The organism is Prevotella sp. oral taxon 306 str. F0472, assembly GCF_000257925.1.
Taxonomy (GTDB): domain Bacteria; phylum Bacteroidota; class Bacteroidia; order Bacteroidales; family Bacteroidaceae; genus Prevotella; species Prevotella vespertina.
In genome coordinates, this window is the sequence record NZ_AJIN01000072.1 from 1 (window position 1) to 57,671 (window position 57,671).

General features: G+C 41.8%; 55 protein-coding genes, 1 pseudogene and 1 riboswitch. Of the genes and pseudogenes, 21 read left to right on the forward strand and 35 right to left on the reverse strand.

The window, feature by feature from the left end; genetic code table 11:
* The 8 genes and pseudogenes from HMPREF9969_RS11905 to HMPREF9969_RS11935 form a co-directional block, all read right to left on the reverse strand.
* A pseudogene (locus HMPREF9969_RS11905) lies at positions 1-641 on the reverse strand (hypothetical protein); the annotation flags it as partial.
* A 24-nt stretch (positions 642-665) separates the two neighbouring features.
* Complete coding sequence (locus tag HMPREF9969_RS11910) at positions 666-872, reverse strand: hypothetical protein (protein WP_009436115.1); 207 nt, start codon at positions 870-872, stop codon at positions 666-668.
* 217 nt (positions 873-1,089) lie between these two features.
* Positions 1,090-1,278 carry a hypothetical protein gene (locus HMPREF9969_RS13255; protein ID WP_083835330.1) on the reverse strand — a complete coding sequence of 63 codons (189 nt, stop codon included), beginning with the start codon at positions 1,276-1,278 and terminating at the stop codon, positions 1,090-1,092.
* Between the two features lie 178 nt (positions 1,279-1,456).
* Positions 1,457-2,533, reverse strand: a complete 1,077-nt coding sequence (locus HMPREF9969_RS11915; RefSeq protein WP_009436138.1) for a YncE family protein — start codon at positions 2,531-2,533, stop codon at positions 1,457-1,459.
* A 48-nt stretch (positions 2,534-2,581) separates the two neighbouring features.
* Entirely contained in the window at positions 2,582-4,558 is a 1,977-nt protein-coding gene (locus tag HMPREF9969_RS11920; RefSeq protein ID WP_009436132.1) for a TonB-dependent receptor plug domain-containing protein, read from the reverse strand.
* 30 nt (positions 4,559-4,588) lie between these two features.
* Positions 4,589-4,781, reverse strand: a riboswitch (cobalamin riboswitch).
* Positions 4,782-5,197: 416 nt separating this feature from the next.
* Positions 5,198-5,770, reverse strand: a complete 573-nt coding sequence (locus tag HMPREF9969_RS11925; protein WP_009436125.1) for a GNAT family N-acetyltransferase — start codon at positions 5,768-5,770, stop codon at positions 5,198-5,200.
* Positions 5,771-5,931: 161 nt separating this feature from the next.
* A complete protein-coding gene (locus tag HMPREF9969_RS11930) occupies positions 5,932-6,192 on the reverse strand; it encodes a SemiSWEET family transporter (RefSeq protein ID WP_009436121.1) in 261 nt (86 codons plus the stop codon).
* A gap of 53 nt (positions 6,193-6,245) precedes the next feature.
* The gene (locus HMPREF9969_RS11935) at positions 6,246-6,557 is read right to left on the reverse strand and encodes a hypothetical protein (protein WP_036895793.1); all 312 of its coding nucleotides are present in this window, start codon (positions 6,555-6,557) and stop codon (positions 6,246-6,248) included.
* A gap of 236 nt (positions 6,558-6,793) precedes the next feature.
* Here HMPREF9969_RS11935 and HMPREF9969_RS11940 point away from each other — a divergent pair, with 236 nt between their 5' ends.
* Positions 6,794-7,198, forward strand: a complete 405-nt coding sequence (locus HMPREF9969_RS11940) for a hypothetical protein (protein WP_050899984.1) — start codon at positions 6,794-6,796, stop codon at positions 7,196-7,198.
* 7 nt (positions 7,199-7,205) lie between these two features.
* On the opposite strand, the gene HMPREF9969_RS11945 is transcribed toward HMPREF9969_RS11940, so the two are convergent.
* The 3 genes from HMPREF9969_RS11945 to HMPREF9969_RS11955 form a co-directional block, all read right to left on the reverse strand.
* Positions 7,206-7,445 carry a DUF2442 domain-containing protein gene (locus HMPREF9969_RS11945; protein WP_004382653.1) on the reverse strand — a complete coding sequence of 80 codons (240 nt, stop codon included), beginning with the start codon at positions 7,443-7,445 and terminating at the stop codon, positions 7,206-7,208.
* Positions 7,438-7,689, reverse strand: a complete 252-nt coding sequence (locus HMPREF9969_RS11950) for a DUF4160 domain-containing protein (RefSeq protein ID WP_009436141.1) — start codon at positions 7,687-7,689, stop codon at positions 7,438-7,440. The genes HMPREF9969_RS11945 and HMPREF9969_RS11950 overlap by 8 nt, the downstream gene beginning before the upstream one ends.
* Positions 7,690-7,754: 65 nt before the next feature.
* Positions 7,755-10,445, reverse strand: a complete 2,691-nt coding sequence (locus HMPREF9969_RS11955; protein WP_009436099.1) for a 3'-5' exonuclease — start codon at positions 10,443-10,445, stop codon at positions 7,755-7,757.
* 126 nt (positions 10,446-10,571) lie between these two features.
* On the opposite strand from HMPREF9969_RS11955, the gene HMPREF9969_RS11960 reads away from it, so the two are divergent.
* The 3 genes from HMPREF9969_RS11960 to HMPREF9969_RS11970 all read left to right on the forward strand — a co-directional run bounded on the left by HMPREF9969_RS11960 (position 10,572) and on the right by HMPREF9969_RS11970 (position 15,475).
* A complete protein-coding gene (locus tag HMPREF9969_RS11960) occupies positions 10,572-11,063 on the forward strand; it encodes a 3'-5' exonuclease (RefSeq protein ID WP_009436108.1) in 492 nt (163 codons plus the stop codon).
* A gap of 620 nt (positions 11,064-11,683) precedes the next feature.
* The gene (gene recJ, locus HMPREF9969_RS11965; RefSeq protein WP_009436120.1) at positions 11,684-13,405 is read left to right on the forward strand and encodes a single-stranded-DNA-specific exonuclease RecJ; all 1,722 of its coding nucleotides are present in this window, start codon (positions 11,684-11,686) and stop codon (positions 13,403-13,405) included.
* A gap of 171 nt (positions 13,406-13,576) precedes the next feature.
* Positions 13,577-15,475: an ATP-dependent DNA helicase RecQ gene (locus tag HMPREF9969_RS11970; protein WP_009436103.1), complete on the forward strand. Its 1,899-nt coding sequence runs from the start codon at positions 13,577-13,579 to the stop codon at positions 15,473-15,475.
* Here HMPREF9969_RS11970 and HMPREF9969_RS11975 read toward each other — a convergent pair.
* The 10 genes from HMPREF9969_RS11975 to HMPREF9969_RS12020 all read right to left on the reverse strand — a co-directional run bounded on the left by HMPREF9969_RS11975 (position 15,464) and on the right by HMPREF9969_RS12020 (position 24,341).
* On the reverse strand, positions 15,464-16,228 hold the full coding sequence (locus tag HMPREF9969_RS11975) for an acyl-[acyl-carrier-protein] thioesterase (RefSeq protein WP_036895799.1): 765 nt from the start codon (positions 16,226-16,228) through the stop codon (positions 15,464-15,466). The two genes, HMPREF9969_RS11970 and HMPREF9969_RS11975, sit on opposite strands and share 12 nt — an antisense overlap.
* A 186-nt stretch (positions 16,229-16,414) precedes the next feature.
* Entirely contained in the window at positions 16,415-17,563 is a 1,149-nt protein-coding gene (locus HMPREF9969_RS11980) for an OmpA family protein (RefSeq protein ID WP_036895802.1), read from the reverse strand.
* 308 nt (positions 17,564-17,871) lie between these two features.
* Positions 17,872-18,414: a 2-oxoacid:acceptor oxidoreductase family protein gene (locus HMPREF9969_RS11985; protein WP_009436094.1), complete on the reverse strand. Its 543-nt coding sequence runs from the start codon at positions 18,412-18,414 to the stop codon at positions 17,872-17,874.
* A 29-nt stretch (positions 18,415-18,443) separates the two neighbouring features.
* Complete coding sequence (locus tag HMPREF9969_RS11990) at positions 18,444-19,211, reverse strand: thiamine pyrophosphate-dependent enzyme (RefSeq protein ID WP_009436127.1); 768 nt, start codon at positions 19,209-19,211, stop codon at positions 18,444-18,446.
* A gap of 20 nt (positions 19,212-19,231) precedes the next feature.
* Entirely contained in the window at positions 19,232-20,317 is a 1,086-nt protein-coding gene (locus HMPREF9969_RS11995) for a 3-methyl-2-oxobutanoate dehydrogenase subunit VorB (RefSeq protein WP_009436092.1), read from the reverse strand.
* Positions 20,318-20,320: 3 nt separating this feature from the next.
* On the reverse strand, positions 20,321-20,554 hold the full coding sequence (locus HMPREF9969_RS12000) for a ferredoxin family protein (RefSeq protein ID WP_004382635.1): 234 nt from the start codon (positions 20,552-20,554) through the stop codon (positions 20,321-20,323).
* Positions 20,555-20,566: 12 nt separating this feature from the next.
* The gene (locus HMPREF9969_RS12005; RefSeq protein ID WP_004382634.1) at positions 20,567-20,746 is read right to left on the reverse strand and encodes a tetratricopeptide repeat protein; all 180 of its coding nucleotides are present in this window, start codon (positions 20,744-20,746) and stop codon (positions 20,567-20,569) included.
* Positions 20,746-21,630 (reverse strand): bifunctional methylenetetrahydrofolate dehydrogenase/methenyltetrahydrofolate cyclohydrolase FolD, encoded by an 885-nt coding sequence (gene folD, locus HMPREF9969_RS12010; protein ID WP_009436113.1) that lies wholly within the window; start codon positions 21,628-21,630, stop codon positions 20,746-20,748. Before folD ends, HMPREF9969_RS12005 begins: the two co-directional genes overlap by 1 nt.
* A gap of 34 nt (positions 21,631-21,664) precedes the next feature.
* Complete coding sequence (gene ffh, locus HMPREF9969_RS12015; RefSeq protein ID WP_009436110.1) at positions 21,665-23,020, reverse strand: signal recognition particle protein; 1,356 nt, start codon at positions 23,018-23,020, stop codon at positions 21,665-21,667.
* A 610-nt stretch (positions 23,021-23,630) separates the two neighbouring features.
* Positions 23,631-24,341, reverse strand: a complete 711-nt coding sequence (locus tag HMPREF9969_RS12020; RefSeq protein WP_009436102.1) for a DUF421 domain-containing protein — start codon at positions 24,339-24,341, stop codon at positions 23,631-23,633.
* 250 nt (positions 24,342-24,591) lie between these two features.
* Here HMPREF9969_RS12020 and HMPREF9969_RS12025 point away from each other — a divergent pair, with 250 nt between their 5' ends.
* The 3 genes from HMPREF9969_RS12025 to HMPREF9969_RS12035 all read left to right on the forward strand — a co-directional run bounded on the left by HMPREF9969_RS12025 (position 24,592) and on the right by HMPREF9969_RS12035 (position 26,843).
* Positions 24,592-25,458 (forward strand): GYF domain-containing protein, encoded by an 867-nt coding sequence (locus tag HMPREF9969_RS12025; protein ID WP_009436122.1) that lies wholly within the window; start codon positions 24,592-24,594, stop codon positions 25,456-25,458.
* A gap of 96 nt (positions 25,459-25,554) precedes the next feature.
* Positions 25,555-25,971, forward strand: coding sequence for a hypothetical protein (locus HMPREF9969_RS12030; protein ID WP_036895807.1), 417 nt, complete (start codon positions 25,555-25,557; stop codon positions 25,969-25,971).
* An 89-nt stretch (positions 25,972-26,060) separates the two neighbouring features.
* The gene (locus tag HMPREF9969_RS12035) at positions 26,061-26,843 is read left to right on the forward strand and encodes a DUF481 domain-containing protein (protein ID WP_009436083.1); all 783 of its coding nucleotides are present in this window, start codon (positions 26,061-26,063) and stop codon (positions 26,841-26,843) included.
* 28 nt (positions 26,844-26,871) lie between these two features.
* Here HMPREF9969_RS12035 and HMPREF9969_RS12040 read toward each other — a convergent pair whose 3' ends face one another.
* Both HMPREF9969_RS12040 and HMPREF9969_RS12045 read right to left on the reverse strand, forming a co-directional pair.
* Positions 26,872-27,852 (reverse strand): endonuclease/exonuclease/phosphatase family protein, encoded by a 981-nt coding sequence (locus tag HMPREF9969_RS12040; RefSeq protein WP_009436091.1) that lies wholly within the window; start codon positions 27,850-27,852, stop codon positions 26,872-26,874.
* Between the two features lie 27 nt (positions 27,853-27,879).
* A complete protein-coding gene (locus HMPREF9969_RS12045; protein WP_009436112.1) occupies positions 27,880-28,947 on the reverse strand; it encodes a bifunctional 3-deoxy-7-phosphoheptulonate synthase/chorismate mutase type II in 1,068 nt (355 codons plus the stop codon).
* A 220-nt stretch (positions 28,948-29,167) separates the two neighbouring features.
* Between HMPREF9969_RS12045 and HMPREF9969_RS12050 the strand changes: the two genes are divergently transcribed.
* The gene (locus HMPREF9969_RS12050; RefSeq protein WP_009436098.1) at positions 29,168-30,118 is read left to right on the forward strand and encodes an aldose 1-epimerase; all 951 of its coding nucleotides are present in this window, start codon (positions 29,168-29,170) and stop codon (positions 30,116-30,118) included.
* 78 nt (positions 30,119-30,196) lie between these two features.
* Positions 30,197-31,045: a hypothetical protein gene (locus HMPREF9969_RS12055; RefSeq protein WP_009436104.1), complete on the forward strand. Its 849-nt coding sequence runs from the start codon at positions 30,197-30,199 to the stop codon at positions 31,043-31,045.
* Positions 31,046-31,597: 552 nt separating this feature from the next.
* Here the strand turns inward: HMPREF9969_RS12055 and HMPREF9969_RS12060 are convergent.
* Together HMPREF9969_RS12060 and HMPREF9969_RS12065 are read right to left on the reverse strand one after the other, a co-directional pair.
* Positions 31,598-33,517: a heavy metal translocating P-type ATPase gene (locus HMPREF9969_RS12060; RefSeq protein ID WP_009436129.1), complete on the reverse strand. Its 1,920-nt coding sequence runs from the start codon at positions 33,515-33,517 to the stop codon at positions 31,598-31,600.
* A 10-nt stretch (positions 33,518-33,527) separates the two neighbouring features.
* Positions 33,528-33,740 (reverse strand): cation transporter, encoded by a 213-nt coding sequence (locus HMPREF9969_RS12065; RefSeq protein WP_004382618.1) that lies wholly within the window; start codon positions 33,738-33,740, stop codon positions 33,528-33,530.
* Positions 33,741-33,955: 215 nt separating this feature from the next.
* Between HMPREF9969_RS12065 and HMPREF9969_RS12070 the strand changes: the two genes are divergently transcribed.
* The gene (locus tag HMPREF9969_RS12070; protein ID WP_009436140.1) at positions 33,956-34,474 is read left to right on the forward strand and encodes an HD domain-containing protein; all 519 of its coding nucleotides are present in this window, start codon (positions 33,956-33,958) and stop codon (positions 34,472-34,474) included.
* A 4-nt stretch (positions 34,475-34,478) separates the two neighbouring features.
* Here HMPREF9969_RS12070 and HMPREF9969_RS12075 read toward each other — a convergent pair whose 3' ends face one another.
* The 8 genes from HMPREF9969_RS12075 to HMPREF9969_RS12700 all read right to left on the reverse strand — a co-directional run bounded on the left by HMPREF9969_RS12075 (position 34,479) and on the right by HMPREF9969_RS12700 (position 45,564).
* Complete coding sequence (locus HMPREF9969_RS12075; RefSeq protein ID WP_009436097.1) at positions 34,479-35,042, reverse strand: AraC family transcriptional regulator; 564 nt, start codon at positions 35,040-35,042, stop codon at positions 34,479-34,481.
* A complete protein-coding gene (locus HMPREF9969_RS12080; RefSeq protein WP_009436105.1) occupies positions 35,039-36,403 on the reverse strand; it encodes an MATE family efflux transporter in 1,365 nt (454 codons plus the stop codon). The genes HMPREF9969_RS12075 and HMPREF9969_RS12080 overlap by 4 nt, the downstream gene beginning before the upstream one ends.
* A 206-nt stretch (positions 36,404-36,609) precedes the next feature.
* Positions 36,610-37,746: a UDP-N-acetyl glucosamine 2-epimerase gene (locus tag HMPREF9969_RS12085; protein ID WP_009436145.1), complete on the reverse strand. Its 1,137-nt coding sequence runs from the start codon at positions 37,744-37,746 to the stop codon at positions 36,610-36,612.
* 6 nt (positions 37,747-37,752) lie between these two features.
* Complete coding sequence (locus HMPREF9969_RS12090; protein WP_371520126.1) at positions 37,753-38,709, reverse strand: SPFH domain-containing protein; 957 nt, start codon at positions 38,707-38,709, stop codon at positions 37,753-37,755.
* Positions 38,710-38,810: 101 nt separating this feature from the next.
* Positions 38,811-39,260 carry an NfeD family protein gene (locus HMPREF9969_RS12095; RefSeq protein ID WP_009436111.1) on the reverse strand — a complete coding sequence of 150 codons (450 nt, stop codon included), beginning with the start codon at positions 39,258-39,260 and terminating at the stop codon, positions 38,811-38,813.
* A 209-nt stretch (positions 39,261-39,469) separates the two neighbouring features.
* The gene (locus HMPREF9969_RS12100; RefSeq protein ID WP_009436117.1) at positions 39,470-40,363 is read right to left on the reverse strand and encodes a M48 family metallopeptidase; all 894 of its coding nucleotides are present in this window, start codon (positions 40,361-40,363) and stop codon (positions 39,470-39,472) included.
* 135 nt (positions 40,364-40,498) lie between these two features.
* Positions 40,499-41,812 carry a permease gene (locus HMPREF9969_RS12105; RefSeq protein ID WP_009436109.1) on the reverse strand — a complete coding sequence of 438 codons (1,314 nt, stop codon included), beginning with the start codon at positions 41,810-41,812 and terminating at the stop codon, positions 40,499-40,501.
* 17 nt (positions 41,813-41,829) lie between these two features.
* A complete protein-coding gene (locus tag HMPREF9969_RS12700; protein WP_009436107.1) occupies positions 41,830-45,564 on the reverse strand; it encodes a DUF4922 domain-containing protein in 3,735 nt (1,244 codons plus the stop codon).
* Positions 45,565-45,703: 139 nt separating this feature from the next.
* Here HMPREF9969_RS12700 and HMPREF9969_RS12120 point away from each other — a divergent pair, with 139 nt between their 5' ends.
* The 3 genes from HMPREF9969_RS12120 to HMPREF9969_RS12130 are packed head-to-tail and all read left to right on the forward strand — an operon-like array spanning position 45,704 to position 47,797.
* Positions 45,704-45,973, forward strand: coding sequence for a hypothetical protein (locus HMPREF9969_RS12120; RefSeq protein WP_009436135.1), 270 nt, complete (start codon positions 45,704-45,706; stop codon positions 45,971-45,973).
* 25 nt (positions 45,974-45,998) lie between these two features.
* On the forward strand, positions 45,999-46,811 hold the full coding sequence (locus HMPREF9969_RS12125) for a hypothetical protein (RefSeq protein ID WP_009436116.1): 813 nt from the start codon (positions 45,999-46,001) through the stop codon (positions 46,809-46,811).
* 35 nt (positions 46,812-46,846) lie between these two features.
* A complete protein-coding gene (locus HMPREF9969_RS12130; protein WP_009436100.1) occupies positions 46,847-47,797 on the forward strand; it encodes a cation diffusion facilitator family transporter in 951 nt (316 codons plus the stop codon).
* Between the two features lie 42 nt (positions 47,798-47,839).
* Here the strand turns inward: HMPREF9969_RS12130 and HMPREF9969_RS12135 are convergent, their stop codons facing one another.
* Both HMPREF9969_RS12135 and HMPREF9969_RS12140 read right to left on the reverse strand, forming a co-directional pair.
* Complete coding sequence (locus HMPREF9969_RS12135) at positions 47,840-48,151, reverse strand: MGMT family protein (RefSeq protein WP_009436085.1); 312 nt, start codon at positions 48,149-48,151, stop codon at positions 47,840-47,842.
* Positions 48,152-48,250: 99 nt separating this feature from the next.
* Positions 48,251-48,799 carry a glutathione peroxidase gene (locus HMPREF9969_RS12140; protein ID WP_009436142.1) on the reverse strand — a complete coding sequence of 183 codons (549 nt, stop codon included), beginning with the start codon at positions 48,797-48,799 and terminating at the stop codon, positions 48,251-48,253.
* A 427-nt stretch (positions 48,800-49,226) separates the two neighbouring features.
* Here HMPREF9969_RS12140 and HMPREF9969_RS12145 point away from each other — a divergent pair, with 427 nt between their 5' ends.
* The 8 genes from HMPREF9969_RS12145 to HMPREF9969_RS12180 all read left to right on the forward strand — a co-directional run bounded on the left by HMPREF9969_RS12145 (position 49,227) and on the right by HMPREF9969_RS12180 (position 57,625).
* Positions 49,227-49,655, forward strand: a complete 429-nt coding sequence (locus HMPREF9969_RS12145; RefSeq protein WP_009436126.1) for a DUF6078 family protein — start codon at positions 49,227-49,229, stop codon at positions 49,653-49,655.
* A gap of 360 nt (positions 49,656-50,015) precedes the next feature.
* On the forward strand, positions 50,016-51,056 hold the full coding sequence (rlmN, locus tag HMPREF9969_RS12150; protein ID WP_009436137.1) for a 23S rRNA (adenine(2503)-C(2))-methyltransferase RlmN: 1,041 nt from the start codon (positions 50,016-50,018) through the stop codon (positions 51,054-51,056).
* A gap of 41 nt (positions 51,057-51,097) precedes the next feature.
* Positions 51,098-52,228: a PdxA family protein gene (locus HMPREF9969_RS12155; protein ID WP_009436095.1), complete on the forward strand. Its 1,131-nt coding sequence runs from the start codon at positions 51,098-51,100 to the stop codon at positions 52,226-52,228.
* A gap of 36 nt (positions 52,229-52,264) precedes the next feature.
* Positions 52,265-53,263, forward strand: coding sequence for a lysylphosphatidylglycerol synthase transmembrane domain-containing protein (locus tag HMPREF9969_RS12160; protein WP_009436084.1), 999 nt, complete (start codon positions 52,265-52,267; stop codon positions 53,261-53,263).
* Positions 53,264-53,336: 73 nt separating this feature from the next.
* Positions 53,337-53,906, forward strand: a complete 570-nt coding sequence (locus HMPREF9969_RS12165; protein ID WP_009436143.1) for a metallophosphatase domain-containing protein — start codon at positions 53,337-53,339, stop codon at positions 53,904-53,906.
* 12 nt (positions 53,907-53,918) lie between these two features.
* Positions 53,919-54,848 (forward strand): hypothetical protein, encoded by a 930-nt coding sequence (locus HMPREF9969_RS12170; protein WP_083835331.1) that lies wholly within the window; start codon positions 53,919-53,921, stop codon positions 54,846-54,848.
* Between the two features lie 60 nt (positions 54,849-54,908).
* Entirely contained in the window at positions 54,909-56,159 is a 1,251-nt protein-coding gene (locus HMPREF9969_RS12175) for an MBL fold metallo-hydrolase (RefSeq protein WP_009436139.1), read from the forward strand.
* A 1,028-nt stretch (positions 56,160-57,187) separates the two neighbouring features.
* Entirely contained in the window at positions 57,188-57,625 is a 438-nt protein-coding gene (locus HMPREF9969_RS12180) for a DUF6078 family protein (RefSeq protein WP_036895812.1), read from the forward strand.
* The last annotated feature ends 46 nt before the right edge of the window (positions 57,626-57,671 follow it).

Genomic DNA, 57,671 nt, shown 5'->3' on the forward strand with positions numbered 1-57,671 from the left:
ATATCATCGTCGCTCATAATCTCAACCTTAATCAACTTACTACGATTTACGTATGGGTTACTTGAGCGAGGGATAAAACAGAGATAAGCTGCTTTGTGATTAAGGGTGAATTTGTAATTACTGCCCGCCTTGTTACCTGTTGCGATACCAAAATCGCCCGATTCACCTGCATGGTCGAAGTTATTTGGGGTAGACTGTGTTTGTTCTTTCTTAATCTCTACTTGTGGTTGCGTCCCTGTCACATCCTTGTTTGTATATAGAATGTCGTGCGAAGCACCAGTATAAGTACCAGAGAGGGCAAACATTCCTTGTGCCTTATTAGTAGCAACGGGGAATGTTACAGCTCCGCTCTGTTGCCAGTGTCCTCCATCATCTTTTACCCATATCTTGTCTGTGCTACTCCAATTTACAGAAGCATCTGAACCCTTTGTATGATTAAGAATTGCGGTACGTGTTGTGGCTTCCGTTTGAGAAGTACCTGTAAAGACGGTTGTACCGGCTGGGATATTGTCTTTCTTTTGTTTGTTCTCTTGTGCAACGTCGTCATTCGCACAGCTAGCAGCAAACAACAAAGCAGCGAAGCCGTAACATATACCTCGCATTACTGAAGCGTTAGTTGTTCTTTTCATAAACTTATTCATTTTCGTTTTCCTTTCTTATAATCTTTAGTCCTTTTCTGTATTGTCCCAAGAAAAACCTTCCTGGTCTTCGTCTTCTTCTTCGTTAAAGAAGTTACGCTTTGCATCGCCCGTTACCGTTCCTGACTGAATCTTTCCAGCATTACCACTGGCAGTGCCTAACAGGGCTTCTGCCTCCGTGCAAATGATGTTGCATTGAGGCTTTTGATAAATCTTTCTTTCAGTTGCTATCATTTTGTTTTAAAGTTAAAGGATACAGAGTTAATGTATCCATTGTTTTATTGATTAAAAATAGTTGTTATTTCGTGCTTAATTTCTCTATATTTCGGTTTAGGTACGGACACAAAAAAAGAACAAAGGAAACTCCTAGAAGTCCTTTGTTTACAGGGTTTGCGGCACGCTTCGCGCGCGTACGCGAGAAGAAAAAAATGTGTAATTTACGTCTGCTCTACTAGAGAGAGAGAGAGAGAGAGAGAGAGAGAGAGAGAGAGAGTATACAATTATTTGGAACTACCAAATTATTTACTATCTTTTTCTTATATTTAGATGTTAAAGAATCCAATGCAATAGCACGTGCATTTACACCTTTATTATATAAGGCGCAAACATTAGCTTGATTGAAATTCGTTATTTGTAACATCTTATTAATAAGTTAATTCTCACTCAACGGGCGCAAAGGTAATAAGATAAAATGGAATGGGCAAGGAAAAGAAGAAAAAAAAGCCTCACCCCCAACCCCTCTCCGAGATGGAGAGGGGAGTAAATAGTACTGTTTGCAGGGGATGAGAAAAGGATTTGCTAAGAAAGTGTAGGGTTGTTTAATTAGCAAATTTAATCTTGTGTGCGTCATATCCCACAAGGATAGGACCTTGAATCAGCTTACCTTCAGGGCTATAATAGAACACTCTGCTTGGTTCTGAATACTTGGGAGTGTCAATAACGTAGATGTAACCTTTACTGTCTACGCTAACCTGTGATGGTGAGATGAGCCTTTCTAAGTCTAATTCTTTCTGCTCTTTTGTGGCTATGTCATAAGTAAAAGCTTTGTTTACTACAAAACGTTTAAGTGTGTAGTCGTATTGGGTAGAGAAGCAGATCAATCTGTTCTTTGTCTTATCATAACCAAAGATGTTGGCTTTGCATAGTGTTGTGACTTGGTCAGTCTTGGCATCAATGACTTGCACAGCAGCATCCTCCCCATGGAATGAAGATGCGAAGTAAACCTTATCATCAACAGAATAGCTTTGGTCGTAAGGATTCAAAGCAACTTGAAGTTCCTTTATCTTCTTAAAGGTATTGAGGTCGACTACTGATACTGACTTTCCTGTTCCATCATAGTTATAGTCACTCATATTGACATAAAGCTTGCCATTAGCCACAGATAGAGCCTCTGGATGTGAGCCAACGATAACTGAATCGATAATGGTTTTCTTATAGTCATTGGGGTTTACTTTATATACCTTACCCGTGTAAGCAGAGAAATAGACATATTTACCATCAGAAGCCAAGAATCTTGGTTGTGTGTTATGGAGTTTCACTCTGTGCTCTAATTTCCCTAAGCGGTTAAGAATTTCAAGTTTTGACGAACTTGTACTTGTAACGATAATCTTGTTACCAACGATGATAAGGTCTTGTGCATCGCCAATCCCTGTACCATTCTGTGCCTGATATGCGTCATAATAAAGGAATGGTGCATTAGGACGATTCCCCGTATTATAGTCAAGCAGACCTACGGTGCCGTCATTCTTCATGTAATTACCAGCACAAGGAATGTAGGTGTTAGTACTTGACAGGCTTGGCTGGACGCCATCATCATTGCCATTGTCATCACTACAAGCGGTGAATGTGAGCGCAGACATGAGGATAATGCCTAACGCAAGTAGATTCTTTTTCATTGTCTTCATTGTTTTGTTTATAATTGATTTTACTTAATCGTTCTTTACTCAAAGTTCCCAGCTTACAGACAGTCGCCAGTTGGTGCCTGGCATTGGATAGAAGCGAACGACCTCATAGTTCTTATTGCCGAGATTGCGCACGTCAAACTGTATTCGTAATTGCTGCTTATTGATGTTGAACTCCCGAGAGAGTGTGATACTATGGTCGGTAAAGGCTGTCATACGGTTATGTGGAATGTTATATCCTAAGGTGTATCGTTCTCCCATAAGGAGGACATTGTATCCGAAATCTAGCCAAGGGGAGTGTATCAATATGTTTGCAGAGCCTGAATGGTGAGGTGTATAAGCTATTTGGTCTCCATAGGATAGCTCCGAAGGATCAGTCCTATCGGTTGCACTTAGGTAACTATAGCTACCTGTCGCACTCACGGTCCAATCATTACCCCATCTCTTCTCTATGTTTGCTGATACATCCAGCCCTAATTGGCGCACTTTCCCAGCGTTCATCATCTGCCAATAGAACATCTTTGGTACCGCAATAATCTTATCGGTAACATTGCCGAAATACCCATCAGCGGTCAAGGAAAGCTGGAGTGTACGATTAAAGGTGTGCGAGTAAGTGGCACCAAGGTTCCACAGGCGTGACTTCTCAGGGTTCAGATGGCGGTTACCGATACCTGTATAATAAAGTTCATTCAGTGTTGGAGTACGGAAGATGTCCTTATATCCAAAGCGGAGGCGGAAGTCTTGCAGACAACGCCACTGCATACTGAAGGCAGGCGATAGTCTGTGGAATCCGTCTGAAGCGTTCCCTTGCTTTACACGTTCGTAGATATTCGTTGCGAGAAGAGATGCATTGACACTGAAAGAACCTATCTGATAGTTGGCTGCTAAGGCTGTCCACAGTGAGTTGCGAGTTGGGTTGGCAGCTTTCGGAAGAGTCATGGATAGATGGTTATGCGCATAATCCTGTGCGAAGGAAAGGTTTAATCCCTGCAAAGGATTTGTCCACAGCGCCGCTGTAAGGTAAGTCTCGTTCTGTCGGTAGGTATCTTCTTTATATCCACTGGCAGGTATATCAGAGTAGCGCGACCAAGCGTAATTCCATTTAGCAGCCGCTTTCATCTTGATGCGATTGCTAAATCGGTTTTCATAGAGCATTTGCGTAAAGACATTCTTATCTTTTAGACGTTCTGCAGAGTAAGTGTTGTCATAGATGACAGCCCCTGGCAATCCTCTATTTGACGTGAAGCCGTAAGCCTTCCACTGTAATGTTTGCTTATCCGTGAGCTGATAGCTCATATTCAGTTCACCTCGCCACGTCTGTATGTCACTGTTGTTTCTACGCTCATGGATAGTCTTGATACCATTCTTTAGCGTGAACCAATAAACTCCGTCAGCCCTTTCGTAGCTTGTGTATGCGCCAATCCCAAGACGTGAGAACTGCTGATGATAGAGTAGGGAGGGTGCAAAGAGACCATAGCTACCCGTGCGCAGTGTTGTGGTGAGGTGTGGCTTGCGATCGGATACGCCTTGTAACGTACTGATATTGATGAGTCCTGCCGAGGTATAAGCCTTTGCACTCTGATAGATATTGTCCTCTTGTCCAATCTGCAAACTAACGAGTGAGACGTTATCTAGTGTGAAGCGGGAGAGATCTACCTGTCCACTCTGGCAGTCGCCCACCTGTACTCCGTCATACGTAACGCCCGTGTGCCCAGCCCCTAAGCCTCGAATATTGACAGTCTTCATACCGCCTACACCGCCATAGTCCTTCACCTGTACACCAGCAAACCGTTTCAGCGCATCGCCCATGTCGTGTATGCCGAGACGCTCCATATCCGAGTGTGACAGAGTCTGTATCGGTGTACTTGCCAATACATTCCCAGGAATACGGAAGCCTTTGACCACCACCTCCTCTATCGTCTGTGTGGAATCATTGGTTACGATTTGTGCTGTCATACTCAAAGGGCATAACAACAGAAAGAAGCCAGCCAGTTGCCTCATCTTCTTATAATGGATCATAATGGTTCTATGCAGTGCCCTTCCTCGAGAGATGCAATGACTTGCAATGGCAGGTCTTCTGACTTGTTATCCAATGTAGGTAAGCACCTTCCCGGTTTTATATTCACCAGTGGTATCAGCTTACCAATGAGAGACAACTTACAGCTGCGGGACAGTAGCGGAATCTCACCGCTTTCCCTTTTTAATCATGTAATGTTAATGAACCTATTGCGCGTGCAAAGATACTATAAAGGGGAGAGATAGGCAAATAAATAATGTGATTTCATGGTTGTTCTGATATTTATGACAGGCTCTCCCAGTTTTTCTCACCTGTTTGCAAATCGTGTTTCACTTGTTCCAGCATTCTTTCTCACCCGTTTCCCATTCCTGTCTCACGTGTTGCGCATCATTGACACACGCATATAAAGTTAGTCTCACCATGATGAGACACAAGTTTCACCATGGTGACACAATAGTTTCACCGTGGTGAGAATATATTTTCACCATGGTGAAAATAAGAAAAGATACGGAACTCAAAGATGCAAGACGCATGAGAAAGGAATGGGGAACGGGTGAGAAAGAATTCGGAAACCTATTAGGCAAAGAGCGCAAATAGGGTTCTGAACACATCGTTTCAAGGTTTGAAACAAAGAGGGACGCTTATGAGTTATGTTTCAGTAGATGTCGCATTGGGTGTCCCCCCCATGTGTTCTCACCTACAAACGTGAAGCCTATGCGCTTGTAGAGACGCTCGGCTTGCGGGTTGCCAGTGTCTACTAATAGTCCTGTTGGTAGGTTCATGCGTTCGCCCTTCTCGATAGTAGCACGGAGAAGTTTTGTGGCAATGCCTCGACCTCTATGGCTGTTGCTGACGCAGAGAGAGTCGATATAAAGTTCACCAGCTGCCGTTTCGTCTTCCATGTTAGAATAGTCTCTACCGAAAGTCTGCTTTGCCCCATCTATAAATGCTTGGCGTAATTCGTGGAGCTTAGCCCCGTCATAGCTTACGCATACGCCTGCTATTTCGTTGTTCTCCGTCATAGCAACCAGTGTGTTACGATAGGAATATTGCGAATCCTCTCGTTCAACTAATTGAGTCATCAACTGATGGAACTCATCTAACGTATGTTCTGGTCCTGCAAACCACTGGCAGCACTCGTGGTTCATAGCCTCCATAATCATTCGTGCTATCACTGCCGCTTGTTCTTTTCGTGCTTCTGTAATCTTAATCATGGTGCAAAGGTACGGAGAGAATATGGTATTTCATGGTTCTACTTGTATTATTCTTTAGCATTTATCATAGTTTCTCATAGTCATTCCTAACGTGTATAAACGCAATTACCCTCTCTAATCATGTGATTGGAGAGGGTAATATGTTTAGCTTTTACCTTGTTTTATAGTGCTGTGAATGCTGCTACGAAACCAAAGATAATACCAGGTGTGTTGGCAATAGCCAATGGCCAGTCGCGTTTCTCCTTGAATAGTCCGTATGCAACCCACAAGGTGCAGTTGATACCTGCCATAAATGGCTGAATGAAGGTTCCCTTGTGTCCTGCGAGGTTATTCTGTATTTGTGGGAAATAGAAGATATACATTAATACTGATGTTATCATACCAACCCATCCCATTGAGGTGAAGAACTTTTCTTTTGTCATAATCGTAAGTCTATAAATGTAATATACCTATTGTTTGTTATCTCTGTGCGTTATTAATTGTTATCTCTGTCGTAAGCGGATTCGTCTTTACCAATGCAGAGGAGGATTAGCATCATCAACAATGGTGTACCTAGTATGCTGAAGAAAATCCATAGTGCTACGCTTCTGTTCCTCTTGCGTGCCATGATTGCAACGAAGAAGTACCAGATAAAATAAAGTACTGCAAATATGATGAACGTAATGAGGGAGATAGTTCCTCCTAAAAGGCTTGACACTGCGTCTTGTGCGCCTGCGTTGTTAGTAGCAAAGACTGACATTACCGTTAGCATTGCCAAGCCCATTGTGATTAATCTCTTTGACTTCATTATCCTAATAATATAATTGTTATTGGCGGCAAAGGTAATGCTTTTTAATTAAAACATATCTAAAGGCGCGATAGAAAAGACATTCTTTAATAGTGATAGATAGTACAATAACTTATTATAAGGTTGCAAGTTTACAATGATTTTAGTATGTTTGCAACCGATAATGTACTTTGCTTATGCGTACCATCTTTTATATACATAACATAAGGAGACTTATAGCGATCCTTGCTTTGACGATGATCATTCATATTGTATTGCTGTTCTTGCGAGCCTGTAACGAAGGAAGTAACTTCCATTTGGATGTTGATAAGCAAGCTTTCGTGGTGGAGAATGGTGGTGTATGTGGGTTAGGGCTGTATGTAGAAGGTGATAGCGTAGAGGATAACTTCATTGTTATTGATAAACAATCTTATGTGGGCTGGGCTCGTGGTGAAGCTTCTATACTTTATATAAACCATCTTCCATCTAGTTGTAGGATAGTCCGAGATGATGATACTCTCAGAATGCAACGGCTTCCTTTGCGCCCCAATACTACTTATTATATCAGCCGTAGTGGTGGCTGTCAGCGATTATGCCCAATATGTATAAGGGTTGATAAGAATGGAAAAGTGTATGAGTCTGCGGTTCCAGCCTTTCAATAGCGAGAAGTTATGCGCCTACATAATCCATTTCATTACGCTTAATAATGAGAGGATAGCGTTCTGGGTGCTTTAAGCTATCTATCTCAAGATCTACGTTCAAGTCCGGCCACTCAATCGCATTTCGACCAGACATCTTTACATTTAATACGTTATTGATACTGGCATCGCGCATCCATGGAATACGATTATAAGATAAGAAATAATCGTTGCCACAAACAGACAGCATAATACCTTGTGCGTTAATCATTAATACGCTTACCGATGTGTCGACGGAATGATTCCTTGAAGTCGTCTCCATATTGCTCAACTATTTTTCGTATATTATTCAGTTCATGTTGCGAAAAGCCATAATTGTTGGCTAATTCAATCTTGGGTTCAAGCCAATACTTTGCTTCATTGTCTCCATTAATAACGTGTATGTGCATTCGTTCTTCTTCATTGGAGAAGATTTTAAATGTGTATCCATTCTCACGTTTAAATACTGGACTCATATTGCAAACTTTATTATTCTGCGCCAAAGATAGTGAAAAATCCTCGTATCGCCAAATCACGTATATTAATTAAACCTCTTCTGTATTGCATCCATAAATGGTGTCAATTCACGGTTATGCACGCGACCATAGCGATCAATCATTTGTAGAGAATAGGCAATGTAGAGACGGCGTTTGGCACGTGACATAGCTACATAGAACTTGCGAGCATCTTCTTCGTCTTGCTTTTTACTCTTGTTGAAGGCGTTGGGATAACGTCCGTCGGCTGCATCAAATACTATAACATTGTCAAACTCCAGTCCCTTTGCCTTATGTACTGTCGTAACATAAACACGCTCACGGATACTCTTACTATTGCAGAAGTCGGCTTCTTTCAGTGTGTTGATATCCATAATATATTGGGAGAGTTGCTGCACAAGCGCATTTCCTATTGCATTGTCCGTCAGCATATCTATGCGTAGATAACGCAAAACATAATCTAATCGAGGAATCTCATTGATTAATCCATCTGCACGCAAGGCGTTGTAAGCAGACGATAGCTCCTGAACGAGGGCGGGTTCTTCGTTCGTAGCTAATACATAAAGATGTTGAACACCATTCAAATAAAGTTCTCCATAGTTGTTGCGAAGGGTATTTATGAATGGTTTTACCTTTGGATGTTGGAGAAAAGACAGTTGCTGTGGTTGCTTCTCACGTGCCTTTTCGGCACAAAGACGGACGAGGCTCACCGTTGCTCCCACGTCATCAATAGCCTGATGACTATTCTTTCCTGTCAGTTGGAACGTCTCTAAGAGCGATTCTAACTTATAAGAATGAAGGCTCGGAGAGAGAAGTCGTATCAGTTTTAGCGAGTCGAAGCATGGGTTCTTATGGGCTTTCAGTGTGTCGTTGCAATATCTTTGCAGACAATTATCAATGATATTGTAATCGTAATTGGCGTTATGTCCGAGGATAGGACGTGTTCCAATGTAGGCAAGAAAGCGTTGCAAGGCCTCTTGAGGAGTGATAAGTTCCTCTGCAGCGAGCTTCTCATGATAGATAGCATACATAGGATTGTCTTTGTCGCCAAGCTTTGGTAAGATAGGCTTGTCAGTCTTTATATAAAGGTCGAGCGGCTCTCCAACTATTTCCCCACCTTTAATCTTCATAGCTGCAATCTCTATAATATCATCAGCAAATACGTCTAAGCCCGTTGTTTCAGTATCGAATACAACCATTTCTTCTTCATCGTAAGCTTTAAGAAACTCTGCCGTGTAGCATGTATCAGGATAAAGAAGGAAGTCGGAAGGCGAAAGTGCGAGTTGTTTCAGTTTCCAATTGAAGCGTCGTGCCAAAGCATGTGAAGGAAAAGCACGCACACCTTTCATTATACGTGTCCATGCAATAGAGTTATGTTCGTTGGCAAGAACACTGAGATGTGACAGTAAGAGCTTAACATCGGGTGTATCAAAGAGGTCGCGACCAGATACCTTAAAGTGTGTCAGTCCTACTTTGTCCATTGTCTCGCTAATATGATCTGCATCTGAATTAGAACTGACTATCACTGCCGTTCGTTCTTCTTTGTTTTGTTCATAAAGGTTATAAGCTACATCTGTAACCTCTTGTCGTTCCGAGTCAATCGTACTACTATGGATAATTCGTAAGTCATCGGGCTTAGCTTTCACATCATTGTCAGAGGCAGGAAGCAACTCACGGTCTATCTTCAGTTGTTTTTCTGCGTAATCGTTAAAGACATCAAGCAGGTACTTTGGTGAACGATGGTTTCGTTGCAGATGATGAATATTACCTTTACACCGCATCTTGAGCAGTGTGAGTGTCTCCACTTTGGCACCCATAAAAGAGAATATTGCTTGTTGTTCGTCTCCCAGATACATCACCATTGGATTATCTTTGGCAGTGAGCAAGTCAATGATAGCGAGCTGCATACCATTGAGGTCTTGCACTTCATCTACCTGAATCCACTTATAACGCTTACATGTATCATCGGTACTGTAGATGTCGTAAGTCTTTAGTAACAAGTCTTCGAAGTCGAGCAGATGGTTCTCTTCTTTGTATTGAGCATAACATCCAGCATAATACATCTTCCAAAGCAACACACGAATCCTATCGGCAGTCTTTGCATCAAGTCCTGGCACATTGGCTTCGTCCATGTATTGCTGTGCATGATGATAGATATCAATCACAGCCTGTTCGTTATATTCTCTCTTCTGCGACTTGCATATCTGCTTGATAGCCTCTCGGTCATTGTCCGTGAAACTCTCTGGGTGGAGGTAATACTTCCACGGATGTTGGTATTCCATCTGATAGATGAAGTGCTGGAAGAAGATAATCGTCTGATAACCCTTATATCTATTGAAGTCTCTTGTTACTCCTTCCTCATCTTCGTTACGATAGTCGGCAATGATACTCACGGCTTCCTCATCGTCAATAATAGCGGAGTCTGCAGGAATCTTATCTTGCTCGAAAAGGAACTTAGAGCAGAACCGATGTACATTACCCACCATCAGCTCTGTGCTATCGCCTCCAACAACCTTCTGAATACGATTCGTCATCTCCCTTGCGGCACGGTTAGTGAACGTAAGACAGAGCATATCCTCGTATTGAACACCCTTTTCCTTTGCATATCTTATTCTCTCTGCCAGTATATGTGTCTTACCACATCCTGGTGAAGCCAGTACAAGATGGTACCCGTGGCTTGCCTCTACTACGGGTATTTGATACTTATCTAATAACGTAAACGAATTGTTGGGTTCCATAGGTTCTTATCTTTATGGGCGTTAGAAGCCTTTGCAAAAGTAAGAAAAAGATCGGAAATAACTTACGATCAGCTTAAGGAATAAAAGTAAAGTGGTATCTTTGCAAGCAGATTTAAGGATTAAACTATGCAAGACTTTGCAGCAATTGATTTCGAAACAGCGAACTTTGAACGGAGTAGTGTCTGTTCCGTGGGCGTTGTGATTGTTAGAGGTGGTGAAATAGTGGATAGTTTCTATTCTCTCATACAGCCCGAACCGAATTACTATCATTGGCGTTGTACACAGGTTCATGGTCTTACGCGTGCAGATACGGATGAAGCACCAGTGTTTAGTGAGGTATGGAAGCAGATAGAGCCATTGATTGAAGGCTTACCTTTGGTGGCACATAACGCCCCATTCGACAAAGGATGCCTGCGAGCATGCCTTATGACTTATCAAATGGATTACCTCGACTATGAGTTCTTCGATACGTTGAAAGCGGCACGACGTATTCTTCCTCATCTCCCGAATCACCAACTACAGACCGTTGCGGCTGCATGCGGTTACGATTTAACCAATCATCATCATGCCCTTGCCGATGCGGAGGCGTGCGCTTGGATAGCCAAGGAGATATTGTAAGATTCTGCCCGTCACTCGTTGAAACTAATACCTTACAAAAGCGAAAAACACACATAGCCCATCTTATAGGATAAGCAGAGAAAACGAAATGTATACGTATTGCATTTCATTTTCCCCGTATTCGCTTTCTTTTCTCAAGTGTTCTGCATTGTTTTGATACGTATATAATCGTATTATCTAAGCGTGATAAAGTATTATCTAAGTCTGATAATTAATTATCACGCTTAGATAATTAATTATCAGACTTAGATAATATGAAAACATACGTATTCCGCAAATACAGAATAAGCACGGAAATAATACAAGATGCGTATAAAACAGACACGGAAACCGCAAGTGAGCGTAGTTTATAAGGCTACTAAAAAGATTCTTAGCCGTTCTTGAATATACCATTCCCCTACCCTTCCACCTGCAAATACCTATCATAAAATCATACAAATAGCAACGGAAACGAATCGGAAACATATACTTCATGAGTCGCAAAGACGATACGCACCAGCCGTTCCACGCCTGCAAAAGTGGGACTTACTATGCCTGTCTAATACAAATATTCATCTTAGCCATCACGGCGGTTGGCTTTTTTTTTGTACCTTTACGGGCAGAAATAAAAATAAATTAAGATGCATTTTAAATGGAACTATACACCACCGACAACCGAACAGAGTAATGCTGCTAAGGAATTAGGTGATAAGTTAGGCATGAGCCCTACACTTGCATCTCTGCTCATACGCCGCGGGATAACGACGGAGAGTGCTGCGAAGAGATTCTTCCGACCACAGCTGGCCGACCTCATCAACCCCTTCTTAATGAAAGATATGGATGCCGCCGTTGACAGGTTGAACGACGCAATGGGGCATAAGGAGCGTATCCTTGTTTACGGAGATTACGACGTAGATGGGTGTACAGCTGTTGCGCTGGTCTATAAATTCTTACGACAGTTTTATTCTAACATTGATTACTATATCCCCGACCGATATGATGAGGGTTATGGGGTGAGTAAGAAGGGAATTGATTATGCCGCTGAAACGGGTGTGAAACTTATTATCATCCTCGATTGCGGTATTAAAGCCATAGAAGAGATTACCTATGCTAAGCAGCGAGGAATTGATTTCATCATCTGTGATCATCATGTGCCTGACGAGACTATGCCGCCCGCAGTGGCGATATTAAACCCCAAAAGACCAGATGACTCTTATCCTTTTAAGAGTCTATGTGGCTGTGGTGTGGGCTTCAAGTTCATGCAAGCCTTTGCTAAGAATAATAATATTCCGTTCTCACGTCTCGTTCCCCTACTCGACTTCTGTGCCGTTAGTATAGCCGCCGACCTTGTGCCAGTAATTGACGAGAATCGTATTCTTGCCTTCCACGGATTGAAACAGCTCAACCAGAATCCTAGCTTAGGACTTAAAGCGATTATTGACATCTGTGGGCTGAATGGGCGAGAACTATCCATGAGTGATATTATCTTCAAAATAGGACCGCGCATTAATGCCAGCGGAAGAATGGAGAATGGTAAGAAGAGTGTGGATCTATTAGTTGAACGCGAGTATAGCCTAGCGCTCAATCAGGCAAAACATATCGATGAATATAACGAACAACGCAAGGACGTCGATAGGCAGATGACGGAAGAGGCGAACCAGATTGTGGCGCGCCTAGAGAGTCAGAAGCACCAATCCAGTATCGTACTGTATGACGAACACTGGAAGAAAGGCGTCATCGGTATTGTTGCCTCCCGCCTCACTGAGATATATTTCCGCCCGACAGTTGTACTGACCCGTGACGAGAATCTTGCTACTGGTTCTGCCCGTAGCGTAGCTGGTTTTGATGTCTATGCGGCTATCAAGAGTTGCCGTGATTTACTTCTAAACTTCGGTGGACATACTTATGCGGCTGGCTTAACGATGAAGTGGTCGGACGTTAAGGAGTTCCGTAAGCGGTTCCAAGCATACGTAGAGGAACATATCGAACCAGAACAGCGAGAAGCCATACTAGACATTGATGCCGTCATAGACTTCAAAGATATTACGAAGAAACTGCATAGTGACTTGAAGCGATTCGCACCTTTCGGGCCTGCAAATCCTAAACCTATCTTCTGTACGTTGGATGTGTACGATTTCGGAACAAGTAAAGTCGTTGGACGTGAGCAAGAGCATATCAAGCTGGAACTCGTTGATTCGAAATCAAACAATGTTATGAATGGTATTGCTTTCGGACAGAGTGCGTCGGCACGATACATCAAATCCAAGCGTTCGTTTGATATTGCTTATACCATCGAGGACAATGTCTTCAAACGTGGAGCTGTGCAGCTGCAGATTGAGGATATAAGACCTACAGAGGAGTAATAATCGTTGACGAATGTAGGGTGGTCATAAGTAAGATTTAGGCTGAATAGCCCCTTCCTACCTTCAAAGCCCAAAGGTCAAAGATCAAACGCCCAAGTTTAAAGTTCCTAGCTTCTAGGTCAAAGTCTAAACACTAAAGGTCAAACATCAAAGCTCAAAGTAGCAAGTCCAATGTCCTATCTTGACATTCTTCATAAGTACTGGGGGTATCCCGACTTTCGTGGTATTCAAAGAGAAATTATCGAAAGTATCGGTGCGGGGAAGGATACCTTAGGACTAATGCCAACAGGAGGAGGTAAATCACTAACCTTCCAAGTACCAGCATTAGCCCAAGATGGCGTGTGTATTGTCATTACCCCGCTTATCGCATTGATGAAAGACCAAGTGGAGCACCTTCGACACAAAGGAATAGCTGCAGCAGCTATCTACTCTGGGATGAGTAGAGATGCAATTGTAACAACATTGGAGAATTGTATCTTTGGTGGCGTTAAGTTATTGTACATCTCGCCCGAGCGCATTAGTTCCGATCTCTTCCAAATCAAACTAAAACACATGAAAGTGAGTTTCATCACGGTTGATGAGGCTCATTGCATTAGTCAATGGGGTTACGACTTCCGCCCATCCTATTTGCAGATAGCGGTAATACGAAAGCTCGTACCCAACGTACCTATCCTTGCGTTAACTGCCACTGCTACACCTGACGTTATTGACGATATACAGGAACGACTCGGTTTCACAGAGAAGAATGTCTTCCGTATGAGCTTCGAACGAAAGAATCTTGTGTATGTTGTCAGACAGGCGGAAGATAAAGAGGCTGAGATGGTTCATATCCTTCAATCAATACCAAAGACGGCTATTGTTTACTGTCGTAGTAGGAAGAGAACGAAAGAGATTGCGCAACTGCTTATGCAGTATGGTATATCCGCAACATGGTATCATGCAGGACTGGAGCCAGCCGTGAAGGATCAACGTCAAAGTGAATGGCAACATGACAAGGTGCGTGTTATAGTTGCAACAAATGCCTTTGGTATGGGAATTGACAAAGCCGACGTGCGCGTGGTGATACACATGGATTGCCCTAGTTCGCTCGAGGCTTATTTCCAAGAAGCGGGACGCGCAGGGCGTGATGGGCAGAAGGCTTATGCGGTTTTACTCTATAATGGGCATGACAATCGAACGCTACAAAAGAGAGTCGAAGACACGTTCCCCCCTAAAGAATATGTACAACAGGTTTACGAGCACTTAGCTTATTTCTATCAAATAGGCGTGAATAGCGGTGAAGGCTGTACGTTTGAGTTCCCTATTGATAAGTTCTGTGCAACATTTAAACACTTCCCTATCCGAGCCAACGCTGCGTTGATTCTATTACAACGAGCTGGATATATTGACTACGAACCGAACCCAGATAATAATGCACGTGTACGGTTCTTGCTAAGACGTGATGACCTTTATCGACTTGATTCATTAAGCGAGAAAGAGAATGATGTCGTCATATCTCTACTTAGGAACTATGGTGGATTATTCACTGACTATGGTTATGTCGATGAGAGTTACATAGCGCAAGAGGCTGGTCTTGACCGCAATCAAACTTATATGGTGCTTATAAATCTAAGTAAGAAACGCATCATAGATTTCATTCCTCGTAAGAGTATTCCGCTCATTAGCTATAAGAGAGATCGTGTTGATGGTAGCGACGTCATACTGGATAAAAGTGTTTACGAAGAGCGGAAGGAGCAATTCCAGAAGAGCATTAATTCTGTTATTAACTATGCACAGAACAATAGGGTTTGTAGGAGTAGACAGCTGCTCTATTATTTCGGAGAGAAGAAATCAGTAGATTGTGAACAGTGTGATGTATGTCTCTCTCATTCTCATCACGATGATCACAACCAACAAGAGGAGATAAAAGAAAAGCTCCTCGCAATGGTAGCTGATGGTGAGAGACATCATGTGACAGAGGTTAGACAGCTTGATGAGGATTGGGATATGGTCACCAAGGTTATGAAGGAACTAATGGACGAGGAACAATTATTAATGGATGGGAGTTACCTTATTCTATCAACCAAATAACACCCTGCACCTACAAGCCTCTGTTTCCTCACAAAGCTCATTGCTCTTTGTTATTCTCACATTAAAGTCTAAGTCTGAATCACGCTGCTCACGATAGAAATGTAAGCGATCTCCTTGATGAGACTCTGCTACGTATGCAATCTCAAGACGCTTAATTGTATGCTGACGATACCAATCTAAATCCCACAAGTCAAATATATGTTCAATATACTTAACGGAGTTGATGTGCCCATTCACATCCACATCACTATAATAGGTATCAATAGAACGAATAAGTGAAACCTTATCTGTTATCTTCACACGTGATGACTTACTAATCGGACAAATATAGTCTTTCTCTATGTATTCATTAATAAGACCTTCACGGATAGCAAAAATATCTGAAGGCTCACGAGTACCCGTGTCGATGAGTGCCCAAACGCTTTTACCATATCCATAAATGTGTCCCGACTCACTAACGACCTTAAAGTTGCGGCTTGTAAAATACTTCATAGCATTATCAACCCATGTCTCAACATAAAACTTGTCGTATGCTTTAGGCATATCCTCCATTTCAATAGCGAGACGACTCAACACCCATGTTTTGTTGATAGTATTAAGATAATTCATGCCATAACATCGCTCATTGCTATGAAAATCAGCTGCATTAAGCATGTGATTACCTAAATGTCCCATGAATAGATGATTAGAGAAATCGCAATGAAAAGGTTCTGTCATAAACTCATATCTCCCTATCTTTGATAACTTTTCCATCTCTCCCATATTTAATAAACAATGTAGCAATACGAATCAATCCCAACTATTGGACAATCATTCTACAACTAAATCACTCAACAGAACTTAAACCCATTCATCTAGAATAAGAAAAAGGGATGCACCCCTTGAGGTACATCCCATATTACTTTATAGAAGGTTTAACTTCTTAATTTGTATGACTGATTACTTTACGTAAACAACAGCCAAACGGTTAGAAGTTACACCCTGTACACCCTTACCAGTTGCCTCGTCAACGATAACGCCACGACCCTTGAGGTAGTTAGCAACTACGTCAGCACGAGCCTGTGAGAGACGATCGTTAAGTTCCTTAGAACCCTCTGGAGAAGCTGTACCAACAACCTGAACGTGAACACCCTCCTTAACGTTGTTAAGAGCAGCCTTAGCGTCGTTTGTAAGAGCAGACTTACCCTGAGCGAATGTTACGAATACGAGGTCAGATACAGTGAACTCCTTAACCTTAACAGCAGGAACCTCCTTAACAACCTCCTTAGTGATAACCTCTGGCTTACGGTTGCGAAGCTCATTGATTTGTGCGTTCAATGCATCGATCTCAGCCTGATCACGTGGAACAACGATTGTGAAGTTGTGTGTGCCGTTAGAATTCTTGAACTTGTAAACAAGACCAGCATTCAACTGAACGAATGAGTTGTTGATGTTGTAAGCTGGCTGACCTGCCTGTGAAGCTGCCTTGTAACCATACTCCTGATGATCAGCTAAAACTACTGGATTCAAAGCATTACCAGTTGCAACCACTTCCTTGTTCTTTGACTGACCCAAGAATGCGAAGTTGATAGAAGGCTCTACATAGAACTGGAACTGCTTTGCTGAACCGAAGTTGAAAGCGAAGTCAAGAGCAGCCTTAGAAGTCATACGATTACGCTGATTCTCAGTAGCAGCCTTAACAGCCTTGTCGTTTGTAAATACGTGCATCCAACCAAGACCATAGAGTGCGCTAACCTCAAATGCACGAGGCTCACCCTTGTAACCACCGAAGAGGTTGCTCAAGTTTACAGTACCGAGTAAACTAACGTTTGTAGCGCGAACTGCTGTACCTGTTGAGTGCCAAGGCTTGTTTGAGAAGTAAGCATTACCTTCAACTGCCAAACCAAAGACTGGAGTGAAGTAACGACCAATACGAAGACCAGCATTTGGATCGAGGTCGCTCAACCACTTGTGGCCAGTAGTCTTAGTAGCAACACCACCATTAATACCAACGTAAACGTTGTCAAAAGCCTTGCTCTCTGCTACAGTCTGAGCAGAAACTGAAGCTGCCATAGACGCAGCAGCTAACATCAAAACTAACTTTTTCATTGTCTCTCTGAATTAATTAATATTTATAAATTATACAGTATCAACACTTTAATCGGCTGCAAAGTAATAAAAAAATAATGAAACAGCCAAATCTTTTCCATAAAAAGTTTACTATAATAGGGGTATAGTGAACAAATTAAACTATATTAGTGGAATAATAGAACAATCTAATATACGAAAAACTTAATAAGGTGTGCTTAAATGAACACTATCTTTTATAAATAGATTAAGGAGCCCATAGCATCACTGCTGGAGCCCCTTAAACAAATTAGAGAGTTATAAAAAATCAGGTTGCTTTGTATATCATTTTACTGCTGAACGATTATCTTCATACCTTCTTCCACAGCTTGCATATTCAATGGAATTAAGTTATGATGACGTTCTGGCAGACTCTTATAGAGTGCTTTCTTCAAGCCGTCAGTACTTACAACAGGACAAACCTTAAGCAATCCGCCTAGGACTATCATATTGAAGACTTTGGCATTCTTCATCTCAGCAGCCTTATCCATCGCATTGATTCGATAAACTATGATATCCTTACGAGCTGGTGGATTCATGACACCATAACCATCATATATAAGGATACCACCCGGCTTTACCTTTGGTTCGAACTTATCTAATGAAGGCTGATTTAGAACAATAGCAACATCGTACTTACTTAAGATAGGCGAAGATATGCGCTCATCACTGATGATAACAGTCACATTAGCTGTACCACCACGCTGCTCTGGACCATAAGCAGGCATCCATGTTATCTCTTTATCTTCCATTAGCCCTGAGTAAGCAAGAATCTTACCCATAGAGAGTACACCTTGTCCACCAAAGCCACTAATAATTATCTCTTTTTTCATATTACACCTTTATTATATATAGAGAAAGACTAAAGATTGGTTGTATCTTTTAGATCGCCCTTCTCATATTCAGGGAACATATTCTCACGCATCCACTCATTCGCCTTTACTGGAGAGAGTTTCCAACCACTGTTACATGTTGCAACAATCTCTATCAAGGAACTACCTTTCCCTTGCATACTTGCCTCGAAAGCTTTGCGAATAGCACGCTTTGCCTTGTTAATAGAGGCAACAGTATCTACACTCTGACGAGTTACATAACAAGTTCCCTTCAAATGACTAGCAAGTTCGGTGATATTTAAGTTGTAACCATGTAGTTCTGGTTCACGACCATAAGGACAAGTTGCTGTTTTCTGCCCCATCAATGTTGTTGGTGCCATCTGACCACCAGTCATACCATAAATAGCATTATTGATGAAGATGATTGGAATATTCTCACCACGATTCAACGCATGAATTGTCTCAGCAGTACCGATACATGCCAAGTCACCATCACCCTGATAAGTGAACACTAGACGGTCAGGCCATACACGCTTAATACCAGTTGCTACAGCTGGAGCACGACCATGAGGCGCTTCCTGCCAATCAATATCAAGATAGCGATAAGCAAATACAGCGCAACCAACAGGGCATACACCAATAGCCTTATCGGTCATCCCCATCTCTTCGATTACCTCTGCAACTAATTTATGAACCACACCATGTGAACATCCAGGACAATAATGCATTGTCGTATCATTCATCAAGGTCGGCTTCTTATACACCAAATTCTCAGGTGAAATTATATCATTTGCCATAATATATACGCCCTCCTCTCTTACTTTACTAACTTTTCTTTGAGTGCATTCACAATCTCTTCTGGATCAGGAACGATACCACCCAAACGCCCAAAATGTTCTACAGGTAAAGCACCTTCAATCGCAAGACGAACATCCTGTACCATCTGACCAGCGTTAATCTCACTAACCAAGATTCCTTTCTTGCCTTTGCAAAGATCTACAAGCTGCTTACTTGGGAAAGGCCAGAGTGTGATAGGACGGAAGAGTCCAACTTTCAAGCCTTGCTCACGAGCTAGCTCGACAGCCTTCTCACCGATACGTGCAGCACTACCAAAACTTACGATTACATAATCGGCATCCTCACATTGCTGTGTTTCGAAGCGCACTTCATTCTCACGTATCTGACGATACTTCTCCTGCAAATGTAAGTTTCTTTGTTCCATTACCTCTGGCATTAACTCCAAAGAGGTGATGATATTAGGCTTACGACCTGCTGTGCGCCCCATAGAAGCCCACGGGCACTCTTTACGAATCTGTTCTTCTGTACGACGAGGTTTCATTGGTGGGAGAACAACCTTCTCCATCATCTGACCAATCACACCGTCAGAAAGAATCATTGCAGGGTTACGATACTTGAATGCTAACTCGAAAGCCAAGTCAACAAAATCAGCCATCTCCTGTACAGAATTTGGCGCCAATACAATCACATTGTAATCGCCATTACCGCCACCACGTGTCGCCTGGAAGTAATCACTCTGACTTGGCTGTATCGTTCCAAGCCCAGGACCACCACGCTGTACATTTACAAATACACCTGGGAGCTCTGCACCTGCCATATAACTGATACCCTCTTGCATTAAGGCGACGCCTGGTGAAGAAGAACTTGTCAATACACGCTTACCAGCACCAGCACCACCATAAATCATATTGATGGATGCCACTTCACTTTCAGCCTGTAGGACAACCATTCCCGTGGTCTCCCAAGGCTTCAAAGCAGCTAGTGTTTCTATAATTTCACTCTGTGGAGTGATAGGATAACCGAAGTATCCGTCCGCACCACAACGAATTGCAGCATGGGCGATTGCCTCGTTACCTTTCATCAATTTTACTTCTTGTTCTGCCATAAATTACCCCTCCACTTTTTTACGATAGACTGTAATACAGCCATCAGGACACACTGTTGCACAAGCTGCACAACCGATACAATCATCTGGTTTAGCAGACTCAACAAACGGATATCCGTGGACATTTACTTGTTTCTGAGCCAAGGCAATCACATCTTTCGGGCATGCAACGATACACAACTGGCATCCTTTGCAGCGATCAGTGTTCACTACGATGGCACCTTTCATCTTGCTCATAGTTTTTGTATTTTAAGGATTATACGCATCCTTGTTATAGAAGTTTAGAATATTCTCTAGCATCTCTTTTGCTACTACTGCCGGCGAGTTAGGATCCAGTTCGATAGCCTCCATATAATTGGCTAAGGCATTCTGCCAGTCTCCTCGTTGCCGACACTCATTGCCGAGCTGTAGATATTCTTCTGCTGTCATCATTTATAATATTCTTTCTTGCCTGCTGCAAGTGTATTCTTCATTAAAGAACAAATCGTCATCGGACCAACGCCTCCTGGTACTGGTGTGATGAATGAACATAACGGAGCTACCTCATCAAACTTCACATCACCATTCAAGCGATAGCCACTCTTACGTGTTGCATCGGGTACACGCGTCGTACCAACGTCGATAACTACAGCACCTGGTTTAACCATATCGGCTGTTAAGAAATCGGGGCGCCCAATAGCTGCAATAATAATATCAGCTTCCTGACATTCTTTCTTCAATGTCGCTGAATGCGAGTGGCAAACTGTTACGGTTGCATCTCCATATTGCTTCTGCATCATGAGCTGTGCCATAGGCTTCCCAACGATGTTACTTCTACCTAAGATAACGCACTTCTTACCAGAAGTTGGAATATGGTAATGCTGCAACAGTGTTAGGATACCTAATGGTGTTGCTGATATAAAGCATGGTAAACCGATCGCCATTCGCCCCACATTAACTGGATGGAAGCCATCCACGTCTTTGCGATAATCAATAGCCATGATGATCTTCTGCTCATCAATATGCTTTGGTAATGGGAGTTGCACAATGAATCCATCAACGTCATCATCCTTATTTAACTTGTCCACACAAGCCAACAACTCATCCTCGGTAACATCAGTCTCGTAACGGATAAGCGTAGACTTAAAGCCACACTGCTCACAAGCAATAACCTTGTTCTTTACGTAAGTCTCACTTCCCCCATCGTGCCCTACTAATATAGCAACCAAATGTGGTTGTTTTCCACCTGCCTTTGTAATGGCTTTTACCTCTTCCGCAATCTGCTGTTTGATGGCTGTTGCGGTTGCCTTACCATCGATTAACTGATATTCCATAGCTTATATTATTATTGTTTGTTGATGATTCTTCTCACAAGCCTTTCGGCATAGAGGGCATACCAGGCATACCTTTCATCTTGCTCATCATACCAGCCATCTTAGAACCTGTAACCATCTTCATCATCTTACGCGTTTGGTCAAACTGCTTAATGAGTCGGTTTACTTCCTGCAAGCTAGTACCTGAACCCTTCGCTATTCTCTGGCGACGTGAGTTATTCAATACCTCTGGATTCGTGCGTTCCCTTGGTGTCATACTCTGTATGATAGCCTCAATACCCTTGAAGGCATTATCGTCTATATCTACATCGCGGATAGCTTTACCCACACCAGGAATCATCGAAGCGAGGTCTTTCAGGTTACCCATCTTCTTTATTTGTTGTATCTGGTTGTAGAAGTCATTGAAGTCGAATTGGTTCTTCTGTATCTTCTTCTGCAAGCGTTTCGCCTCTTCCTCATCGAACTGCTCTTGTGCTCGTTCCACCAAAGAGACTACGTCACCCATACCTAAGATACGATCTGCCATACGTCCTGGATGGAACACATCAATAGCTTCCATCTTCTCGCCAGTACCTATGAACTTGATTGGCTTGGTTACGACTGTGCGAATTGACAAAGCAGCACCACCACGTGTATCACCATCGAGTTTCGTTAGGACAACGCCGTTGAAATCCAATCTATCATTGAACTCCTTTGCGGTGTTAACAGCGTCCTGACCTGTCATGGAGTCTACAACGAACAGCGTTTCATCAGGGTTTACATGATTCTTGAGACTCTCAATCTCATTCATCATCTCCTCATCGACTGCCAGTCGACCTGCGGTATCGATGATTACCACATCATAGCCTTTCGCCTTTGCTTCTGCGAGGGCGTGATCAGCTATCTCATTAACGTTCTTGCTCTCTGGCTCTGAATATACTGGAACGCCCACCTGTTCGCCAACAACCTTTAATTGGTCGATAGCTGCAGGGCGATATACGTCACAAGCAACCAACAAAGGGTTCTTATGTTCCTTTGTCTTCAGCATGTTTGCTAACTTACCAGAGAATGTGGTCTTACCAGAACCCTGCAAACCACTCATTAAGATAATGGCTGGACGGCTTGTAAGATTTAGCCCTACTGACTCGCCACCCATGAGTTCTGCTAACTCATCATGCACTATCTTCACCATCAACTGACCTGGTTTAACGGCTGTAAGCACGTTCATACCAAGCGCCTTTTGCTTTACTGTATCGGTAAATGACTTAGCTACCTTATAGTTGACATCGGCGTCGAGTAATGCTCTACGAACATCCTTTAGGGTCTCCGCTACATTGATCTCCGTTATCTTTCCCTCACCTTTAAGGATCTTAAAGGAGCGTTCTAGACGATCACTTAAATTCTCAAACATTGCTTTAAAGTGTACTTATTATTCTATTTCTATCATACAAAGATAGCAAAAAGAGACATAAAACAGCAAGCCAGTGAGTAGTATTTTAAAATATTTTAAAACACTTGTTACACTTTCATGCGCACATAAATAGGCTTTGTGCAGAAATATATCTGCAATCGAGCTGGAATATGTTTGACAGCTGTAAGGTTACTTAGGCTAAATACAACGTTAGTGGTATGTAATACATTCTGGGCGTAATATATATAAAAAAGGTGATGAAATAGATCCCATTTCATCGCCTTATATCATGGACGAAATTGACACGTATGTGTGAACGAAATAACACGTATGTGTCAAGTGGCATAACACATACGTGTCATTGCGCTGACTCGTATGTGTCAATTTATCGCTACATATCAGAGACTAAAACCCGCTCATAAATGCAAGGAATAACAGCAAATAATAGGAACGAACGCTCTTCTATATACGAAAGGGGCGTTTCCTCGTTGCGAGAAGAGCCTCTCGTTCATACAAGGAAACGCCACTATTGAATTGTACTATTATGTTCTAACTAGTCTTTGTCAACTCTCCTACCTTTTTTAGAAGGCTTGGAGGCACTTGATTGGACTTACACCTGTGCGTTATCAGGGTCTATGCTTTCAGAGTCGAACTCCGCTTTACCACGCTTCACATCCCCGTTGAAGGTTACGAAATAGAACCCTCTTCGAGGTGTCCACTCCATACAGAACAGCTCAGAAGGTCCACGGAATCCATTGCGTTTGATAGCTTTCATCACCCATTCCTGTGTGTGGTTAAACTGTGCTAGGCTGCTTTCCACAATCTCTCCATTATTCACCAACAATACGGAATAGGTCGTCTGACCAGGTGAGAGAACCGTTACAGAGCCGTTAGCTTCAAACAGTACATCCTCTACATCGAACATGGAGAAGATACCTTTCTGCCTTAGCATGAGGCGGAACTGCTCCATCTCAAGACTATTACGCTTGAAGTTCTTAAAGTTGATAACGCCGTCTTTCACCAAGAAGACGCTCTCGCCTTTGATAAGATGGCGCAAATAGGCAGAGTGCATGGCGAAACGAACAAGCATATTAAAGCCTGTCCATACAGCTAGGGCGAAGATGAGATGCCAGATGGTCATATCTGGATTGTACAATACACCACCGACTAACGCACCAATAACGAATGCACTTACCGTGTCAAGGGGAGTCAACTGACCCATTTGCACCTTACCCGTAATGCGCAAAAAGGTTAGAATGCCAATCATACCAACGATTAGCTTTACCGCAATGCCCACATAGGGCTGGATTAATTCCATCATTTTTTATTATGAATTATAGGGTTATCTTCTTTCGTTTGATAGTACAAATATACATCTTTTCCATGACTACTCAAGTAGGAATGAGCCTTAAATCAAAAAAAACAGGTAAGTGATAGGTAAAATAGATGATGTTTCTTTGTCATATCAGAATTTATGTCTAATTTCGCACACAATTATGAGAATAAGGCGTAAACGATAACATATAATTTTTATACGCCACATATCTCAACTATATAATAAAGGTAAACAAATGGAATATTACATAGAAATTGATAACGAAAAGCAGGGACCTTACAGCCTCAAAGAGTTAAGTCAGAGGAAGATTATAGCAACTACTCTCGTCATGCCTACCGATACGCAGCAATGGATTCCAGCATGGCAAATTGAGGAGTTACGCCCAATTTTGGAAGGGAAAGATCCTATTGACGACGAGACAACGGCGCAAGATTTACCTTACGTTGAAGCTACGCCCGTTGAACCTGCAACTCAACAGGCAGCAGCCCCACAGACGGTAGTTATTCAAAAGAAGAGCCATACGGGATGTTTGTTAGGCACATTGATAGTCTTGGTGGCTTTCATCATCGTGCTGATTCTCACATGCCCAAAGCCTGAACAGCACAAGGATGTATTGTCTGACGTCATTACCAATACGGTGAACGACGCTGTAAATGATACGACCAACACAACGGGCAATGAACTCGTCGATAACGCTTTCCGTTCTATCAGCAATGCCTTTGCTGGGAAAGTGATAAGATCTGCTGTAGACAACCTCGTTACCGTGGATAATCACATTATATACTCTACAGGCAAGGTGCATTATGCAGGACAAAATCACACCGTATCAGTAGGGCTCTTAGGGCATATCTTTACGATTGACGAAGATGACTTGCAGGAAGCTGCAAGGCAATATTATAAGAACTCGGAAGTGAACCTCAAAGAGCAAATAAGGCAAAAGGCGCAGAAGATGATACAAGATAATATTGTAGAGCCTGCCACCTCTACCATTGAAGACTTAGTTGGTGGGGCTTTGAACGGATTATTAGATAATATTGGCTTAGGCAATAGCAAGGCTGATATTAAAAGGCAAATACAACAGTCGACAGACTCAATTCTATAACGGAACATACAAAGACGAGCCTAAAAGCAAAGGCTAAGACGAACATAGAAAAGGATAGTATTTATTTATTGTAAGACTAATTTATAAGAAAGAAGTATGAGAAAATTATTATTAATGGGTGCTATGGCACTTATGACCACATTCGCTTTCGCACAAGATGCAACAGTAGTAAAGAACCTAAAAGAACAGCAGAAGCTACTCGAACTGACCACTAAGTTAAATAAGGCGCAGCTTGATTACGAGAAAGAGAAAGTCGACTATAATGAGTTAACGGAGAAGGCTGCTAATGCTAACGCTGACGCTAACATAGCAACAACCGACTTCACTGCAACAAGCCCTTCTAGCACAGTAAAGGATGCAAAGGACACTATCAAAAAATTGAAAGAGGCAAAAGCCATAAATAAGAAGTTGGCTAAGAGTAAGAAAAAATTGGATAAGATGGGTAAGAAGATAGCTAAACTTCAGTCCAAAATTGACAAGTTGAATAAGACACTTAAGATTTCTGATAAGTAATAGCAACTAATAAACAGGGACGCACACTAACATTTGTACGTCCCTTATTTTTTATCTTACATATCATCATTAGGAACTCATCAACGCACATGAAGAAAACTCTTACACTAGTTCTATTGGCTTTGTTACTCTCTATCCCATCGTATGCTCAGATGTTATTCACAGAGAATCTCACCCTAAGCATTGATAGTACGAAGACTATACAAGGATCTCTCTTACCAGTAGTAGACTTCAAGACCGAACAACAGAATATACTCACTGTTAAGAATACTGCCAATCTCAATCTATTAATCAAGCACAAGCGTGTTATCAACTTAATCAATAAACTAGAGTTCTCAACCTATGGTAAACAGGTGACGGTAAGCGGCGGACACGTACACATGGAGTATCGCTATTTATTGAGCCATGCCTTTGAAGTCTATCCTTATGCCGAATCGCAATGGGCAGGGAGTAGAGGCTTAGAGTTTAAGGTATCTACGGGTTTGCAATCACGTTATCGACTCGTGAATAAGGAGAGATTCCTTATGTTTGCTGCTGCGGGTGTGTTCTATGAGTTCGAGAAGTGGAAAGAACCAACCGCATCTGCTCCTACGCTCTACGCTTGTAGCCGTAGCATTAAGACGCATCTAGCCTTGAGTTTCCAGCATCACATCAGTGACCATTGGTCATTAACAGCTACTGCTATCCATCAAGGAAAACCTGATAGCTACTTCAAGAAAGCTCGATTCGGTGGTGCCGTAGATCTTCTATATAAGATAACACCAGCCATTGGGATTAATGGTGCTTATCGTCTCATCTATGACACGGCTCCTATTGTACCTATAAGGAAGTCATATACATCTGTTGAAGCAGGACTTGCAATTAACTTCTAACGGCAGTTCTTTCCTTTCACTCCTTTTCTTAGGGAATAGACAGCCGTAATACTAAGGGCAGATGATCGCTGAAGCCGTTGTTATAACGCATCCCATTATAATGGCGGCGAGGCTTTACTCCGCCGTACTTCATATCTTCTTCCAGAAGGAAAGGAGCATCATTGACATAGCATGAAAGCACATAAGGACGGAGGTTATCACTTATGAGAATCTGATCCAAACTACCCCACTCTCCATGATAACGATAGGTGCCTTCTGCACCATTCTTTCCCTTTGCTTGTGCCGAGACATTCAACAAACCGCATTCGTACAAAGGCTTTAATGAAGGACTATCAGCATAGTCATTGAAGTCGCCCATCACGATTATCTTTGCATGAACTTGGTATTTCTGAATAGAATCAACCACATTACTCACTTGCATCATCACGTGTTTTCGGAAAGGTCTTGAGTATATCTCTCCACCTGTTCTACTCGGTGCATGAAGCAATAGAACATGTAAGGTATCACCATTAGCAATAGCTCCTTCTACATGGAGTATGTCACGTGTTGGTCGCATATCTGCTATCAAGCTAACCCTGATAGTATCGGCTTTCAACAAGCGGAAAGAGAAGGGAGAATAGAGCAAAGCCACATCTATACCACGTATATCAAGCGATGACGTCATAACGTATTCATAGCGTGCATTGCGCAATAAAGAGCGTTTCGTAAGATCAAAAAGCACGCTGTCATTCTCCACTTCACATAATCCCACAAGGTCAGGTAATTGCCATCCCTTGCTATCTTCACCGCAGGAAATGATGGTCTGCCCCGTCCTATTCAACTTCTCCCAATACTTTGTTCGAGTCCAATGACGTGGTGAAGTGGGTAAGAACTCATAATCATTCTTCAACGTATCATGCCGTGCATCAAAGAGATTCTCAGCATTTAGCTCCACAATAGTCAATCGGTTTTGTGCGACAGAGTATAGGGTCATAAGACTCAGAAGAAAGGTTAACAATAAGCGTGTCATAGATGATATTTTTAGGAAGAGAGAGGCTTAAGATTGCGTCACAATAGCCAACTGCTGTCGTACACTCTCCTCATGGATAAGCTCGAAGATATGTGCTGCAAACTTTGGATTCATACCACATAATCCTGCTTGCGTACCACGTTTCTCGAGTATCTCATTATATCTCCTCGTCTGTAAGATAGTCATGTTATGTTCCTTCTTAAAGGTTCCAATCTCCCTACATAAGCGGAAACGCTTCGCAAGGAGTTCCATCAATGAGTTGTCTAACTCATCTATCTGTGCACGTAACGAACGGATATCTTCAGTCGTGAAGGTGTCATCACGTATCACAAGTAACGACAGAATATAATCCAGAATATCAGGAGTTACCTGCTGCTTAGCGTCACTCCATGCCTCTTTCGGGTTACAATGGCTCTCTACGATGAGTCCATCAAAGCCTAAATCCATTGCTTGCTGACAAAGAGGAGCTATCAAGTCACGGCGTCCACCAATATGACTAGGGTCACAAATAATGGGTAATCCAGGAATACGACGGCGCAATTCAATAGGGATTTGCCACATCGGTAGGTTGCGATATATCTTCTTGTCATAGCTAGAGAAACCTCTATGGATTACACCCAGACGCTTTATCCCTGCTTGATTCAACCGTTGTAAGCCACCAATCCATAGTTCTAAATCAGGATTGACAGGATTCTTCACTAATACTGGTATTTGAAGTCCTTGCATCGAGTCTGCCAATGCCTGCATTGCAAAAGGATTAGCCGATGTACGTGCGCCAACCCATAGTACGTCCATATCATACCGCATTGCTAATTCGACATGATCAGGGGTCGCCACCTCTGTAGATATCATCATCCCAGTCTCTTCCTTGACTTCTTTCAACCAGGGTAAGGCTTTCTCTCCATTTCCTTCGAATCCTCCTGGCTTGGTACGTGGCTTCCATACGCCTGCACGAAAGATGTGACATCCTTTATCTGCCAGCATACGTGCCGTATTCATCACCTGCTCTTCGGTTTCGGCGGAGCATGGTCCTGCTATGACAATGGGGCGTTTCTTATCACAAGGAAGGCATAAGGGTTCTAATTCTAACTCCATAATCCTATATCTTTTGCTATCTCTTTGCTCTTTCCTGACATTCTTTTATCTTATAAACTCACATAGGCTGTAGAAGATAAAAGCAACGGAAAGAAACAGAAGACTTCTTCTTTAATTCTAAAATAGTTGTATTTGGATACGAAAGTATAACATTTATTTCTACCACACAAGCATTTCTAAAGTTTTTTACTAACTTTGCAATATACAGAAAGGATACATTATGAAGCAGATACATGCACTAATAACAATGGTTTTATTGAGCCTTGTTATGAACATAAATGCACAGGAAGCAAGACTTGTCAAGCTCACTAACAGCAATGGTATGGAAGCTATTGTGAGTAATTACGGAGCGCGGCTTGTTTCGTTGACAGCCCATAACTGGAACGGACGATTGGAGCCTGTGGTCAAAGGGTACAATCAGCTGGAAGCCTACAAGCAAGACTCTACATTAGGGGCAACGCTTATCTACATCGGTAAGGAGCATACAGAAACACTCTCATCAAAGGTTTGGGAGGTTGTTAGCTCGGATAACCAATCGGTCTCCCTACGCTATATTACGATTGAAGGAGAGAACAATCTCAATGGTAAATTGAATGCAACTGTTACCTATACGCTATCCGATCAGAATGCACTCGACATTGATTATCGTATCACGACGACTGCTCCAACAACATTGCAAGTAACCAATGGAATTTGTTTCAATCTATCTGGTGACATGCACCGATCTATCCTTAAACAACATCTGTGGCTAGATACGCACTATACAAATAAGTTGGATAAGGAGCAATTCCCCACTAATGAACTACAGAAAACACGCCTTACCCCATTCGACTTTACCCAACCAAGAGAGATTGGAGAACGAATAAAAGCAACCATCAATGGCTATTATCATGCTTTCCAACTGCGCCATCCTGACAATATGCAAAAGCCTACCGCTATCCTTTTCGATGCACAAAGTGGGCGCGCAATGACCATCTACTCCAGTGAACCTACCCTACTCATCAATACGCATGGGGCACAAAGTAGCGGCATAACACTACAACCCTTGCATGCTGGATACAATAGTGGTATGGAGAAAGTAGACAATAGCTTACAGCCAGGACAGGTTTTCCATGGTGCAACCGTATTTCTCTTTACAACAGATCCACCGCTCATCATGAAAACTAAGTAGTACCAACAACTTGAAAAAACACTAATAACTTTTAAAATACTTGGCTGTTGATAGACGATTATTTATATTTGCAAGCAAATGAAGAAATATGCTTTCATAATAACAGCTATCTTGTGCCTGCCATTGCAAGCGCAAACAATAGCGGGGCAGCACAACGTTGATACATCGGTTGTGAAGCCTATTGAGTCATCGCGCCTGAAAGGACCAAGGGAAGCAACTGAGGCTGAGAAGGAATATGCTAGGCGTATGGCAGAGGATCGTGAACAGCAATCTCAAATAGACAATAACCTCCCTGTCATTACAGAAAGCGGTCAGACGGTTACTCCCAATAGTTTCTATTACCCCGAGTGGGGCTATGGCTTAGGTCCATGGAGACTGCATAAAGGATTGAACATAAACCTTAGTGCATCAGCATTCGCCAACCTTGGACATGGATATAACCATGGTGCAGGATTCTCGCAAGATGTGTCATTGATGTATGTAACCAACCTTTCAAAGAAGGCGACCCTAGCCGTTGGTGGCTATGTAAACCATCTGACTTATCAAGGAAACAACTATTTCGTTGGCGGAGTCAATGCTGTTCTCGGCTATCAATTCGATGAGCATTGGAGTGCTTACGCCTTTGTTCAGAAGGCATTCACCTCTAATAATGTCGGAAATGCTTTCGGTTACGCAGGTTATGGATACCCAGCTTGGGGCGGATATGGCATGTTGGGCTATAGTCCCTTTGGTTATGGTTATGGTGCAATGGGCTTTGGTTATGGCGCAATGGCTAGTCGATTCATGGATAGAATTGGTGGTGGCGTAAGCTATCAATGGGGTTCTCACAATCAAAACATTATCTCTATCAATGTTGAGTTCGATCATGTTCCATCACAGCAGACGAACTTCTACAACACAAACAGATATGATTACCCTGTGAGATAGGGCTTTTCTCCTATCATCGAGGTACGTTTCACTCACGTAAATAGGCATCAATAGGACTTATCATCAGCTATTAATAAGCTATGGTAAGTCCTATTTCTATGTTACACAACGCTCTTCTTCATTAGAAGATACTTTACAAACAGAATTATCGAAATAGCTTTTAAAAAAGAAGAAATATATCTTTAAACAGGTTCGTATATTGCTTTTTCATAAAACGGAGGTACGTTTTTAGTAAAACGGAGGTACGTTTTTAATGAAACGGAGGTACGTTTTTAGTGAAATGGAGGTACGTTTTTGGTGAAACGGAGGTACGTTTTTACCCAAAAGCTAGTACTTTTCAGTGGAAAAGCTAGAATATTTAAAGAGATTGATAGGTATGTTTTTCATAATAAGCTGGTTATCAATAAATTAAAGAAAGGCACAATACCTTTGCTATAAATCGCATATTTGGAAACAACGTTAGGTCTTAATGGAAATAACGCAATTAGGAGTATCCAAATTAGCAATAATCTATTACAAAAGTATTATGCCCTTCTTTCTATTCTTACTCACCTATTTCATCCAACGCAGGCGAAGGCTATTCAAAACGACACTAACGCTTGAGAATGCCATTAGGGCACTTGCCCAAGAAGGTGTAATCTGCCAGTCGATACCGAAGACATATAATAGTCCAGCCGCCAAAGGAATACAAACAAGGTTATAGATGAACGCCCAGAAAAGATTCTCCCATATCATTCTAACGGTGTTCTTACTGAGTCGGATTGCCTCTGGAAGGGTAGCTAAATCATCGCCCATGAGCGTCACTTGCGCTACATCCATTGCAACATCTGTACCCTTGGCAATCGCTATACTGACATCTGCCAACGCCAACGCTTGGGTATCATTAATGCCATCTCCTACCATCGCAACGCGCTTTCCTTCAGACTGCAAACGCTTAACAAGGTTCTCTTTGTCCTGCGGTAAAGCCTTACTAAAGTAGTGCTTTATACCCACTTTATCGGCCCAATAGCGTGCAGCCTCATCCTTGTCACCACTCATCATATAGACCTCTATCCCACTCTTCTGCAATTCTTCCATCGCCTCACGAGCATTAGGCTTCAGTTGTTCCCGTTTCTCGAAAGGAAGATTGTCAGCCTTGGTGAAGTCTACCTCCTTATTAGGTATCGTCAACGTTCCCGTCTTATCGGTTACAAGTGCATCCACCTTACGTAAGCTCTCCAATGCTGCTGCATCCTTGATGAGTATCTGCTTTTGTGCTGCCTTACCAATTCCTACCATCAAGGCAGTCGGTGTAGCCAATCCCATGGCACATGGGCAAGCGATGACCAAAACGGCTACAGCAGAGATAATCGCTTGTGGTAAGTAAGCCTCGCCACCTATCAGCCACCATAGAAGAAATGTTAGCAAGGCAATGAGCGTAACGACTGGAACAAACACTAAAGCAGCCTTATCGATAATGCGTTGCACGGGTGCTTTAGAGCCTTGCGCCTCTTGCACCATCCGAATAATATGCGCTAATGCCGTGTTCTCACCTATCTCATTTGCCTTCATGCGGAATACTCCTTGACTAGGAATAGTGCCTGCTAGCACCTTTGAACCCTTCTTCTTCTCGGCAGGAGTAGGCTCGCCTGTGATCATACTCTCATCAACATAGGCGGCATCGGGGGTCATAAAGCTCTCGGCAGAGATAACTTCTCCATCGACAGGAACCTTCTCGCCAGGGTGAACCTCTAGAATATCTCCTACTTCAATAGTCGATATTGGCACTTCTTCTATTCGATCTCCATCAACGATATGTGCCGTCTTTGGAGCCATACCCATCATGTGTCTAATAGAGGAGGCAGTGCCGTCCTTTGCCTTTTCTTCTAACATTCGTCCTGTCAAGACAAAGGTAATGATCATTACCGCCGCATCATAGTATGTATGCCAAACGATACCTCTGCTCGCCCATACAGCGTCACCCCAGAAGGTGTTGAAAGCACTGAACAGGAATGATATTGCCGTGGATAAGGTTACGAGGGTATCCATGTTTGCAGTGCCATGAAGGAGTTGTTTCCATGCTGAAACATAGAACTGTCGACCGCAATAAACAATGTTTGCTAAGGCAATCAATAGAGAAACTTGATTGGCAATAGTGCGTGAATGGAGGTCAATCCATCCCATCGAAACGCTCATTACGGCAATGGAGAATATCCAAGAAAGGATGGTTTTCCGACGTAATAACGTGTATTCGCGCTTCTCAATCTCCTCAACTGAAGTCTCTTTATCAATGACTAAGTCATAACCAATCCCATTGATTGCAGCTTTCATCTGCTCCAGTGAGATGGTTTCGGGGTCATAATCGACCAAAGCGGAACGACCAGGCAATGATACCGATGCGGTATTAATGCCTTTAAGCTCGTTCAGTTTCTTCTCTACATTGGCAGAACATGCAGAACATGCCATGCCGATAACAGGAATTGTTTGCTTCATACTTATCTCCTTATAGGCTCAACTCATAGCGCCCACTATTGTCTACTGCCTCCTTGAGTTGTGCTGGAGTAACAACAGACTCATCATATTCAACATTTACATTGGCTTTCTCTAGATTAGCTTCTGCACTCTTTACACCATTTAAGGACTTTAGCGCATTCTCAACGTTAGCCTTACAATGTACACACTTCATACCGCTTACTGCAAAAATATCACTTTTCATAACTTCATTTTATTATATTAGTTGTTTGCAAGAAGACTTTCTCCTTGTCGCTTGCAAAGGTACACTTATATTAAGGAAAGCGTATTACAGAATTATGGATAAAGGTTATAATATTCCTACAAAATGCTTCCTTTCATATTATTTCACGCTTATCATACTTCTTTCTAAATGCAATGACTTACTTTTGCAATACGTTATTATAAAGGTATTAGGTGATGAATAGAAAACACGCAAAGCTCATTGCAGCAATGACGGAATATGACAAAGGGGATGCAAGACGTATCCATCATTTCTTAAAGGTACATAACTTAGCTGCTACCATTGGTACGTTAGAAGGATTGGAGGCTGAGACACAAGATATACTAGAGTCTGCTGCTATTCTACATGACATTGGGATTCATGTCAGCGAACGCAAGTATGGTTCTAGCAATGGTAAGTATCAAGAGATTGAAGGACCTCAAGAGGCTCGTAATCTAATGGTGCGTTTGGGTGGATTCACTGATCATGAGATGGATAGGATATGCTTCCTTATTGGGCATCATCATACTTATAACCACATCGAGGGATTAGACTATCAGATTCTTGTAGAGGCGGACTTCCTTGTTAACTTGTATGAGGATAATTGCTCTCAACACGCCATTGACGCTGCTTGCAAGAATATTTTTAAGACGCAAGCAGGTATTAGTTTATTGAGAGATATGTATGATAAGGAGGGTTATAAGAAGCCAGAATAAGATATTAAAGTTGGTCTAAAGGCATACGAGTATTCGTCTTCATCCCTCGGAATTGAGATGGAGTCATCCCCGTGACTGCCTTAAACTGACTGGAGAGATAGGCTACTGAAGAATAATTCATACGCTGCGCTATCTGTGTAAGAGTAAGTTCGTCATAACGAATTAGCTCTTTCACACGCTCAATACGAAGCTCTATATAATAGCGTTCTATAGTCTTTCCTTCTACTTCCGAGAAGAGTTTGGAAAGCGAACTATAGTCTTGATGGAGTTGAGAGACGAGATAATCACTCAGAGTTGTTGCTGACTGGTTATCTTGATAATGCACAAGTTTTATCAAAGAGGACTTTATGAGGTCTATTGTCTGCTGTCTTCTATCTCCGAGAAGTTCAAAACCTAAATCTTTTAAAGCCGTTCGAAGTGCTAAGAGTTGTGTTTCCGTCAATTCTTCCTCGACGATAGCTTCGCCCAAATCAACCTTTATTGAATGTAGATTCTGACGTTGTAAGGTCTGCTCTACAGCCATCTTACAACGATCACAAACCATGTTCTTTATATAAATCTTACTCATTCTGTAACCCTCCTAGCCGCAGCTTCCTTATTAAACTCTTTGAAGGTATAAACAACAATAGGCACTGATAATGTGAAAGAGAATACATCGCTGACAGCTTGACACATCTCAACGCCTAGTAAACCAAAGTGAGCTGGAAGGATAAAGATGAGTGGGATGAAGAATAAACCTTGTCTTGCAGCTGCAAGCACATTAGCTCGTAAAGGCTTACGGCAGGTTTGTGCCATCATATTACTTGCTAAGATAAAGGCATTAAGAGGGAAGGTACAGAGCTGCCAACGCAATGCAACCACTCCTATCTCAATTACTTTAGGATCATCACGGAACACTCCTATAAGGGAATCACTCACTATCCAGCCTCCAATAGCAAGTAGAATGAGAAAGCTAGTGCCAAGAACAACCGTAAAGTGATAGGCTTTCTTCAATCGAGTATAGAGTCCCGCCCCATAGCAAAAGCCACAAACTGGCTGGAAGCCTTGCCCTAATCCAATCACAACAGCAAATGATAACATGGCGATTCTACCGACTATACTCATCGCAGCAATAGCCGAGTCACCATAAACACCAGCTGCAAGATTGAGGGACATAGTGGCTATGCACGCCAGACCTTGACGCATTAATGATGGACTACCACCATAGAATATCTCTTTATAAGCCGCCCATGAGGGTGAAAAGTGCCGAAAGTGAATGGCTATATTCTCCCCTCTTCGAGTCATAAAGAATAAGATAACGAACGAAACGAACTGTCCTATCACAGTCGCAAGGGCTGCTCCACTAACTCCCATACCGCATGTAAAGATAAGTAAAGGGTCTAAGGCAACATTCAAGATAGCACCTGTTACAATGCCATACATAGCGAAGTTCGCATTACCTTGCAATCGCATCTGATTGTTCAGCGTAAGGGATGAGGTCAAGAAAGGTGCTCCCAAGAGGATAAGACGCATATAACTCTCTGTGTAAGGGAGGATGGTTGGTGTACTACCCAGCATTAATGAGAGAGGAGTAAGGAATATCTCACCCAGAACAAGGATAACTAATCCAAAGAAGAAAGAGCTGAAGAAACCCGTTGATGCCATCTTTATAGCATTATCATGACGCTTTGCTCCTAACTCACGAGATATGTAATTACCTGAACCATGCCCAAAGAAGAACCCCATCGCCTGGACAAAGAACATCATAGAAAACGACACCCCGACAGCTGCAGTGGCTTGTGTATCGATCTTACCAACGAAGAATGTGTCTGCAATGTTGTACAGTCCGGTCACAAGCATGGATATAATTGTGGGTACAGCCATCGTTAGTATGACACGATGTATCGGTCCTTGCGTCAAGAAAGTGTAGTTATCTGTATGTCCGTGCATAATCTTATCACCTTTTAAATATCAGTGCAAAGGTACGAAATTAATGAAAACTAAGTTCTTCTCTACACCATTTATAAATGGTAATAATAGATAAAAAAGAAGGAGAAACAACCTCTTCTGCATTATCAAGCCAACTGAATAGACTGCTAGAAGAGGGTGTTTATCCTTCTATATAAGTTCTTCGAAGATTCTAAAAGAACGTACCTTTAATGGTGCTCAAGCAATATCTGTAAGATACGTTCAGCCGATCTACCGTCCCATCTATCAGGTATTCCACTCTTCTTCCACGTTCCTACGACCATATCCGATAGTGCCGAACGAAGCAACTCAGCGTCTTCTCCAACAAGAACATTACTTCCGACCTTCACAGTCTCTATGTGTTCAGTGTAACTATTGAGTGTTATACAAGGAATACTATTGAATGTTGCCTCCTCAGCAACGTTCCCCGAGTCAGTCACGATACCCAGTGCATGAGCAGTAAGATAGGCAAACTCTAAGTAACCAAGCGGTTTAACAATATGCAGATTATGCAAGTTTATATTCTTCTTTAGGCTTAGAGACATGATAACCTGTACTGCAGAGTCACGCAAAGGAGCAATGATTGGTAAATCGCCAGCAGTCTCGCTCAAGACACGGAGCATCTTCTCCAGATTGTCCTGATCAGCAAGTAAGGCCTTACGATTCAATGTAAAGACAAGATAATTACCTTCTTTTATAGGTAAACCTACCAATGCATCAATATCTGAGAGGCTCATCCCCTCAATGCGCTCACGATTATAACGGATATTGTCAATAAGGATGTTGCCCACCATATACACCTTTGAGAGTTCGGCACCCTCCTTGTTTGCAATACTATTATTGCTGAATCCAGCCGTAAAGAGGATATCCGACAATCCGTCAATGACCAATCTATTGATCTCCTTAGGCATTGTTATGTCAAAAGAACGCGTCCCCGCAGCAATGTGCGCAAGTGTGATTGCTTGCTTCTTAGTGACTATTGCGGCTGCCATTGTCGATGCCAAGTCATCAACAACGATAACTACATCACTGCTATTAGCCTGTAGATACTGTTCAAACTTTGACATTACCTGCCCCGTGAGTTCGTTAAGATTCTCACAATCAACACCGAGGTAAGCATCTGGACGATGGATTGACAACTCCTCAAAGAGCTTATCTTCTAACGTCGGGTCATCCTCGCTACCAGCATATACAAGTGAATAGCCCACCTTATGAGCATTATCACTTTCTGATAACTTATTTATTACTCTAATAATAGGTGCCACCTTTATAAAGTTAGGACGTGCACCACAAAAAATACAAAGATTTATGTCCTGTGTTGTCATTATCTATTATCCCTTAAACATATCCTTAATACCACCGATAGAACCCATAAGATTTGATGCCTCAAATGGTAAGTAAACAGTCTTTTGGTTGTTATTATGAGCGAGATCGGTAAGCATTTGGATGTATTTCTGTGCAATGAGATAGTTGGCAGGGTTAGTACTTTGCCCCACAGCATCAGTTATCTTCTGAATAGCTATCGCCTCTGCTTCTGCCTTGCGAATGCGTGCTTGTGCTTGACCTTCAGCTATTAGGATTTGCTGTTGTTTGTCAGCTTCAGCACGATTGATGGCAGCTTGCTTCTCACCCTCCGACTGAAGAATAGCCGACTGCTTCTGTCCTTCACTCGTAAGGATGGTTGCACGCTTATTACGTTCAGCCTGCATCTGCTTCTCCATAGCCTGAGAAACACTTGCAGGAGGCGTTATATCTTGTAGTTCTACACGATTCACCTTGATTCCCCACTTGTTTGTTGCATCATCAAGAACCGATCTTAACTTCGTATTTATCGTATCTCGAGAGGTAAGCGTTTGGTCAAGTTCCATCTCACCAATGATGTTTCGGAGTGTTGTCTGCGTCAGTTTCTCAATGGCGTTAGGTAAGTTATTGATTTCATAAACCGCTTTAAACGGATCAACAATCTGAAAGTAGAGCAGCGCATTAATCTGCATTTGGATGTTATCTTTGGTTATCACGTTCTGACGATCAAAGTCATACACCTGCTCGCGTAGGTCAATTGAACTGGTATAAGCGTATCGGCCAGCTCTCATCACTACTATATCCTTAGCATGATCGATGAAAGGTATGATGATGTTAATGCCCGGTCGGAGTGTAGCATGGTACTTTCCCAATCGTTCAATAATCTTAGTTTCACTCTGAGATATGATGACTATTGACATCTTGGCAAAGATAATTACCAAGATAATAGCCGCAACAAACACACAAGCAATAATATTCATAAGCATAAGTTTTAGGTTCTCTCACCCACTTTCTCATAATGAGAACTACTCTAAAAAGGCAAGAGAAGGGTTATTTAATATCGTTTCTTCTAGTTGTCACACATATTTCAACATTTCTCAACAGTTGCGATGATAGAGTCGAGACGAAGTATTCGAACATCATCTCCAACGCCTATCTCTTGTCCATCTACTGACTTTGCTTTCCACGAGTCACCATCTATCTTCACTCGTCCATAGCCTCCCGATTCTATTTTGTCGGTTACTTTTCCTTCACGACCAATCAGAGCATCGGTATTACTCAACCGCTGATTCTCACCTTTATGAAAGTATTTCAAGGCAATAGGACGCACATAGAAAATGCTTAATAAGGTGAAGATAACAAAGACAATGACCTGTACAACAATACTATCTATCCCCAATGAGATTAATGAAGCACATAAGCTACCAATGGCAAAGCACATGATGAAGAAGTCATTACTCATCATCTCAAGGATTAGACATACTATCCCAGCTAGCAACCATACCAACCAAAGGTTCTGTATTATACTATCTATCATAGCAGTAAAGGTTTGATTTCGTTTGTAAAGATAGTGATAAAAAATGAATCTATCAAATGTTTACATAAAAATATGTGCCTATTTAAATACGAAGAGACGCTCTTCTCGTATTGAGAAAGGCGTCTCTTTGCATCAAAGAGGGCGTCTCCTTAATATAAAAGAGGCGTCTCTTGAATATGAACAGCATGTTGTTTCTATTACAACTAGGCTTAACGGCGCTTATTTGAAGTCTTCTTTGACGAACCAATATATAATGTTCCTGCTGTCGAGCTTGTGCTTGTGCGAACATTAGAAGAGCCTCTCTGACGATAGTACTTCTCTGCTTCTGGTAGCCACTTCTCAATGTTTTGAATACGACGAGCATCTGATGGGTGATCACTAAGAATCTCAGATGTATTGCTATTAGTACCTGCAGCCATACGTTTCCAGAATGTTACAGCATTCGCGGGGTCGTATCCTGCCATCGCAGCAAATATCAATCCCATGTAATCGGCCTCACTTTCATTGTCACGACTGTACTTTAGATTACGGAAGGAGAAGTATCCTCCAGCTACTTGAGCAGCTATATCACCAACACCACTACCCACAGCAGAATTCAAGACAGTACCTAGGATGTTTGTTCCCATCTGCTGATTCATCTGCTTAGTAAGCTGTTCTGCACTGTGTTTAGCCACTGCGTGCGCAATCTCATGCCCTAAAACGATAGCTAAACTTGCCTCATTTTGAGTATAAGGAAGCAATCCCTCATAAACAACAATCTTACCTCCAGGCATACAGAAAGCATTTGCTTGCTTGTCTTGAACAAGGTTGAACTCCCATTGGAAGTTCTTTACTTCATTGGCATAACCATTATTTCGCAAGTAAGTCTCTACTGCATTTGCAAGGTTACGACCAACTCGTTGAACCATAGCAGTGTTCTTTGCATCCGTTGAACGCTTTGCAGATGCCATGAACTTTGTGTACTCTTGATTACTAAGACTTAGTAGTTGAGCATCCGAAACACTAAGTCTATGGGTGCGCCCAGTCAATGGTACCTTAGAAGCTGTACCACATGCTGTCATCAAAGCAACGACAGCTACCATTAAAAAATACTTGATTTTCATATCTTTCTAATTACCTTTTATAACTTTCCGAGCACGAAAGTACTACTTTTTCCATTACTATCAAACGATTTAAATACCTTTTTTAAAAAGGTTAACAAGTAACAAATCATTTTGAAAGAAGTAGTTCCTACAGGATTAAATAAGCCTTTCACGCTTACCAATGTCCTTTGTTATCGGTATAAAATAAGCCACAATGAAACTGATAATACCTGATATTGCAACCATAAGAAAGAACTTTCGATAACCTACATACTCTTGTAAGAAGCCTGTAAACCATCCAGACATCACCATAGAAAAGGCTGTTATTGCTGTTCCTAATGAATAAGTGAAGGTGGAATGCTTACCTTTTGTACAAAAGCCTAGCCATACTATGTAAGTTGTTAAGCCCAAGCCCGCCCCGAAGTAATCGATAATAATACAAATATTAATGATGGATAAGGTGGAAACAAAATAATAACTGAGGTAGACAAAGAGGAACTTTGGTAAGGTGAGAGCCATAACAAAGAACCATAACCAGCGTTGTAAACCATCCCGACGGACAAGACTTATACCTAAGCCACATCCTGCAATAAAAGCAAAAGTCCCCACTGTGCCTTGCACCAAACCTAATTCTTGAGGCGAGAGAGCTAATCCGCCATTGCTTCCGGGGTCAATCAGAAAGAGTGGAGCAACCCTTATAAACATTCCTTCTGGTATCAAAAAGCAAAAGAGAAAGACAAGGTTTGCAACGTAATGAGGTCTTCTTATGAAGGCAGCTGTCACATCATGCCACCATTGGCGAGTAACACCACTCCATATAGGGAGCTTTGCGCGAACAACAGCCTTTGGCAGGATAAGGGCATGCAATAAGGTCAGTGCAATCATCAAAACGGCTAAAGCCCAGAAAAGAGTAGCCCAGGCTGGACGAACAGTACGATTGATCACCTCCAAGTTACCTGCTAATGTGATGGGAATAGCCATCCCTACGATGATAGAAAGCAGATAAGAGACAGCTCGAAGACCAAAGAATGCAGGTCGTTTCAGCAATAATGCCTCGCGATTATAGAGTCTTTCAATAGCTACATCATGCAAGGCTGCAGCTATCGCAATGACCATAAAGGCTGCAACAGAGTATGAAAACCAATTATCAAGGCGCACAGAAAAGGCTGAAGCAACAAGACTTAACGCCATAACACACTCTGTAAGGACTATCCAAAAACGCTTACTTTCATAACCAACAACGATTCGTCCCAGTAGAGGACGTAGGATAAAGGGAAGAAAGAACCATGATGTTGTAAGAGTAATAGCTCCATTCGACAACCCCATCCGATTATAATAAACCAACGAAGTCATCAATAAGATAACATAAGGTAAACCACGTGTAAGATAGAGCGTAGGTATCCATAACCAATGACTAGACCATTGGCTTGTTATAGGAACCCCCTTTCGTATTTGTTGTCCGTCGTTCATCTCTTACTCTTTACGCCTTATATATATAAGGTGTCTATTATTGCTTGCTGGTAATAATGGTGGAGAATCTCATCATACTTATAGCCCTTCTCCCCCATTACAGCAGCCCCTATCTGGCACAAGCCAACGCCATGTCCCCAGCCCGCACCAATGAGTTGGAAGTGTTGTGGCACTCCGTTCTCTATGTCACTACGCTTTACAACGAAGGCAGAACTATACAAATGAGTTTCACTCAACGAGCGTCTTATCTCTAACTCTTTACCAATAATACGACTATACTTAGTTCCAACTATCTTTAAACGACAGATTCTCCCACTCTTTCCACGCTCTAATGGTTGCAAGTCAACGATCTTTCCAAAGTCAATACCCGTCTTTTTGTGTATTAACTTGGCAAGTTCTGTTTGACAGAAGTCCACCTTCCAACGATAAAAGTCGTATGTCTCTTGGTCATAGTTGTTTAGAACTTGACTCAAGACAGCCGTATCGTTCGTATTACAGAATGCCTCTGGTGAGGACAGTATCCATTCTCGAGCATGGGTTTCATTGGTTAAGTCTATGCTTGGAGTAGTTCCTAAAGGTGCTTTGTCACTAACGGAAAGCAGATAAGATTTACTTAGATTCTCCCAACAATACTGATACTCTTCTGTTACTCCACCACAACATTTGCTGAAACGAGCGTCACATATCTCGTTACCAGCCATCAATACTTGTCCACGAGTTGCGTGGATAGCCTCTTCCACATGTGGACTTGTAGCTTTCGTAATACCTTGGTAACGTTGACAATGATCATCGGCACAAACATCAAAGAGCTTATGGTCTTCTCTATCAAACCATCTTACCAGCTCTTCTGCTGTTTCACTCATAGACGATGTGGCACTATTTCGATTGTTAGCAACATCTTTTCGTTTCTCTATCTGCGCCAACAACCAACTGCGAGAGATAACCGCATGTGCCTTCAAAAGCTCTAATGAGGAGGTAGCACTCATCTCACTGGATATAACACTGGCTAAGTAACGCTCAACAGGGAGCTTGTTTATTGCCACAATCTTGCCTTCGTCAATGATAAGATGCAGCTGCCCGAGGAACGTCTGAGCCTCTTTTCGTTCCCAATGGAAGTTTACACCAATGGTAACATCAGACAATGTGAAGGATGAATCGGCACTCTTTGGAGTAAAAAGGAGTTCTTCGTAATAGGCACCCTTCCATCTTATCTTACCTTGGGAATACTCAACAAGCTGTTCACCAATCACCTCTTGACCATCAAGAGTGTATTCCTTATTTAATTGGAAATGTATCTTTTCTGCACTGACAATGCCTACAGAAACTTCTGGTTCTGCTTTCTGATTAGCCAATGATATGTTCTTAACAACCTTATCCATTGCCTCTTTTGATAAAGAAACCTCTTGCAAGATGGCTTCGGCACGCTCTGCTGTCATTCTTTCAAAGTCTGTTTGACGTGGAAGAATGAGTAAGCCACCCATATCCAAACTACCAGGACTCACCAAGTATTGGGCTTCTCCTTCTGCAGAATAGCATGCTGGACGATGCTTCTGACGTGGGAAAACGACAGAGATAAAGCGTTCCTCATCCCTCCAAGACACGATATTCATCATTGGTTCGGACTCATCTTCTTTCAAAGGGAGGGCTTTATAGATTGTTTGGAACAACTGTGTATCATGTTCCTCATCGTGGCTCACAATGGCAAGGGTAGGACAGATATAATCCTCTATTGCATAGATTCCATCGTTGTTATCCAATGTCAACAATGGTTTAGAAGTCTTCCACAATGCTTTCCAATGCTTTTGTATGGGTAAGATACCGCTTGTCCCTGCCTGGAAATGTAAATGATCAGGAGCACTGGCACCACACTTTGGACCATTATAAAATACCATCAGGTGTGGATATAAGCTCAACAAGCGATGCACCTGACCATAGTTTGCGGCTATAGACTGTGCTTGGTGCTTGCAAGCAGGTATTGTGAAGTGCACAGGAAGGATGGGGAAAGGATTGACTAAGATATCGAAATCATGATGAAAAGGCAATCCTATCTGTACAGAAGGGCGGTTCTTGGCACAAAGGAAACAAGGACGTTTCGCAAGGGAAGCCTTATCTATCTTCGCCCCAGTGCTTACCATGCGTGCAGGATTGTATTGCGCGAGGGCTGAACCCACCTCACGTGTCTGCACGTTAGCCAACTCCTCAAATCGAGTCTGTACTTCTTTCCATTGGTTCAGCTGTTTATGAAAAAAATCGTAAAGCCCTTTCTCTATGTTATCGTTCTGTTGTTTGCGTGCAAGTAACTCCATTGTACGCAGCTGATCCTTGTATGTATTGTTGGCATTAAGCCTCTCTAAGCTCAGAACAGCATCACTATTCCCACCCCAACGACGGCAGAGATAAAGTTCATCATATATTCTTCCAATACGAAAAGAGCGACTGAAAGCCAATCCCATGGCGTAATCTTCACCATAACTAGTGTTTGGGAACTGCACTTGTCGGGCTAGTGGCGTAAAGAAAGCACGCGGAGCTCCAAGTCCATTGATACGTAATGCGTTGTTACAACCATTGTTTTCTGTCCACTCACTATGGCTTATCAAGCCCGGAGGTAAGGTGTTTAAATCGAAGTCACACATACGATATGATCCCACAATCATTGCTGCTTTCTGCTCATGAAAGGCGTTAACTATGGTTTGCAATGTACGTTCTGATGAATAGAGATCATCACTATCCAGCTGTACGGCAAAGCGTCCGCAATGTTCGTCATTGATAGCATAATTCCAGCAACCACCTATCCCGAGGTCTGTTCTTGAGGGTATGAGGTGTACCAATCGGTCATCCGTTGCCAAAGAATTAAGTATCTCTGTAGTCTTATCTGTTGAATGATTATCCACTACAATGACGTTAAACGGGAAATCAGTAACCTGTGAGAGAGCTGAAACAACAGCATCTTTCACAGTCTTCTCACGATTATAAACAGGGATAATCACCGAAGCCTCAACAGGGAAATCACCTTTTGTGAAATCGGGTTGAGCATAATGCTCCGTGTCAACCAAGGCTCCGATGGCTGCAAGATGGCGTGTTGCAGCTTGCTCCATCTCAATCTGTACCTCTCGATTACGTGGGTTTACATAGTCAAACTGCTTCTCTCCACTCGCACGAAGATCGTCTTCCTCTTCTGTGTATAGATATTCATTCAGGTGGAAAATACTTCCTTGTCGACTCAAGAACAGGCGCAGGTCATACCAACCTGCATATTTATAATGTTCTGATTGACGCTCTTCTGCATATTTCCGCAGCATCTTTCCATTTAGAAGAACTACTGATCCAAAGTCGAAATCATCCCTAATACTACCCAACTGATAGTCAATTACAGGATGTTTCTGCGTCTTTCCATCCTCAACGGAGTAATGATCTGCATAGACCATAGCCGCCCCTGTCTGTTCAGCCACTTGTATCATGCGTTCCAAAGCATGGTAACCTAAGGTCAAAGGACTTGACTTCATATAGAACAAAACATAGTCTACTTCTGTGGACTTAGCCATCAACAGCATCATGTCTGACGCCAGTAAGCCTGTTCCCTGCAATACTTTTGCCTGCTCAGGTATGCCTTCTATAGCAGCAGATTGTGCCGCTAAGAAAAACACTTGATCAACTATCTCTCCTTTTCCCATAGGCATTTGAGCCATCAATGAAGCCATTGTTTCACTCGAACTATAGGCTAAGAAGCAACTTATCTTTTTGTTCTTTTCCATCTGAATGTATTGTTTTCTAATATGCAAAGATAATACAAAATCCTTTATTACACCTATATTCAATCTTTTAAAAGCAATATTTATCCATCTTTTTACGTAACTTTGCGACCATTAAACATGACATATTATAATAGAAAGAATGGATAAGGAGAATCATATTGATCGTGCATTAGCATTCATGGAGCAACTTGAGAAGTTAGGAAATCAGTTGCATCAAGCTGAAGAACATCAGAAAGTTATGTTGCAACAAATGCTAACAATGAGTAAACTCAACCTAACGGACACAGAGGAATACTATACACTGGAACAGCGAAGTAAAGACCTTCAGGCTATGATTAACAAGTGGCGTCCTTACTACGAAGAGCGTCTGAAGATGGTAAAAGAGGCGCAAAAGGCTGCGAAGAAGTAACAACTTACTAACAAACATAACCATCATGATGAATGTAAGAAAGGCTTTCCAATACTCTTTGGGGTGCATTATTCCTTTCAGTATAATGCTCTCATGCACTTCTGCACACAATGGTATCCAAGAAAACATAACATTTCATGGTGAGCAACTGCACCATTACTTGACAGTTATCTATGATGAGCCAACAGCCAATCAAGGCAAAACAAGAGACACCATAAGCTATTATTGCAATGAAAAAGGGCAACCCGTCATAGAAAGACGGGGCACAGATAGCCTGCACGATTGTACATTTACGTATGTTGGTGATACTATCCGTTATAATGAAATGAACCCACAGACGAAAGAACATCCAGATGGTTACTTTATCTTAAAAGATGGTTTAATCATGGAGACAAGCCCTGATCCTGCTGGTTGGAGATATACTTACGATAAGCAACGTAGGTTGATTTGTCGTGATGAACCCAATGTTAAGTGTGGTTCTTTACGTTGGGACTTTCAATGGAAAGGTACACAAATATCAAACAAAAACGTTAAAACGATCTATCGAAAGCCTAAGAAGCAATCCACATGCTACGATTTTCGGTACTTACACCTGTTTGGTAGCACAGGACAAGTTCCTTTGCCTTTCATCACATTGGGTTATATGGGCATGATCCCAGAGGGAGATATGGAAGGATATAAGCTCCCGAAAGATCCCCAAGGATGTTCATATACCATTCAAATAACATCAGATTATGACAGGGAAGGGCGTCCTGTTCACAGCACAGAGATAACAACTTCTATCAAGAAGAATAAGAAAAAGGTTGATTCTAAGCTTGAAATAGAATACATTTGGTAAGCAATCATCACTAAAGAAAAGGCTTAATACAAAATATGGAAAAGGATAATAACAAGGGAGGAATGATGAGTGTTGTCGCTGCTTTGGGTGCAAATGTACTCGTAGCGATATCTAAGTTCGTTGGTTTTGCAGTCTCTGGATCGGCCGCAATGCTAAATGAATCGATCCACAGTATCGTGGATTGCGGTAATGAAATACTCTTACTCGTAGGTAATAAACAAGCGGAAGCAAAGCAAACAGACCAACATCCGTTTGGACAAGCACGTGCAAAGTACTTCTATAGCATGGTAGTTGCGATGATGTTGTTCTTTGCGGGAGGTGCTCTAGGTATCATGGAGGCTATGGAAAAGCTGTTTCATCCAGAGCATAGTGTGGAGAACACATGGCTAGTCATGGGTATTCTCGTCTTCGGATTGATAGTGGAAAGTATCAGCCTGCGCGTTGCCTTCAAGGAAATCAACGAACTAAACAAAGACAATCTGCCCCTTTATCGCTTCTTGAGAGAGAGCCGTCATAGTGAAATTCTCATTATCTTTGCCGAGGATACGTGTGCTGTTGTGGGCTTGTTAATTGCTTTGATGGGTACACTTCTTAGTCATTTCACAGGCAATCCATTCTATGATGCACTCTCGGGAGTGCTTATCGGTGTGCTACTCTGCCTGGCAGCACTCTTATTGGCACGTGAGTTTTATAGTCTGTTGATTGGAGAAAGCGTTACAAAAAAGGATCTTGCCCGTATCAATAAGGCTTTTAATAGAGATGACATCAGCAAGCTCATCAATATAAAAACTATCCATCTCAGTCCGACAGACATACTTGTGACGGCAAAGGTGGATATCAAAGACGAGTGTGAAGCGCAATCGCCTGAGATTGTCAACGACATTGAGCGCACCATACGTGCTGCCTTTCCAAACTATAAGATTTATATTTATATCGAAACTGACAACTATCAAGAGGATTACGACAGCGCACACCCTACTCGCTAAAACATCAACTTGTCAACCATAAAAAAGCAATGGCAATGAGAACTATTCATCTAGTTTCCATTGCCATTTCTTCATATCTACACATCCATTCGACCGAAAGGTAACACCTTCTGACTCGAGTAACTGCCGTTGTTCCGCCCAATCAGGAGCAGTCCTCCCAGCACTGTTCACCACCCTATGACAAGGTAGTTCCTCCGCTTCGCCAGCATTATGTAGCATCCTTCCCACCAATCGTGCATGATGAGGATAACCCAAGAGCCATGCAATCTTACCATAGCTTAACACTCTTCCTGACGGAATCGATGCCACAACCCCATATACTCCTTTGCGAAAATCAGCGATGTCTACAGCCATTCCTAACTATTGAGAATAAGAAGAAAGCACAAGAAGGATGACTAACGGAGCCTCTCCGCCAGATCATCCTTCTCTATATTAACTTACGTGTCAGTATGTTTAGAGTTCTGCTTCAACAGCTTTCTGAACCTCTTTGCAATCAACAGTTGGCTCGAAACGAGCAACAACCTCGCCGTTACGATTTACCAAGAACTTAGTGAAGTTCCACTGAATATCGTTCTGTTTACGTGGTTCCGAGTTAGCCTTGTTGTACAAGTCTTCCATGATAGCAGCCAACTTCTCCTCGTAAGCACCACCATCATAACCCTTCTGACTCTTCAACCATGTGTAAAGAGGAAGTTCGTTTGCTCCGTTTACATCACTCTTCTTGAACTGTGGAAAGTCAGTCCCGAACTTAGCTGTACAGAACTCATGTATCTCTTCATCAGTACCTGGTGCCTGGTGACCAAACTGATCGCAAGGAACATCAAGGATTTCCAAACCCTTATCCTTCAAGCTGCGATACATAGCTTCTAGGTCTTCATATTGTGGAGTGAAGCCACAGCCAGTAGCAGTATTAACGATAAGAAGAACCTTACCCTTATATGTTTCGAGGCTCACCTCATTACCTTTTTTATCTTTCAAATTGAAGTCATAAACTGTTGCCATAACTTTTCTATTTTATAGTTTATAATGTTGTTTCTTCTAAAAAGTCGGTTTATCGTTAGAAGAAGCATGTCACCTCTTGTGGCTCCCACCATCGTCAGTGTCATGCTCCATTCCGTCTAACGTAATCACTTATCATCAAATAAAATTCGTATCATGAGAGTTTCTTATTCTCATTGTGGTTGCAAAGATAAAAAGAAAAGTTTATATCGTAGACGATTAGGCTTTATCTTTAACATAATTTCGCATGATCTCAATCTTTAAATAGGCTCTTTAAGTCGACTTAACAAAGCAAATTCCGGTTGAGAAAATTATTATTACGAATGCAGTTCATACTGAATAGAATTTATTACCTTTGCATTCAGCATATCTGATAACCAATTAGAAAGCTACAAACAAAGAATTAGTTTGATCCTAAACAACTGATGAAATGAAGAACAAGAATTATTATCAAGGGGCACCAAAGCATTATCTCTTATGTTATAACACTCATTGTGAGAAGGGCAAAACCTGCTTACATCGGCTCGTGGCAAGCGCAGAGGTATGTAGAGATAAAATCGTTAAGTGTGTCAATCCAGCTGTAAATAAGACGGACAACTGCATTTATTACCAGCCAGAAAAGGTCGTTCGCATGGCGTATGGCATGAGATATACATTCGACAAAGTGCTTGCCACAGATGTAGCAAGTATTCGTCGCCAACTCATTTCGCACTATGGTAATGGTTCCTATTACCTTAGGAGGAACGGAGAAAAGCCTATTCCGCCTGCCGAACAAGCGTTTATTAACAACGTGTTCAAGGACTTTGGCTATGAAGATGGAGCCATTTTCGATAGCTATAAGGATGAATTTGACTGGTAAATCAAGTCGTTTACTCGTAAACTTCTCCACTCGTTTACTTGCAGTTCCGCATTTACAGGATTATTACAAAAGGCTTGTAGAACCATTACAAAGCACTTGGAGAGGTATTACAAAGCACTTGGAGAAATCCTGTAGATGCCTTTCTTCGTTTGAGAATAGGCTTTTTTTCGTTACTCTTCCTTGATTTTTGCTAACGAAACAGAGCCTCCTTGCACTGGACTTCATTATCCGTTTCGTGCTACATCTCATCATTTTCAATCGAAGTAGATTGTAGAGAGATAGATAACTTATGCACAAAAAGAACACGGATTTAGCCTTTTTTTCGTTATCTTTGCAGGCAATAAAACATTGAGAACAAGGATGGGAACAGCAAAGAAGTATCTGTTAGGAATGACACTTGGCGAACTGAAAGAGGTTGCGAAGTCGTTGGGGATGCCTGCATTTACAGGTGGTCAGATGGCGAAATGGCTTTATACACAACATGTAAAGAGCATTGATGAGATGACAAACATCTCTAAGGCAAACCGCGAGAAACTAGCTGCTGAATATGAGATAGGCTGTAAAGAACCTATTGATGCTCAACATTCTAAGGACGGAACAATCAAGTATTTATTCCCTACGGATAGTGGGAAATTTGTTGAAACAGTATATATCCCAGAAGAAGATCGTGCCACATTGTGTGTTTCTTCACAGATTGGTTGTAAGATGAATTGCCTCTTCTGCCAAACAGGTAAGCAGGGCTTTGAAGGGAATTTGAGTGCAACTGATATTCTAAACCAAATATATTCCCTCCCAGAACGTGACAAACTGACCAACATAGTGTTCATGGGTCAGGGCGAACCAATGGACAATCTCGATAACGTTTTACGTACTACTGAGGTGCTGACTGCTGACTTTGGTTATGCGTGGTCGCCTAAGAGAATCACCGTAAGTAGTGTAGGAATCAAGGGGAAGTTAAAGCGGTTCTTGGAAGAAAGTAATTGTCATGTGGCAATCAGTATGCACTCTCCTCTGCATGAACAACGGTCGGAATTGATGCCTGCCGAGCGGGGAATGTCGATTGAGAGTATCGTAGAATTGCTAAGTAACTATGACTTTTCGCACCAGCGTCGGTTGTCTTTTGAATACATAGTATTTAAGGGAGTCAATGACTCTGAAGAGCATGCTAAGGAGATTGTAAAGCTCGTTAGGGGGCTAGAATGTAGGGTAAATCTGATTCGATTCCACCCTATTCCCAACATACCTTTGCATGGAGTTGACGACCACAAGATGGAACAATTCAGGAACTATCTAACGCAACATGGAGTCTTTACGACTATTCGTGCGAGTCGTGGTCAAGACATATTTGCCGCCTGTGGCTTACTTTCTACAGCCAAGAAGATTGCTGAAGAGAGACGATAAAGTTGAATAAGACAGTATCAAACTATACAAGATATACATATATGAACGAGAATAAAAGAGTCCGCGTAGCTATCACACACGGAGATACAAATGGTGTTGGATATGAGTTGATATTCAAGACCTTTTCTGAACCAGATATGCTTGAGCTATGCACACCCATTATCTATGGATCGCCAAAAGTAGCCACCTACCATCGTAATGCATTGGAAATGGAGGCAAACTTCACGATTATCAACGATGCAAGTGAGGCTAAAGAAGGACGATTAAACTTGCTCCCTGTCTTTGACGAAGAGATAAAGGTTGAGCTAGGGGTTGCTTCAGAGGAATCGGGCGAGGCTGGATTGAAGGCGATAGATAAGGCGCTGGAGGATTATCGTCAAGGCTTATTCGACGTGTTAGTGACTGCTCCTATTGATAATAATGACAAGTTCCATTTCTGTGGGCAAAGCCGTTATATTGAAGATCACTTAGAGACTGAAGGGAACGGATTATCTATCTTTATCCACGAAGGACTGCGTGTGGCATTGGCAACACGTAATCTTCCTCTCCGTCAAGTGGCTGATTCTATCTCGAAAGAAAGTATTGAGAACAAGACAAAAGAACTCTTCCAGAGCTTGCGCCGCGACTTCCGAATCTCTTGTCCACGCATTGCCATATTGGGATTGAACCCTAAGGCGGGCGATAATGGCTTATTGGGTTCAGAAGAAGAAGAGGTTATCATGCCTGCTATCAACGAACTCGTGGAAAAGGAGATACAAGTCTTTGGTCCGTATGCTGCCGATACCTTCTTCAGTAACGGCGATTATCAAGAGTTTGATGGGGTTTTGGCGATGTATTACGAACAAGGTTTATCACCCTTCCGCACACTCTCTGACTTCCAAGGAATCAACTATACATCAGGAATGTCACTCGTTCGTACAGCCGCAGAGATACCTAATAGCCTTGCGATTGCTGGGCAAGGCGTTGCCAACGAGCAGGCTTTCCGCCATGCCATCTACCTTGCTATTGACATCTTCCGCAATCGTGCAGAATATGACGAGGCTCTAGTTCATCCGCTACCAAAGCTCTATAAGGAGAAGCGTGATGAGAGTGATAAAGTGCGTTTCGCTATCCCTCATAAGCGGGAAGACCGCACTCCACATAGCGAGCGACACGAAGAGAAGCGAGGATAATATCTATCCAACAGATAGAACTCCATCCATAGACTCATGAGTAAAAAGCATCAGAATATATTCTTTGGGTTCGGCTTAGTCGTGTTAGTCATTATGATTACTCAACTCGACTTTGCTGATGTCTGGCGTAATCTACAGCATGCTGGTTACTGGTTCTTTGCCGTCATTGCACTATGGGCTGTTCTATATCTGTTTAACACATCGGCATGGTATGTCATCATAAAAAGCCAAACGAAAGGAAATACGGAACAGCAACGTGTTTCCTTTCATTGGCTTTACAAAGTGACGGTATCTGGCTTTGCACTTAACTATGCAACGCCTGGCGGATTGATGGGAGGCGAACCTTATCGTATCATGGAACTAACACCGAAGATAGGAGTTGAGCGTGCCACATCATCTGTTGTGCTATATGCTATGACACACATATTCAGTCACTTCTGGTTTTGGTTCCTATCGATATTCCTTTACTTGTTCACTCAACCTGTCACCCTATGGATGGGCACAATGCTAAGCGTCACTGGAATCTTTTGTATAGCAGCGATATGGTTCTTCTTGACAGGCTATAAGAAAGGACTTGCCGTGCGTGTGATGAGTATCGTGCGACACATCCCATTTATTAAGAAGTGGGCAGAGCCTTTCATTCATCAGCATAAAGAAGAACTCGATAACATCGACCGACAGATTGCATCACTCCATAACCAAAACCCACGTATGTTCTTTACAGCGGTTCTATTGGAGCTGTCCTGCAGAATCTGTAGTGCCTTAGAACTCTTCTTCATTCTATTGGTTCTCATGCCAAGCGTCAATTACTTCGATTGCATCCTCATTCTTGCTTTCACCTCGTTATTTGCCAACATGCTCTTCTTTATGCCTTTGCAACTGGGCGGACGCGAAGGCGGATTCCTCATGTCAGTTACTGGCTTAGGACTTAGTTCAAGTGCGGGTATCTTCGTCGCACTGATTGTCCGCATCCGAGAGTTGATATGGACTGCTATCGGCTTGTTGCTGATCAAGATTGAAAAGAGAAAAGAATAAAAGAGCAGTCTTATGAAGAGTACTTAACCAAAATACTATTAACTTATCCTATTAAATATCCATCTAAACAATAATGAAGATTCTTCATATATCTGACACACACAACAGGCACCATTTATTGACAAATCTACCTATGGCTGACATCATCGTTCACTGCGGAGATTTCACTGACATGGGAACAGAAAAAGAAGTTCTAGATTTCCTTAATTGGTTCATAACCCTACCCTATAGATATAAAATCTTCATAACAGGGAACCATGACCTATGCTTATGGGATGCAGATAATATAGAGGATTTACCTAATAACGTATTCTTCTTGCAAGATAAGAGTATTACACTAGAAGGTATTACACTCTTTGGATTGGGTTACAATCATGATGAAAAGAAAATCCCAACTAAGGCGGATATTATCATCACCCACGAGCCACCATTAATGATTCTTGACGAATCAGCAGGGAGACACTGGGGGAATAAGGCTATTCGTGACAGAATATTTAGAACCAAGCCCTATGCCCATCTATTCGGACATGCTCATGAGTCTGTAGGTAAAATTCTAATAAGTGACACCTTATATGCTAATGGAGCAGTATTAGATGATCAGTACCAATTATACCAGACACAACCATTATTACATAACATTTAATCATTCGGTATTATGAGCAACCATTATAAAAGAGGATTTCATGTAGATAAATCAGGCGAAACTCTCCGAAAGAGTCTATTAGAAGGACCATTAAACAAATTCTTGGAATGTGTCAACAAAAACCCAGATTTAACCTTTCAAATTAGAGACAACTACTTTAATATTTATTATTGGGGAGGTAACATAGCACGGGTCTATTCCGATAAGAGAATAGAGATTGACAGGAACTACTTCAGAAAACATTCTAAAAAAGAAGAAAAAGATCAACTTGAAATCATAGAAAAGGAAAATCATTGTCTACAGCTTTTCAAAGAGGGGAAATATGAGGCTTATATAGCATACATTAGTGCTGCTATGGAACACTATTGGCAGAATATTCTAAATGGTAAAGGCGTTGAAGAGAAAAAGGCACAACATCTTTTGTGTCTACGTAATCAGTACAAACTATCAGACTATACAATTATCGACTTAGAATATCAGGTCAGTAAAAGATCTGAATTCAAATATTGTGGGAATAAAAGAACCCCAGCAGGAAAGATACCATCACCACGCTTTGATATCATAGCCATAAGAAACAGTGATCATTGTCTATGCATCATAGAACTAAAGAAGGGAACCAAGGCGCTTAAAGGCACATCTGGACTCAAAGAGCATGCCCATTCGTATGCTTACTCTATTGGAGCTAATACCAAGACAGAAGAGGCATTTACTAAGGAAATGAACGAAGTTGTAGAGCAGAAGAAACAACTGGGGTTATTACCCAAAGATATCAAGATAGACTGCAGTCACAAACCTGAATTTATCTTTTGCTATCAATTCAAAGAAGATGGAACTAGTTTTGAGTCCCAAAAGAAGGTTTTCAGAAAGGAACAGAAAGGAGAAGCTAAAGGGATAAGAGTTATATGGCTAAACAAAGAAGAGTATCAGCTTTATGATAGATAAGCCCCAATTATCTTCATCCTATAACAACCTTTCAATATCACCAAAGAGCGTATATATAATATGATAAACATAACCATACATCGTGGAGCTAATCAAATCGGTGGATGTATTACTGAAATTGCAACTACAAAAGCTAAGATTATCATTGATCTTGGTAGTAATCTACCAGGAAATAGGGTAAAGGAACTAACTGTAGAACAAGTTACTCAAATTACTGCGGATGCGGATGCAATATTCTACACCCACTATCATGGAGATCATATAGGTCTATTTCATCTTGTTCCAAACGACATTCCACAATACATTGGTAAAGGAGCTTTGGAAGTTATCAAGTGCAAATATGATACCCTTTCCAAACATATAGATACAAAGGAAGAGCAAAATACTATTAATCATATGCGTACATACTTTGCCAATGAGCCTATACAAATCAAAGATATCCGAATTACCCCTTACTTCTGCAGTCATTCTGCCTTTGATGCTTATATGTTTAAGATTGAAACTGAAGGGAAAGTTATATTACATACAGGTGACTTTCGAAACCATGGCTATCTAGGAAAAGGGTTAGACCGCATTCTGAAATATTATATCGGGCAAATAGACCTTCTCATAACCGAAGGGACTATGTTGGGACGGACACAAGAGAAAGTATTACATGAAATGGATATCTTGTCTAATACCATTAAAGTTCTAAAACGGCATAAGTATGTATACGCACTCTGTTCTTCTACAGACTTAGAACGATTAGCCTCTTTTAAAGAAGCATGCAAATTAACACACAGAGTATTTTGTTGTGACCATTTCCTATCATCAATACTGGATATATTCACAAAATACACGAAGAGTAGTATCTTTAATTTCTCTAACAAATTTCTATTAAATCAATATAATGAACCAAAGGTTAGGGAATTTCTAATGAAGAGAGGTTTCTTAATACCTGTCAGAAGCAGCCAGATTGAACGTATAAAGAAACTGATAAATACTTACAATGACGCTCCTCCTTATCTGATTTACTCGATGTGGCAAGGATATCATAATGGGCAAGAAGAACACCTTAACCCACAAATCATTGCAATGCGGGAGCTCTTCAACGGAAGGATTTATGATGGGACTATAGATGGTTTTCATACCAGCGGACATGCAGATCTTAAAACCCTTCGTGACGTATGTATAAGAACAAATCCTCATACTGGAATTATATTCATCCACAAAGATTCTAATTCTTCAATAGAAGCTTTGCATCTTCCTACAAGAATCCATTTAATAAGAGCAAATACTATAAGAGACAATTTTACGATTCGCATCTATTAGACAGTAGCAAATCCCCAGTTGTATATACCTATATAGTAAAAACAAGAAATAACCATAAAGGCTAACCAACGGCAATTACTTGCCTCCACTTCTTTCAAGCTAACAAGCGAGAGAATGGCTATCAACACATTAATTATTCCCAAGCTCTCTCCTTATTATATCATAGGATTCGATACTTTCACTTCCACAAATATTGCCGACCGCACATGAGCATTGGATATAAGGTTCCACAGGTCGTTCACTTCGAGCAAGGCACACAGAAAAGAATGTGGAAGAATAAAGTTTATCCACAAAAGGATAGCAGGAATGGAAACAATCCACTATCTTTGCCAAGCCAAACAACAAATCGCTAATGAAGGTGTATGTCAATAAGCATAAAACTAAATGCTCCATTGAGAGCATCCAGTATTGCAACACAAGCGAAGCCACAAGCTCTGCATATCCAATAAAGACCAAGTGTCTAGCTTTCTTGTAGAATTACAAAAAAGCGTCTAGTCAAATCAGGAAAAGTCAATCCTCACAAGGAGGTTGATTCAAATAATAAATAAATTGAAGCAATGGGATTATATAGTATATCTGGTTTTTTGACTATAAGTTTAGTTTGCTATCTATTCTATCGCTTAAGGCAATCGCAATGCAAAAAGTCTTTGATGTATTCAGTTGCCTATATAGTCTTATGTTCTCTTCTTATTTCGGGCGTCATCGGGTTGTTTTATAGAGCACTAGAGGGCATGAACTATATAATAGTAGGCATTATTATGACATGGATTTGCTCTAAGTCACATCATTCTGGGGGAGGCGGTGAATATATGTATATAAGAGGCTGGATTGGTGCAATCGTATCATTAATATATGGAATATTAAAAATATTAGACATGATATAAACAAGATGAAAGTCACAAAAACTATAAAGTTCTATCTTACATGGTTTTATAATCTCCTTAGCAACATTTTAGCCCCCAATAAATTGATTCATTCAAACTAAAATGAAAGAACTTGCAAAGTTCTCGTAAAAATTAAATCATAATATGGAACAACTACCATTCAACTTCGCTTCCGTTCCCCCTACATGGGAACTCTGTTTTAACAAAGACTGTCCACACAAAGACACTTGTATGCATTATTTTACTGGTCAGCATCTACCAGACGATAAAACCGTGGGCTATGCCATATATCCCAATGCACTGCAAAAAGGCAAATGCAAGTTTTACGTGGAAAAACGGGTGATACGAGCAGCATGGGGATTTCACAATTTATTCCTCAACGTAAAACGCGTGGACGACACTCCGATACGCAGAGAAATTCAGCAATATCTCGGTAGTCGCCCCACCTACTACCGCTACATGAACGGACAACTTACCCTCACGCCCGAGCAACAAACGGGTATTATAAACATCTTCCGCTCGTATGGTTACACCGAAGAGTTAAGCTTCGACAACTACTTTACCCGTTATGCTTATGAATAAAATAGAGTATCATAATAGTCTCAAAGAATGAGACTCACAGTTTCAT

Excerpts from the sequence above, each read along its gene's own strand:
- HMPREF9969_RS12020 (WP_009436102.1), bottom strand. The coding sequence starts at position 24,341 with ATGATGGAATTAATCCAGCCCTATGTGGGCATTGCGGTAAAGCTAATC.
- HMPREF9969_RS12105 (WP_009436109.1), bottom strand. The coding sequence starts at position 41,812 with ATGAACGACGGACAACAAATACGAAAGGGGGTTCCTATAACAAGCCAA.
- HMPREF9969_RS12060 (WP_009436129.1), bottom strand. The coding sequence starts at position 33,517 with ATGAAGCAAACAATTCCTGTTATCGGCATGGCATGTTCTGCATGTTCT.
- HMPREF9969_RS12135 (WP_009436085.1), bottom strand. The coding sequence starts at position 48,151 with ATGGCTGTAGACATCGCTGATTTTCGCAAAGGAGTATATGGGGTTGTG.
- HMPREF9969_RS12055 (WP_009436104.1), top strand. The coding sequence starts at position 30,197 with ATGAAGAAATATGCTTTCATAATAACAGCTATCTTGTGCCTGCCATTG.
- HMPREF9969_RS12070 (WP_009436140.1), top strand. The coding sequence starts at position 33,956 with ATGAATAGAAAACACGCAAAGCTCATTGCAGCAATGACGGAATATGAC.
- HMPREF9969_RS12155 (WP_009436095.1), top strand. The coding sequence starts at position 51,098 with ATGAACGAGAATAAAAGAGTCCGCGTAGCTATCACACACGGAGATACA.
- HMPREF9969_RS11910 (WP_009436115.1), bottom strand. The coding sequence starts at position 872 with ATGATAGCAACTGAAAGAAAGATTTATCAAAAGCCTCAATGCAACATC.
- HMPREF9969_RS12005 (WP_004382634.1), bottom strand. The coding sequence starts at position 20,746 with ATGACAGCAGAAGAATATCTACAGCTCGGCAATGAGTGTCGGCAACGA.
- HMPREF9969_RS12700 (WP_009436107.1), bottom strand. The coding sequence starts at position 45,564 with ATGGAAAAGAACAAAAAGATAAGTTGCTTCTTAGCCTATAGTTCGAGT.
- HMPREF9969_RS12125 (WP_009436116.1), top strand. The coding sequence starts at position 45,999 with ATGATGAATGTAAGAAAGGCTTTCCAATACTCTTTGGGGTGCATTATT.
- HMPREF9969_RS12140 (WP_009436142.1), bottom strand. The coding sequence starts at position 48,799 with ATGGCAACAGTTTATGACTTCAATTTGAAAGATAAAAAAGGTAATGAG.
- HMPREF9969_RS12080 (WP_009436105.1), bottom strand. The coding sequence starts at position 36,403 with ATGCACGGACATACAGATAACTACACTTTCTTGACGCAAGGACCGATA.
- HMPREF9969_RS12050 (WP_009436098.1), top strand. The coding sequence starts at position 29,168 with ATGAAGCAGATACATGCACTAATAACAATGGTTTTATTGAGCCTTGTT.
- HMPREF9969_RS12100 (WP_009436117.1), bottom strand. The coding sequence starts at position 40,363 with ATGAAAATCAAGTATTTTTTAATGGTAGCTGTCGTTGCTTTGATGACA.
- HMPREF9969_RS11920 (WP_009436132.1), bottom strand. The coding sequence starts at position 4,558 with ATGATCCATTATAAGAAGATGAGGCAACTGGCTGGCTTCTTTCTGTTG.
- HMPREF9969_RS11980 (WP_036895802.1), bottom strand. The coding sequence starts at position 17,563 with ATGAAAAAGTTAGTTTTGATGTTAGCTGCTGCGTCTATGGCAGCTTCA.
- HMPREF9969_RS12130 (WP_009436100.1), top strand. The coding sequence starts at position 46,847 with ATGGAAAAGGATAATAACAAGGGAGGAATGATGAGTGTTGTCGCTGCT.
- HMPREF9969_RS12000 (WP_004382635.1), bottom strand. The coding sequence starts at position 20,554 with ATGAGCAAGATGAAAGGTGCCATCGTAGTGAACACTGATCGCTGCAAA.
- recJ (WP_009436120.1), top strand. The coding sequence starts at position 11,684 with ATGCATTTTAAATGGAACTATACACCACCGACAACCGAACAGAGTAAT.
- HMPREF9969_RS12145 (WP_009436126.1), top strand. The coding sequence starts at position 49,227 with ATGAAGAACAAGAATTATTATCAAGGGGCACCAAAGCATTATCTCTTA.
- HMPREF9969_RS11935 (WP_036895793.1), bottom strand. The coding sequence starts at position 6,557 with ATGAAGTCAAAGAGATTAATCACAATGGGCTTGGCAATGCTAACGGTA.
- folD (WP_009436113.1), bottom strand. The coding sequence starts at position 21,630 with ATGGAATATCAGTTAATCGATGGTAAGGCAACCGCAACAGCCATCAAA.
- HMPREF9969_RS12180 (WP_036895812.1), top strand. The coding sequence starts at position 57,188 with ATGGAACAACTACCATTCAACTTCGCTTCCGTTCCCCCTACATGGGAA.
- HMPREF9969_RS11995 (WP_009436092.1), bottom strand. The coding sequence starts at position 20,317 with ATGGCAGAACAAGAAGTAAAATTGATGAAAGGTAACGAGGCAATCGCC.
- HMPREF9969_RS12035 (WP_009436083.1), top strand. The coding sequence starts at position 26,061 with ATGAAGAAAACTCTTACACTAGTTCTATTGGCTTTGTTACTCTCTATC.
- HMPREF9969_RS11925 (WP_009436125.1), bottom strand. The coding sequence starts at position 5,770 with ATGATTAAGATTACAGAAGCACGAAAAGAACAAGCGGCAGTGATAGCA.
- HMPREF9969_RS12040 (WP_009436091.1), bottom strand. The coding sequence starts at position 27,852 with ATGACACGCTTATTGTTAACCTTTCTTCTGAGTCTTATGACCCTATAC.
- HMPREF9969_RS11960 (WP_009436108.1), top strand. The coding sequence starts at position 10,572 with ATGCAAGACTTTGCAGCAATTGATTTCGAAACAGCGAACTTTGAACGG.
- HMPREF9969_RS11930 (WP_009436121.1), bottom strand. The coding sequence starts at position 6,192 with ATGACAAAAGAAAAGTTCTTCACCTCAATGGGATGGGTTGGTATGATA.
- HMPREF9969_RS12170 (WP_083835331.1), top strand. The coding sequence starts at position 53,919 with ATGAGCAACCATTATAAAAGAGGATTTCATGTAGATAAATCAGGCGAA.
- HMPREF9969_RS12120 (WP_009436135.1), top strand. The coding sequence starts at position 45,704 with ATGGATAAGGAGAATCATATTGATCGTGCATTAGCATTCATGGAGCAA.
- HMPREF9969_RS11955 (WP_009436099.1), bottom strand. The coding sequence starts at position 10,445 with ATGGAACCCAACAATTCGTTTACGTTATTAGATAAGTATCAAATACCC.
- HMPREF9969_RS12165 (WP_009436143.1), top strand. The coding sequence starts at position 53,337 with ATGAAGATTCTTCATATATCTGACACACACAACAGGCACCATTTATTG.
- ffh (WP_009436110.1), bottom strand. The coding sequence starts at position 23,020 with ATGTTTGAGAATTTAAGTGATCGTCTAGAACGCTCCTTTAAGATCCTT.
- HMPREF9969_RS11915 (WP_009436138.1), bottom strand. The coding sequence starts at position 2,533 with ATGAAAAAGAATCTACTTGCGTTAGGCATTATCCTCATGTCTGCGCTC.
- HMPREF9969_RS12075 (WP_009436097.1), bottom strand. The coding sequence starts at position 35,042 with ATGAGTAAGATTTATATAAAGAACATGGTTTGTGATCGTTGTAAGATG.
- HMPREF9969_RS12090 (WP_371520126.1), bottom strand. The coding sequence starts at position 38,709 with ATGCTTATGAATATTATTGCTTGTGTGTTTGTTGCGGCTATTATCTTG.
- HMPREF9969_RS11945 (WP_004382653.1), bottom strand. The coding sequence starts at position 7,445 with ATGATTAACGCACAAGGTATTATGCTGTCTGTTTGTGGCAACGATTAT.
- HMPREF9969_RS11970 (WP_009436103.1), top strand. The coding sequence starts at position 13,577 with ATGTCCTATCTTGACATTCTTCATAAGTACTGGGGGTATCCCGACTTT.
- HMPREF9969_RS11940 (WP_050899984.1), top strand. The coding sequence starts at position 6,794 with ATGATCATTCATATTGTATTGCTGTTCTTGCGAGCCTGTAACGAAGGA.
- HMPREF9969_RS12030 (WP_036895807.1), top strand. The coding sequence starts at position 25,555 with ATGAGAAAATTATTATTAATGGGTGCTATGGCACTTATGACCACATTC.
- HMPREF9969_RS12160 (WP_009436084.1), top strand. The coding sequence starts at position 52,265 with ATGAGTAAAAAGCATCAGAATATATTCTTTGGGTTCGGCTTAGTCGTG.
- HMPREF9969_RS12095 (WP_009436111.1), bottom strand. The coding sequence starts at position 39,260 with ATGATAGATAGTATAATACAGAACCTTTGGTTGGTATGGTTGCTAGCT.
- HMPREF9969_RS11975 (WP_036895799.1), bottom strand. The coding sequence starts at position 16,228 with ATGGAAAAGTTATCAAAGATAGGGAGATATGAGTTTATGACAGAACCT.
- HMPREF9969_RS12065 (WP_004382618.1), bottom strand. The coding sequence starts at position 33,740 with ATGAAAAGTGATATTTTTGCAGTAAGCGGTATGAAGTGTGTACATTGT.
- HMPREF9969_RS11950 (WP_009436141.1), bottom strand. The coding sequence starts at position 7,689 with ATGAGTCCAGTATTTAAACGTGAGAATGGATACACATTTAAAATCTTC.
- HMPREF9969_RS13255 (WP_083835330.1), bottom strand. The coding sequence starts at position 1,278 with ATGTTACAAATAACGAATTTCAATCAAGCTAATGTTTGCGCCTTATAT.
- HMPREF9969_RS12175 (WP_009436139.1), top strand. The coding sequence starts at position 54,909 with ATGATAAACATAACCATACATCGTGGAGCTAATCAAATCGGTGGATGT.
- HMPREF9969_RS12025 (WP_009436122.1), top strand. The coding sequence starts at position 24,592 with ATGGAATATTACATAGAAATTGATAACGAAAAGCAGGGACCTTACAGC.
- HMPREF9969_RS12045 (WP_009436112.1), bottom strand. The coding sequence starts at position 28,947 with ATGGAGTTAGAATTAGAACCCTTATGCCTTCCTTGTGATAAGAAACGC.
- HMPREF9969_RS12085 (WP_009436145.1), bottom strand. The coding sequence starts at position 37,746 with ATGACAACACAGGACATAAATCTTTGTATTTTTTGTGGTGCACGTCCT.
- rlmN (WP_009436137.1), top strand. The coding sequence starts at position 50,016 with ATGGGAACAGCAAAGAAGTATCTGTTAGGAATGACACTTGGCGAACTG.
- HMPREF9969_RS11985 (WP_009436094.1), bottom strand. The coding sequence starts at position 18,414 with ATGAAAAAAGAGATAATTATTAGTGGCTTTGGTGGACAAGGTGTACTC.
- HMPREF9969_RS11990 (WP_009436127.1), bottom strand. The coding sequence starts at position 19,211 with ATGGCAAATGATATAATTTCACCTGAGAATTTGGTGTATAAGAAGCCG.